This is a genomic window from Bacillus sp. LK2 (assembly GCF_001043575.1).
GTDB classification, from domain to species: Bacteria; Bacillota; Bacilli; order Bacillales; family Bacillaceae_G; genus Bacillus_A; species Bacillus_A paramycoides.
This window is the reverse complement of the sequence record NZ_LDUK01000013.1, coordinates 1-57,671: the sequence shown is the minus strand read 5'-3', so window position 1 is coordinate 57,671 and position 57,671 is coordinate 1. Positions and strand designations below refer to the sequence as shown.

Genomic DNA, 57,671 nt, shown 5'->3' with positions numbered 1-57,671 from the left:
CCCTTGAAAAACAGGTGTAATTTCAAATTCTGGTACGTCGACAATATGCATATATTGTCCTACAACTCCAGCAGCCATTCCTTTTGTCCCCCATGCATATCCAGTGACAATTCCAGTACTAGCTGCGTCGCCTGCTCCAATTTGTGAATGCCATTTCCAACTATTGATTTTCACTCGTTTGAGAAAATCTTTAAGAATAGTATGAACTTCTTGAAGCTTTTTTATCAGTTCTCCAATGCTATCAAGTTGTGCCATAATTTTATTATCTATTCCGCCATCTTTTTCAGCCTTTTCGATTTTCTGCCCTGTCTTTTTCTGCTGTTTTTCAATTCTTTCCAATACATCAAACGTATATCGAATCATCCATATTTTCACTTGAAATAAACACTGTTTTTCCATTTCTGAATATAAAAACGTCACCTTAAGCGTTATTTTCGATAGTAGTATTAGCAAAATAAAAAGGAGAAGAATTATCATTCCAATTACGAGCCATTTCATTCGTACCATCCTTTCACTCCATACCCATTATCGACAAGTTTATTCATCATTAAACAACCTTTTATAAAATTGAATATAAAAATTTTTCTAAAAATAAAAAGGAATTTTGACATTTTATATCGAAATATACTATTTGAGCATATCATTCAGAATACACTCTCATGATATGCAGCACTAAGATTAGAAAATTTGACTGCAGTGGAGGGATACATAATGGCAGATCGTCGCAATTTATTTTTCTTTTATGGTGATGACAAAGTAACGCTCGTTGAAAAAATGAAACCAATATATCGTATTTTAGAGGAGAATGGATTTACCATATTAGATCATCCAAAAAATGCAAACGCTATCGTCAGCGTTGGAGATGATGGAACTTTCTTACAAGCCGTTCGCAAAACCGGTTTTAGAGAAGATTGCTTATACGCAGGTATTTCGACGAAAGATGAAATTTCTTTCTACTGCGATTTCCACATTGACCACGTTGATACAGCCCTTCAAGAAATTACAAAAAACGAAATTGAAGTGCGAAAATATCCAACAATTAAAGTAGATGTAGATCACGGCACATCTTTCCATTGTTTAAATGAATTCTCATTACGCTCTAGCATCATTAAAACATTTGTCGTAGATGTACACGTCGACGATTTACATTTCCAAACATTTAGAGGTGATGGATTAGTTATCTCCACACCAACAGGAAGTACCGCTTATAATAAATCATTACATGGTGCAGTTGTCGATCCACTTATCCCATGTTTCCAAGTAAGCGAACTAGCTTCTTTAAATAACAACACATACCGTACACTCGGATCACCGTTTCTTTTAAATCACGAACGTACGTTAACTTTAAAACTTAGACCAGATGGAAATGATTATCCTGTTATCGGAATGGATAACGAGGCACTTAGCATTAAACAAGTGGAGAAAGCTGTTGTTCGATTAAGCGATAAACAAATTAAAACTGTTAAATTAAAAAATAATTCCTTCTGGCAAAAAGTACAGAGAACGTTTTTATAGTAATAAAATAACCCTCGAATTATGGAAATCCCATAATTCGAGGGTTATTTATTTCCCCCGCTATTGGCGCACATCCTCATATCATTGTCAGTTTTTATCGGTAAATCGATATATTTCGAAAATCGCTAATATACTTTCACACATCTTTTCTATACACAATCTCCCCATCAATGACGGTCATTTCTGCTTGTACTTCTTTTATTTCTTCTGCCTCAATTTCAAATATGTTGCGATCTAATATCGTAAAGTCTGCTTCATATCCTCTTGCGATTTGCCCCCGCTTCGCTTCTTTGCCAATTGCGTATGCACTTCCTGTCGTAAACAAAGAAACTGCCTCATATACCGTTAACTTTTCTTCTGGCATATAGCATACGCCGTCAATAAAGCTTCGACGTGTAACAGCACTATATATGCCTAAAAACGGATTTACTTGTTCAATTGGAGCATCAGATCCTCCGTTACAATGTAATCCCGCATCGAGTAACGTCTTCCAAGCGTATGTATAACGGAGGCGATGTTCTCCTAGTTTTTCAATAACTGATGGAAAATCCGACGATACAAAGACAGGCTGGATATCAATAATTGCTTGCAAACTCTTCATTCTTTCAATTAAGTCTTCACGAGCAAGCTGGCAATGAATAATACGGTCACGTAATCCTTCTGCTGGTGGATATAATTCAAGCGCATCAATGACATATTCAAGCGATAAATCACCGATTGTATGAATCGCAACCGGCATTTGTAAATCACGAGCTTTTTTCACTAACTCTGCAAGCTCTTCACGTGAAAAAATGGCAACTCCATTCGTTTCCTTCGCATCTTCGTACGGTTCGCTTAATAAAGCCGTTCTTCCGCCAAAAGAGCCGTCAGAAAAAATTTTCATCGCTCCAAATTCAATATAATGCTTATTTTCATATTCGTTTCGTTCATTCGCTACTTCATGATGGACGAGTAAATGTGCTTTAAATGGCATTTCGTTTATAACATACGAAAACGCATTGTACGTTTTTTGAAAGCCACCATAATAATTTAAGTCTTCCGTATGTCCGCCAACTAACCCGTATTGCCAGCAGTCTGAAATAGCTGTTTGTAACGCGCTTTGCAAATACACTCCATCTATTTCAGGCTGAACATGTTTAATTAACTCTTGTCCTTGCTCATATAGAAGTCCTGTTAACTTATTAGACGCATCACGACCAATTTTCCCGCCTTTCGGGTCTTGTGTCGCTTCTGTTATGTTCGCTTGTTCCAATATGTATGAATTCACCCATGTAACGTGACGACAAACGCGCTTTAATAAAATCGGATGCTCTTTAGAAATCTCATCTAAATCACGTATATGAACATGCTTTGTATCTGTAAAATTATTTTCATTCCAGCCTTCCCCGATAATCCATGTTCCTTGTGGAGCTTCTTCTACTCGCTTCTGAACAAGAATAAGCACTTCGCTATAAGATGTACAATTTGATAAATCTAAACGGAGCAACCTCTCTCCATGCCCAATAAGATGCATATGGCTATCAACGAGCCCCGGAATCATTGTTTTTCCTTCTAAGTCATACAACTTCTCCGCAGAATATCGATTTTCTAACTCTTCCTTACTCCCGATATCAGCAATCATGCCGTTTTCAACGTAAATAGCTTCCGCTTTTTCATTTTCTTCTCTCATCGTGTAAATGGTGCCGCCATACCAAATTTCTCCCATATACTCATCCCCTTTTTCCTTTAGTCTAAATTAAAGTGTATAAAAAAAGCACCATTCCGATTAAAAATGGTGCTTTTCCAAAAATTAATTTTGTTCAGTAGGATTCGTTGTAATTTGCCATTCAATACTAAATTTATCTTTTACTTGTCCGTATGCTGGGCTCCAGAAAGTTTCTTGAAGTGGCATTAAAACTTCGCCACCTTCTTGTAACTTATCAAATACTTCTTTTGCTTTTTCTGCATTACTAATTCGAATTGCAATCGTTACTTGAGATCCAATCGCATGCCCTTTACCTGGGAATGTATCAGAAATCATAAGTTCCGTATTACCAATTTTTAAATGAGCATGTGCAACGCGCTCTTTTGCTTCAGCTGGAATCGGGTATTCTGGATTTTCAGGCATGTCACCAAAAGTTTGCATTACTTCTACTTTTGCATCTAATGCCTCTTTATAAAACTGTACAGCTTCTTGCCCACTACCATCTAAAACTAAGTACGGATTGATACCTAAAATCATACGGACACCTCTTTTTTAAGTTTTTAAAACAGAACTTGTGTTCGCTTTTATAATATCATACGTTTTACATCTTATTCAACTATTTACCCCTTCATTTTCGAAATTATTTTGAAGGAAGCTCCATCTCTTGTTTTCTAAGTTCAATACGGCGAATTTTTCCAGAAATCGTTTTTGGTAGTTCATCTACAAATTCAATTTTGCGAGGGTATTTATATGGTGCAGTCAGTTCTTTGACGTGTTCTTGAAGCACTGGAATTAATGTTTCTTCGTTCTCTTGTATATTCTCTCTTAATACGATAAATGCCTTCACGACACTTCCGCGAATTTCATCTGGACTTGCGACAACAGCACATTCTCTTACGTATGGATGTTTTACAAGTGCATCTTCTACTTCAAACGGTCCGATTGTATAACCAGAGCTAATAATGATATCATCTCCGCGTCCTTCAAACCAAAAATAGCCGTCTTCATCTTTTTTCGCTTTGTCACCGGTAATATAATAATCGCCGCGGAATTGCATCGCTGTGCGCTCATCGTCTTTATAATATTGTTTAAAGAGTGCTGGTGTTTCAATATGAACCGCAATATCACCAACTTCTCCTACCTGTACTGGAATTCCTTCCTCATTTACGATATCAACATGGTTTCCTGGCGTCGGTTTTCCCATTGACCCTGGTCTAATGTCCATTCCTTTCATTATACCAACAAGTAACGTGTTTTCCGTTTGCCCATAACCGTCTCTTACTGTAATATCGAAATGCCTTTGGAACGTTTCAATAACTTCCCTGTTTAACGGTTCACCTGCTGATACAGCGCTATGTAACGCCTCTAAATTGTACTCACTTAAGTTTTCTACCTTTGCCATTAATCTATACTCAGTCGGCGTACAACAAAGCACATTCACCTTGTTATCACCTAATAAATTCAAATACGTTTTCGGTTCAAATTTACCGTGATATACAAATCCTGTTGCACCTGAACCGAGAGTCGCTAAAAACGGGCTCCAAATCCACTTTTGCCAACCTGGACTAGCCGTTGCCCATACAACATCATTTTCTTCAATTCCAAGCCAGTTTGGAGCGCTTGTACGTAAATGTGCGTATGCCCATGCATGCGTATGAACAACACCTTTTGGATTTCCTGTCGTCCCTGACGTATAAGATAAAAAGACCATATCTTCTTTATCTGTCTTCGCTATTTCTAGCATGTCACTTTCTGTTTCTAACGCTGTTTTTAAGTTTGTCCATCCATCTACTGATCGCTCGCTCAGAACGAATTTTTGAAGAGAGTCCATCGCCTCTACCTCGTCAAATTGTCCAATATACGGTTCGTAGCTGACGATTGCCTTCACTTCCCCGTGCCCAATACGATACTCAATATCTTTTTTACGCAACATTTCTGAGCTTGGAATAACGACAAATCCTGCTTTAATCGCAGCGATATACGTCATGTAAGCTTCAATTAAGCGCGGCATCATAATAAGGAGCTTGTCCCCTTTTTGCAAGCCACTTTTTATAAAAGCGTTTCCAATTTTATTCGCACCTTGCATTAGTTCAAAATATGTAACCTCTCGTCTATTTCCTTTATCATCTTGCCAAATTAAAGCAAGCTTCTCTTTATCGCCTGTATATTTCTCTATTTCCGAAACTAAATTATAAGACGGTGGCGCCAACAATTCCTCTCTCTTCATAAACATCCTCCTTTATTTCTATGCCTCCCTTATATAATAAAGAATTTTCTGTAAATTTTGAACCCTCTTCTTTTGACAAATTTTTCAGTTTTGCTGAATTGGTAAATGAAACTATATCGACAGTTTCTCAAATATATCGACGTAAAACTAAATATATCAACGTTCGACAGGTGATATCGACTTACCGACAAAAAGCGACACAACAAAAAAGAAAGAGCGGGAAAACCCGCTCTTTCTAAGCCATCGTATATGGGATTATTTTTGGAAACCGCCTAATTGTTGCTCAGCTAGTGAAACTAGACGTTTAGTGATTTCGCCACCAACAGAACCGTTAGCGCGAGATGTTGAATCAGCTCCAAGTTGAACACCAAACTCTTGAGCGATTTCGTATTTCATTTGATCTAATGCTGCTTGAGCACCAGACACTGCTAATTTATTTGTGCTTGCCATGTTGTATCACCTCCTTGTGAGTATAGAGTGTGATAAACAACATGACTTCATACATATTTTAGATATGGTAATTTATGGTTTTAGAAAAGTTCTTCGAATTTTTCTTCTTCCGCCGCTACTTCTACCGTTTGTAATACCATTTGTTCTGTGTTTGCTACAGCTTCTTCAATTAACGGCGTGAAATCGTATTTCGCTTCAAAACGATTTGCTTTCTCACGCTTCGGTTTCGTCGCTGGGCTTGCTGGTGTGAATACTGTACAGCAGTCTTCGTATGGACGAATTGAAATATCATATGTGCCAATTTCTTCAGCGATTTTAATAATTTCTAATTTATCCATCGTAATAAGCGGGCGAATAACAGGATAGTTTGTCACTTCGTTAATCGTATGCATACTATCTAACGTTTGGCTCGCTACTTGTCCAAGACTTTCACCAGTCGTAATTGCAAGTGCATTACGCTCCTCTGCGATACGCTCTGTAATACGCATCATCATACGACGCATAACCGTCATAGAATAGCTAGATGGAATTTCTTTATTAATTGTTTTTTGCACTTCAGTAAACGGAACAAGGTGAAGTGTTACACGTTTACAGTATTTCGTTAACTCTTGTGCTAAATCGATTACTTTTTGTTTCGCGCGCTCACTTGTGAAAGGTGGACTATGGAAGTGAACTGCCTCCACAGATACGCCGCGTTTCATCGTTAAGTAAGCTGCTACCGGGCTATCGATACCACCAGAAAGAAGTACCATTACTTTTCCGCCAACGCCAACTGGTAAACCGCCAGCTCCCATGCGCTCATCACACATAATATAGCTGTAACCACTGCGAATTTCTACACGTACATTCACATCTGGATTATGAACGTCTACTGTGATATCCTCTGTATTTTCTAAAATGTGCCCACCGATTTCTGGAAGTAACTCCATCGTCTTCATTGGGAAGCGCTTATCAGAACGGTGCACTGTAATTTTAAATGTTTTCACATCGTCTTTTACTTGTAAGAAAGCTGCTAGTGCACCTTTTTTAATATCTTCTAATTCTGATGGTACTTTCATCGCTAAGTTAAACTTATGAATACCGAATACATCTTTCAATCTTTCAGAAATTGCTTCATGATCTTCACCGTTTAATTGGATGTACATACGGTCATGTGTTGCATCGATTTTAATGTTTGGGAATTTTTTTAATTTGAATTTCACATTATCTCTTAACGTACTTACAAATTTAGAGCGGTTCTTACCTTTAGTCGTCATCTCTCCGTAACGAACTAAAATATATTCATATGTCATCATATTTCTTTACCTCATCACTTCATATAATTTTGGCATTGTCTCTTTAACAATACCTTCAAATTGTTTTACTTCTTCCATCGTGTTTTCCGGTGCTAGACTAATGCGAATCGCACTTGCAGCTGCGGCGTGCGGTACTCCCATTGACACTAGTACTCGGCTCACTTCATTTGCTTTTGAAGAACAAGCAGACTTCGTCGATACATATACACCATGCTCTTCTAAAGCATGAACGACTACTTCTGGTTTTAAACCAACAAATGATACGTTTAAAATGTGCGGTGCCGCATATTCAAGTGACGTATTAATCGTTACATCTTCCATCTCTTTAAAGAAACGGACCAGCTCTGTTTGTAAATTTTGCAAATGAACTACCTTTTCTTTCACTTGTTCCATCGTCATACGAAGTGCTTTCACCATCGCTACAATACCAGGTAAGTTTTCTGTACCTGAGCGATACTTGAGCTCTTGTTGACCACCCGATAAGATTGGATCTAATCTTACACCATCACGTACATAAAGAAGTCCTGTTCCCTTTACACTGTGAAATTTATGCCCAGATATTGAACAAAGATCAATATGAGAAGCGTATAAATCAAGTGGTACTTTTCCTATCCCTTGTACATGGTCCACGTGAAATCTTATTTTCGGATAATTCGATAATAACGTTCCAATTTCAGCAACGGGCTGAATTGCTCCCGTCTCGTTGTTCACGTGAATAATCGACACAAGAATCGTATCTTCACGAAGCGCTCGTTTTACATCTTCTACCGATACAACACCATGCTCGTTAACCGGTAAATATGTTACATCAAAACCGAGATCTTCTAATTGTTTATATGCCTCAAACACAGACGCGTGTTCAATATTTGTTGTAATGATATGTTTGCCGCGCGAACGATTCCTCATCGCTATCCCTTTAATCGCAAGGTTATTCCCTTCCGTTCCACCTGATGTGAAAATAATTTCAGAAGGTTTAACGTGAAGGAGCTGTGCTGCAATCGTTCTCGATTGAGTTAATAGACGCTCTGCCTCTCCTCCAAGCGAATGAATAGAAGAAGGATTACCAAAATATTTCCCTGCAACCGTTACGTACGATTGAAGAGCTTCTGGATATGGCTTCGTCGTCGCACTATTATCAAAATAGATCATCGTTCTTCCCCTTTCAGCCCTATCACATCATATAATCATATCACAAATACGTGTAATTACGCTAAGACTACTCAAAGGTTCCGTTTTTATATAAAAGTGTACAGTTTTCCCCGCTATTTGCAGGCAGCCTGATTCGTGAAGATTAACAATTAGTGGTGGATGAATCCCCATCACTTATGATTTCACTTTATTTTGAAACGAACAACCTTACTATATTCCGCTATTCATTATAGCAACATCATCTTCAAAATTACACAAAAAAACAAACCCTTTATTAAAGGGTTTGTTCATTGTCTACATATTCAGCTATTTTTTGAACAACGCCAGGTTCAAGCTGCTCTAATACAGAAGCTGCTTGCTCTAAAGCTGCATCGTATTGATATTCACGGAACAACTTCTCCGCATAATCTAAACTTTGCGCAAGTTCCACATCATGACTGCGGTAACGATTACCATATTGAATTAATTTTTCAACTAAATACGCTTGTCCAATTAACTCTTCCGTCATTTCAGATACACCATTCACAGTTGTATATGCTTCTTCTAAACTGCTATTTACAGCATTCATATTTAACGGTTTTACTTCTAATTGCTCATATACAGCTTGCATTGCCATTTGCCCTCTTTGTAAATCTTCCATAATGCTCTCTGGAAGACCTGGCAAATTCGACTTTTGCATAAAGCGTTTCGTTTCTAAAATGGTATTTCGCATTTCTTGTAACTTTTCACGTGCTTCAAATTCTTCTTTACGCATCGTTTGTAGCATTTCCTTATATTCTTCATGAAGTACTTTTAAAGTTTCACATTGCTCATAAATCTCTTCTAGTTCCTCACGAATAATAGAGAATGCAATATCTTGCTCAGCAACTCGTAATTGCAATACTTCAAAACGTTTCAATAAAATATGCATTTGTTTTTCAATTACTTTTTGCGACTCAATATCTTTATCTTGTAATTGATAACTTTGTTTCACAAGTTGTGTTTCTGTTTTCGTTTCAATTGTTCCTATGCGAATTTCTTCTAAATCTTCATAAACAGAAAGTGTTTTTTGCTCCACATAATGTTTCGCATGCACTTCTTGTTCAAGTTGGTCATAAAAACCATCTAAACGAGTTTTTAAGTTTTCTACTTTTTCAGCTGCTTCCGTTATATGAAGCTCCTGTATATCCATTAAACATGTTTGTAGTTGTGTCGTCATATCACGGACTTCTTTAGGGATTTCCAAATACTCTAATACATAGCCTTGACTTACCATATCGTTATGGCCGTACAATAAATCTTCCAGCTGAACTGGTAATGTCGCTTGACACTCTACCAATAAATCCGGAATTTGGTGAATAATAATTTCTAAACTTGCTAAACCTTCTTCTAAACTAATAACAATTTCTCTCGCTTTTAAATAATCGCCATTATCTGTTGCTTCTTCAAAGCTTTTAAATTTATTAGATTCAGCATCTAGCATCTCTTCAATTCTTTGCTCAGCTGCTCCATACATATGTCGATGAGCAAGAACACTTTTCTTCATACTACGATATGTATCACGTAACCCTTCAATTTCCGAACTATTTTTCTCATGGCTTTCTAACAGTTGCTGTAATTCATTTAAAATATCAGTAATACGATTATCAGCGTCATCTAAACCACTTATGGATTCTTTCATCGCATGCTTTGCTTTTCGGAAGGAGAATTGCGAGGCGAATTTTCGCGCTTGCCCTAAATCTTTTTCAGCTTTCGGAAGAGTTGTTGATACAATTTCATCCCACTCTTCACGCCATTTACCAAACAGTTCTTCTGTTTGACCTGTCATATTTAAGTCTTTCACCCGTTTTAGTTCATCTGCCACAGGTTTATCTTTTATTTCTTGTTTCCACTGCTCCAGTGCTTCAATATCTTTATATGAACGATTTCTTATCACAAGCTCTATCATGAGCAGCACTAGAATAGAGCTTACTACAATGATAACGATCGTCAGGATAGAATCCATGCAAAAAAGCCTCCTAGTTATATCTCTTTTTTTGTCCGTTCCGTTTATGAAATGGAAGGCATTATGTATAAAAAGGGAATTCCCCTATATTTAACAACTAACAATGTACTAATCATACCATGTAATGGCGTGTTTTTGACCTAGTTTTTTTTAAAATTTCATGTTTCTTTAAATGTAATTGTAATCTTTCTCAACATTCCGTTTACTTCACCCTCTATCCTCAAATGAACGCGATAACAAGCACTCTTCCATATGAGATACGAAATAAATTTTTCGCAATAGTGATGGTTCTACAAAAATTGCATGCACATTACCTTGCATTACTGCTTGCTGTACAGCTATTTCTGGAAGCAACGTTATACCAAGTCCAGCTCCTACCATCGCAAGCATAGGTTCTGCATAAGAGGTTTCAACTGCAATTATCGGTTTCGCGCCCATACCTTGAAACATATTCATAATCATTTTCCTTACATCACATATTTCTGGGTATACAATTAACTTTTCATTTTGCAATTCTTCCATTCGAATTACCGTTTTCTCTTTATACGGATGATCATTTGAAACAGCACAAACAATTTTTTCTTCCCGAATTTCTTTTATAGACGTAGCGCCTTCTACTACTGAATCAATGAACATCGCTTCAATCTTCCGCTCTTTAAATAATTCCATTAATACTTTCGTATGCTCGATTTGCCACTCTACTTCATATACATCGCCTAATATGTCTGTACACTTTGATATGTAATGAGCCGCTAAACTCGGTAATATACCTATTGAGATTTTCCGCTTCTCTTGAAATTCCTTCATTTCCGTTTTCACTTCATTTATTTGTTCCAAAATCGATGACATTCTTTTTATAAATAACTCTCCAGCTTTTGTTAATTCTACCCCTTGAGCGGAACGTTTTAATAAAGTAACCTCTAAGTCAGCTTCTAATCTTTGAATTTGTTTACTAAGCGCTGGTTGTGAAATATGTAAAAGTTTACTCGCTTTCGATAAACTTCGCGTTTTCTTTACTTCAATAAACGATCGTACTGCCTCCAAATCCATCATACACACCTCTAACAAAAAGTTATAACCGCCATAAAAAATCTATATTTCCTCTTAGAAAGATTCAATCTTTATACTTATTTTATCAACTTACTATAACGAAATGTAAAGGAGAATGATACTCTTGGACAAAAAACAAATACTACTCGGATCCCTTCTATGCTTACTCGCTGTAACGGCTTGGGGATTTATGTTCCCTGTAATGGCAAATGCCCTGCAATTTATAGATCCATTCTTCTTCACAACTATCCGCTATGGATCAGCAGCTATTATTTTCCTTATTCTGCTCTTAATCATCGAGGGGAAGAATTCGCTCCGCTTAGAAAAACGAACATTTTCGTTATTCTTTTATGGAACAGTCGGTTTCGCAGGGTATGGATTTCTCGTTTTCTACGGACAACAACTTGCCGGACCTTCCGGAGCAATCCATGCAGCTATGATTCAGTCTCTTATGCCACTAATTGCTCTATCATTGCAATGGATAACTAAAAATAAACGCCCACAACACTACACATTTCTTTGTATGTTCGTTGCATTATTCGGTGTTATGCTTGTCATTTCAAAAGGAAACATTCACTTATTATTCGGAACCGCAAGTCACTTATCAACAAATATATTTATGTTATGCGGCGTTACTTGCTGGGTAATTTACACGAACGGCGGTGCTAATTTCAAGTCTTGGTCACCACTTAGATACACAACATTAACTTGTTTATTCGGCTCTATTTCACTCGTTGTAATCGTTACTGCATTAACAAACGCAAATATAGTCGCTGTACCGTCACTACATACAATTATGAGCGTTCGTTTTGAGCTCTTTTATATGTCAATTATTGCGGGCGTTATCGCTGTATTTTGCTGGAACACGGGAAATCGATACATTTCATCTATTAACGGCATATTATTTATGAATTTAGTTCCTGTGCTTGCACTTATCGGTTCTATATTTCGAGGTTATACAATCGACAACATAGAAATTGTCGGAGCAGCATTAACAATTATTGCGCTATTATGCAACAATTTATGGCAAAGAAAACAAGATATAAAAATCCCCACCTCAGTTCGTTAGGTGGGGGTTTTTCACATATGAACAGCTCTTGGCAATTCATAGTACATATTCGTTGTATACAATGTTCGTTCCATCCATTGCTCAATTTCTTTCGTGTACATTTCTAAGAAAAATGTCTCTGACGGAAAAGAGTGTAGTACTTCTGATATATATTGCGGATATAAAAACGGCATATTCATCATGCCTTTTAATTGCGTCATAAACATTGTAAAAGATACCTTTTTAAATTCTTTCTTCATTTGTCCTTGTTTAATAATTTGCTCTATATAATATCTTTCTCTAGAAAAATAAACGGTCATCACTTCACGAATTAATGTCGTATCAAGCGAAAGCTCTCTATAAAAAAAACGTGTCAGTTCCCTATTATCAAATTGATATCGTAAAATCCCGCGCACCATTTGCACTATCGCATCTTTAGCCGATAAATATTCTCTCTGTTCAAATGATGTTTCAATTACGTGAATATATCCTTCTAAAAAATCAGTAATAAGCTGTTCTAATAGGCCTTGCTTTCCAGCAAAATAATATGAAATATTCGCTACATTCACATCCGCTCGCTTTGCAATGTCTCGCACCGACGTTCCATCATAACCTTTCGTATTAAACAACGATATTGCCGCATCAATTACCTTTTGTTTCGTCTGCTTCATGCGCTCACTTCCTCTCACTGAACAGCTATAGTTTAAATTTCTTGACTTTTAAGACAAATTCCTTTAATTTTCTATCGACAAAGTCATGTGAAATGCATCGTATTTTGCTAGCATTTTACATATCTCGATAAAAAGGGAGTTGTTTCCATGTTTACAAAAGAAAGTTATGCAGGATCTCGTGAGCAGCAATATGAGACAGTAATTAAACAACTGGATGCATTATTAACTGGCGAACCGAACGTAGTCGCAAACTTATCAAATGCGTCCGCACTATTAAATCAATTTTTAGATCGCGTTAATTGGGTTGGCTTTTATGTAACAGAAGGAAATCAGCTTGTTCTTGGACCATTCCAAGGAATGCCCGCTTGCGTACGTATTCCTTTCGGACGCGGTGTTTGCGGCGCGGCAGCTGAAACAAAAACAACGCAACTTGTAGCAGACGTTCACCAATTCCCAGGACATATCGCTTGCGATAGTGCCTCTAATTCGGAAATCGTTGTACCGATTATGAAAGAAGGAACTGTCATTGGTGTACTTGATATTGATAGTCCTGAAAAAAATCGTTTCGATGAAGTAGATCAGCACTATTTAGAAAAGTTTGTGGAAACACTCCTAAAACATATGTAAAAAAGAAAAGAGTGAGTTATCAATTACGTACGTAATGTACGAAACCGATAGCTCACTCTTTTTTATCCCGCAAAAGCCCGATTGGTGAGGGCTGATAATCAGTGGAGGATGGACAAAACCCCCACTGATTAAAGTTTCACTTTATTGATTGCTAACAGTGGATATCTTTTTAAGTGCCTGCTCTAAATCAGAAATGATATCTTCCCATGATTCTAAACCGACAGATAGGCGTATTAAATTATCAAAAATACCCATTTCCTTCCGGAGCTCAGCTGGAATAGCCGCGTGCGTCATCGTCGCCGGATGCTGAATTAACGTTTCTGTATCACCTAAACTTACCGCAATCGTAATAAAATGGAGGTCATTAATAAACGACTGCGCTTCCTCTTTTCCGCCTTTTACAGAAAAAGAAATAACGCCCCCGCCTCGTTTCATTTGCCGAGATGCTAACTCTCCCTCCGGATACCAAACACCTTCAACCGCTTCATGATTTTTCAAAAACGCTACAATTTTTTCCGCATTATCACAATGACGATCCATTCTTACCGCTAATGTCTTTAACCCGCGTAATAATAACCACGCATCAAACGGCGCCATAATACCGCCAATATCTTTTCGCATCGGACGGATTTTTTCCGCTAACGCTTTCGTTTTACAAATTGTTACACCCGCTACAACATCCCCGTGACCCCCAATATATTTTGTCGCACTATGAACGACAGCGTCACATCCGAGCTCAAGAGGCCTTTGTAAATAAGGTGAACAAAATGTATTATCGACAATAACAAGTAAACCATTTCGCTTTGCTACTTGTATCACCTTCTCTAAATCGATTAATTTCATCGTTGGATTAATCGGTGTTTCAACAAAAATGAGCTTTGTATTTGGACGAACCTTCCCTTCCAAATCCTCCTCTATTTCCATATCACAAAACGAATGAGTAATCATAAATTTTTCTTCTAACACTTCTAAAAAACCGTAAGTACATCCATATAATCCATTTGAACAAATAATATGATCTCCAGCCTTTAGAAAGCCAATTAACGTTGCTGAAATTGCTGCCATACCTGAACCGAACGCCAGCGCTTCCTCTCCACCTTCTAAAACAGCCATACGTTCTTCAAATAAATTCACAGTTGGATTTCCAAGCCTTGAATAAATATAAGATGGATCTTCTCCAGCAAAACTCGCTTCTCCTTGCTGTGCTGTCTCAAACGTAAATGTAGAAGTTTGAAATAAAGGTGGTGTTAAACTCCCTTTATGTTCGTTTGATTCATAACCGTGATGAATTAATGCTGTCTCCATATGTTTCTTTTTCATAAAAACATCCCCCTTATGTTTTTATTGCCACTTATCCACAAGTAAAAAACTGATGAACGTTTTTACTACATTTTATGTAAGCGTTTCACTTGTGTTTCTATCTCTTCTTTTATATTGTTTTAAATTCCTTCTTGTTAATTTCCAAAATTTATCTGCATAAAACAAAAAGATACTCGCTTGACGAAATTGTAGGTAAAAGATATAATAGCGTTTGTGTAAAATAAAAAGGCAGCCTTGTAATGTGAGTTTATCGTTTGTATTTTGTTCCTCTGCGGAGGTGTATCTCGTAACTCCCTGCTGCTGGAGCGAAGGTACATGAAAACAAAATACCCGTAAATATCGATTACGTCTGTTTTTATTTTACGAAAATAAAAACATTTTTGAAGGAGGAGTCAACTATGGCTCGTTATACAGGTCCAGCTTGGAAACTGTCTCGTCGTCTTGGAATCTCTCTAAGCGGCACAGGAAAAGAATTAGAAAAACGCCCTTACGCACCAGGTCCTCACGGTCCTAACCAACGTAAGAAACTTTCAGAATACGGTTTACAATTACAAGAGAAACAAAAACTTCGTCACATGTACGGCATGACTGAGCGTCAATTCCGTCGCACATTTGACCAAGCAGGTAAAATGCCTGGTAAGCACGGCGAAAACTTCATGATCCTTCTTGAAGCTCGTCTTGACAACCTAGTTTACCGCATGGGCTTAGCTCGCACTCGTCGCGCAGCTCGCCAATTAGTAAACCACGGCCACATCATGGTAGATGGCGCTCGCGTAGATATCCCATCTTACCGCGTTAAACCTGGTCAAACTATCAGCGTTCGCGAAAAATCTAACAGCCTTGTTGTTGTTAAAGAAGCGATCGAAGTTAACAACTTCGTACCAGAATACTTAACTTTCGATGCTGATAAGTTAGAAGCTACTTACACTCGTCACGCTGAGCGTTCTGAGTTAGCAGCTGAAATCAACGAAGCATTAATCGTAGAGTTCTACTCTCGTTAATCTCGGTACTCTGAAAAGAGTCGTATTAAAAGCCTTAGGAACCTTGTTTATCAAGGGGCCTGGGCTTTTTTTATTTTATTTAATAATGCAAGATAAGGCATAAAAAAGAATGTAATTGGGGCCAGTTTGGGGCCACAATAAAAAAGGCTGGCGTGTGTATAGAAATGGATAAGTACACAAAATAGATGGTAAAAGGAGTTACTTGTTTTGAAAGAAAAATTCACCAAGATTCCTCTTCATGTACAAGACTTTCAAAAATTAAAATTGTTATTAAAAGAATTAGTGCAAGATGAAATAGAATTCATTGAAAATTTTTCTAAATATGCTTTAATTATTTCTTCTAAAGAATCTTTGGTCACAATTAATCTTAGAAGTGAATTTTACCCTGATCCACACTTAGCAATTACTACTATAAGTATTTCTCCCAGTAATCAAGGTAAGGGCAGTATTGTTATTGACTGGTTTAAAACGTTCGCTAAAGAAAAAGGATTCGAACGATTAGTATTACAAGAAGTTATAACCGAAGAAGGTTACCACTTTGCATTAAAAAATGGTTTTTCAAAAAATGTCGGTCCATTCGAGGAAATATTTAGAAAGCCTGATAGTACTGATGGAAATTATGAACTATATTTATAAAGAGTAAAATAAAAGTGAACGAATATTTTTCATAATCGTTCACTTTTTTATTTGGTGAATTATCTAATATCGCCGGCTCCTTCTACATCCAATACATATTTCTTAAATCCTTAGTAAATGACCCTGTTAAGCTTGCTGAACTTAAGAAAGCGGGAATAACAGATGGTAATATAGAATTAATGAAACAAGGAAGACCTCCAGTAGGGTGGCAAGTACATCATAATCTTCCTTTAGACGACGGAGGAACAAACGCATTTGAAAATTTAACTTTAATACAAAATCATCCATATCATAAAGCTATAACTAATACACAACGTACATTAACTAGACACTTACAAGATGGAGATAGTGCAGACATAAGCTGGCCTATACCCAAATATAATATCTACCCTAAAGGAGAATAAATACACTTAGAAAGAGGTTTTTATATGTGGAAAAATCTAGTTTTAGAAATTGGAGATATACTAAAAAGTGTTAACTTTAATTTGAACACACCAGCAAAGGATACTGAAGTTCATAGATTAAGAGAACACGTGAAAGAGAAATTTAATGTTGATTTACCGATTGAATTTGAGGAGTTTCTTAAAAATGTAAACGGTTTAGATTTTGGTGGACTAGTTATTTATGGAGTTGACCCTTCTTTACTAGAAACAGAAAGAAACGAACCGATTTGTGGATTTATAGACACGAATGAGATTTGGTATGAAAATGAATTTCAAAAAGAGTATCTTTTCTTTGGAGATTCAAATATTGCGTGGTTTTGTAAAAACTTATCTGACAGTACTTATTTAGAACTTGATAAACCATCTGGAACAGTGATGAACACATATAATGATTTCAATACAATGCTTGAAGAAGCATTGAAAACAGCCCTCCTTTAATATGGAGTATTAAAATGAAGAATATTACATGGTCCTTTATGAGTAAAACACCAATTACAGATGAAGAAATCCAAAAAGTAGAAAAACAACATTTCCGCTTTGACTGGTCGACGATATCCCTAGCCTTTTTATTCCTTCTAAATAAAAAAGGACATCTAAAGCAACTAAACAGTTACTTCAAACAGCCTTCATTTTTTATATATAAAATAAAATTATTTATTTTCCTCTTTTTGAACATATACATAAGCATCTTTCTGCTCTTTATGTATATCAACCTTTGTGTTCTCTGCAAGCTGACCCGCATTTAGCAAAGAAAAAATAATAAGCGCTTCTAGTGACATTTCGTTTTACCACTCCTTTCTAGTTGTTATACGATTATCATACCGCTTACATGTGATTTCCGTATGAACTCGAAAAGGAGATTAAAACAAAAAAATTTAAAGGACTGCCAACTGCACTCTATCTCCTGAGTAGTTTATTAAAGCAAATTATTACGTTATAATAACCAGAAAATGGGAGGGGATTTCGTTTTGACAATAAACCAAATGGTTCAATTCGGCAGTTCGTTTATGCTGTTTATTACTTCAGCACTTATGAGTTGGTATCAGGGAAGTAATTTAATAGATAATCCTGATGAATGGAAATATAGTGCGAAGTTTACGAATTATTTTAAAGGGTACGTTTCACATTATGACGATATTTATCAAATCGATTTCTTTATATATGCGGCAAAATTTTATCCAACAGCATTTGTCGTTATGCTAATTAGTTTACTTTATATGCTGGTATTAATTCTTCATATTATATTTAAAAGAAATCATGAGGCGATCTAAATTCATACATAAAAACCCCGAATCATAGACTTTTCAGCCTACAATTCGGGGTACTATTTGTTTTAGATTCTTTTCTGATTAGTAACGAATTAAGAAATATTTCTTCTTACCGCGGCGAATGATTGTAAATTTACCTTCGATGCGGTCGTTTTCTGTTACAACGTAGTCTAATGCTTGTGTACGCTCACCGTTTACGTAGATTGCACCGTTTGTTACATCTTCACGTGCTTGACGTTTAGATGGTGAAATTTTGCTTTCTACAAGTAAGTCGATTAATACTGTATCTTCTGCAGTACGTTCTACAGATGGTACATCTTTGAATCCTTGCTCAATTTCATTTGCAGTAAGTTCTGCTACAGAACCGCTGAATAATGCAGCTGAAATTTTAATTGCTTGCTCTAACGCTTCTTCGCCGTGAACAAGTTTTGTCATTTCAGATCCTAATGCTTTTTGTGCTGCACGTTTTTCTGGCGCTTCAGCTACTTGCTTCTCAAGCTCAGTAATTTCTTCATGAGATAAGAATGTGAAGTATTTTAAGTATTTAACTACATCGCGGTCATCTGTGTTAATCCAGAATTGGTAGAACTCGTAAGGAGTTGTTTTCTCTGGGTCTAACCAAATTGCGCCGCCTTCTGTTTTACCAAACTTCGTACCGTCAGATTTTGTAACAAGTGGAATTGTTAACCCGAATGCTTTTGCATCTTCTTCTGATTTACGGATTAATTCAAGACCAGCTGTAATGTTACCCCATTGGTCACTACCACCAATTTGCAGACGGCAGTTATGTTGTTGGTATAAGTTTAAGAAGTCGTATGATTGTAAAATCATGTAACTAAACTCAGTGAATGAAATACCAGTCTCTAATCGAGATGCTACTGTATCTTTTGCTAACATATAGTTTAAACCGAAGTTTTTACCGATATCGCGTAAGAATGTAATTACATCTAAGTTACCAAGCCAGTCATAGTTGTTAGCCATCGTTGCTGGGTTGTCCACATTTTCAAACTCTAAGAAGTTTGAAAGTTGGTTTTTAATACTTTCAGTGTAGTAAGCAACTGTATCTTTTGTATTTAATGTACGCTCTGCTTTTTTACCACTTGGGTCACCGATCATACCAGTACCACCGCCAACAAGTGCGATTGGTTGGTGACCAGCTAATTGGAAACGACGTAACATTAATACTGGTAACATATGACCGATGTGTAAGCTATCCGCTGTTGGGTCGAAACCACAGTATAATTTAACGCTTTCTTTTTCTAATAATTGCTCAAGGCCTTCAGCATCTGTTTGCTGATTAATTAGACCGCGAAATTCAAGATCTTGTAAAATACCCATATCCTACATACTCTCCTTTAAGTTCATTCTAGCGTGAATGTTGAAAACATAAAAAAATCGCCCCTTCAAATAAGGGACGATTTTGATTATCGCGTTACCACCCTAGTTGCAGACCAAAAAGGCCTACCACCTTATTTACATAACGGCTTAGCACCGTCTTTTCCCTTTTGAATACAATTCAATCGAAAAAAGATGCTCTAGGGGCGTAATTCGCGATCATCTATGTGCTGATTTCCACCGACCATCAGCTCTCTAAAACAGGGAAATGATCACTACTTCTCCCTTTCCACGCTCAATTATTCATATACTTTTCTTTATACCATCATTTATATAAGCATGTCAAATAGAGGTGTGAGTTCTTTTCCTACCAATCCTTTACAAAGTCGCAAGGAATATCGTAATCAAAGAAAGAATTGGAACACCGACTAATAGTGAGATATGAAACACAACCGATAAATCATTTCCAATCGTAGCTTCCACAGGATCTTTCGCCGGAGAAGCAAGAAATCCAAGTAATCGATCGAATCGACTTACCGTTTTTGGAAAATCCGGTATTTCTACATGGTCACTATCTAAATGCTGCTTTAATTTATATTCACTCTTAAAGGGATTTTCGCTCAATTTCATCCACCTCCAGCAATTGTTTCAATTTCTTTATCCCGTTATGGAGCCTCGACTTCACTGTTCCAATAGGAATGTTTAATATCTCTGCAATCTCTTTTTGCTGCATATCATGATAATAAGAAAGAATAAGGACAGCTCGCTGTTCTTCGGGAACTTTCAAAATCGCTTCTCTTACTGTAAGACGGTCTTCTTGTGAAAACTCTATCTCCTGAACTGGTACTAAAAACGGTAAGAGCGTACGCCACTTTTTTCTTCTATTTAATTTATTAATCATAAGACGATAACCGATTTGAAATAAATACGTTTTAATTTTCCCTTTTTTGATTTCATACATATGTTTCTTGCGTTCTAACGTCAAAAATGTATCTTGTACAAGGTCGATACTTAATTGTTCATCCCGATTAAAACGATACAAAAATGTATATAGTGCTGGTTTAATTAAAACGTATAGTTTCTCCCCAGCCTGCTTATCTCCACTTTGGTACGCAAGCATGAGTTCCTCCTCAATCCCAATCTGCGCCATGATTTTTGATCTCCTTTATTCCTTTTAACGTTAATGAAATTCGGGAAATTAAATAGCAAATTGCGACAATAATCCATACTTGTGATTGATTCGTAAAAAATTGAACATACGGGTTTTGAATTGTATGGCCGCTTGAAACTAAAATATTTAACGCTTGCACACATACACATGCATACACTGCAAGACAGACCGAAATCGTATCGAATACATTCCAGCGAAAATACACTTTTGTTTTGGTAAAATCGATTTTATATCCTTTTTTCCGTACTATATATTTTCTATCAAACGGAATAATGATTGAAAACATAACACTCATCATGACTCCAGCTGTAAACATTGAAACTTTAAATCCAATTGGCATTGGCAAGAACATTCCACAAGAAAATACAACTATAATTCCAACTAAAGCAAAAGTAAGAAGTAATTTATTAGACATATAAAAAGCCTCCCTCATCTATTCTTTCATAAATGTATACAGACGAGGAAGACGCTTCGTTCAAATATTATTTTATTTTTTTAATAATCTTTGCAGGATTCCCGCCAACTACTACATGATCCGGCACATCTTTCGTTACAACAGCGCCAGATGCGATAACGGCATTGTCTCCAATTGTTACACCTGGATTAATAATCGCTCTTCCGCCAATCCATACGTTATCACCAATTGTAACTGGCTTTCCGTATTCTGATCCGCTTATGCGTTCTACTGGATCAAGCGGGTGCGTCGCTGTATAAATATGAACACCTGGAGCTAACATACAGTTCACTCCGATTGTAACTGGGCATACGTCTAAAATCGTACAGTCAAAGTTTGCGTAAAAATTTTCGCCAACATGGATGTTATAACCGTAATCACATTTAAAAGAAGACTCGATGTGAATATTATCTCCTGTCGTTCCGAATAATTCTTTTACGATTGCACTACGTTCTTCTAATTTTACTTCTGGTGTATCATTTAACTTTCTCGTTAATATACGAGCTTGCTCCCTGTCTTGTACTAAAACTGGATCAGCTGGTATGTACATTTCCCCTTGTATCATCTTTTCTTTTTCTGTTTTCATTTCCGTCTCCCCTTCCAACACGTATATATAAGTTTATGATAACATAAAAAAGAAAGGTCTGAACGTATCATCGTTCAGACCTTTCTCTCTTAATCTTCCATCGTCGATAAATCGCCTGTTGGTAAGTTTAATTCCCACGCTTTTAATACGCGGCGCATAATTTTACCACTTCTCGTTTTCGGTAATTTATCTCTAAATTCAATTTGTCGTGGCGCTGCATGAGCTGCTAAACCTTTTTTCACAAATTGACGAATTTCTTCTTTTAATTCTTCAGATGGTTCGTACCCTGCACGAAGCGCGATAAATGCTTTAATGATTTCTCCGCGAACTGGATCCGGAATACCGATTACACCAGCTTCTGCAACAGCAGCATGCTCGATTAATTTACTTTCTACTTCAAACGGACCAACGCGCTCTCCTGACGTCATAATGACATCATCAATACGTCCTTGGAACCAGAAGTATCCATCTTCATCCATATAGGCAGAGTCACCTGATACGTACCAATCTCCCGGCATGAAGTAAGATTCATATTTTTGCGGGTTATTCCAAACCGCACGCATCATAGATGGCCAACCTTTTGCAATTGCTAAGTTACCCATTGTGTATGGAGGCACTTCATTTCCTTCATTATCAACAATCGCTGCTTTCACGCCTGGAATTGGTTTACCCATTGAACCTGGACGGATTTCCATACAAGGGTAGTTACAAATAACTTGTCCACCTGTTTCTGTCATCCACCACGTATCATGAATACGAAGTCCAAATGCATTCATCCCCCAGCGAATTACTTCTGGATTTAGCGGCTCACCAACGCTTAATACGTGACGAACTTGTGATAAATCATATTTTTTAATTGCATCTTGTCCAGCTCCCATTAACATACGGAACGCTGTTGGTGCGCTATACCAAACTGTTACACCGTAATCTTGTAACGCTTCGTACCACGCTTCTGGACTAAAGCGTCCACCTAAAATAACATTTGATGCCCCCACTAACCACGGTGCAAAAATACCGTAAGCTGTTCCAGTTACCCAGCCCGGGTCAGCTGTACACCAATATACGTCATCTTCTTTTAAATCTAATACCCACTTCGCCGTTTGATAGTGCTGAACCATTGCGTTTTGCGCATGAAGCACACCTTTTGGCTTACCAGTAGAACCAGATGTGTAATGAAGAATTAAACCGTCTTCACGGCCTAACCATTCGATATGTAATTCTTTTGAAGCTTGTTCAAATAAAGGATTGAACGCTACAGTTTTACCGCCTTCTTCTACATTGTCTCCAACAAGGAAGACTGTTTTTAAAGCAGGTAAATCATTTAATGGTACGCGCTCTAACAATTCAGGAGTTGTAATTAACACCTTTGCTTCGCTATCTTCTAAGCGGTCGCGAACTGCACCTTCCATAAACGCTTCAAATAGCGGTCCAACAATAGCCCCTAATTTCACTGCACCAAGAAGTGCAAAATATAATTCTGGGGAACGCGGCATAAAAATAAAAACGCGATCGCCTTTCTCAACATCGCCATAGTTTTTCAGGACATTTCCTGCTTTATTAGAAAAATCCTTCATTTCCTTAAATGTATATTTCTCTTTTCGCGATCCATCTTGATAATAAAGCGCTACTTTATTCTTTCGATCGGATTTCGCATGCTTATCAATTGCCTCATACGCCATATTCACTCGGCCTGTTTCATTCCAAGTAAAATTTTTATTAACCTCTTCCCAGTTAAAATTTGCGTATGCCTCTTCATAATTCGGCAAATTATTTTCCCCTTTAATGACAGGAAGCGTTTCTACTTTCATACTTTACATCCCCCTCCTATGTATTCTATTATCTATTATAATGATATTATTTAAAATTTTCAGTATATTTGTTGATTTTTAGACAAATTTTTAATGACAAAATTCGATTCACATCGCATATATTATAAAGTACGATATTAATAGATTCACAAACCCTCAAGGTGGTGAGCAATACATTGATTCATAAAAAAATATATAATGCCAGAAACTTAAAAACAGCGAAAGGAACTTTAATTATTGAAGGTCCTGTCTCTACACATAATCTTGAAATGTATGAATTTCATCCAGACTTAGTTGCGTTTCGTCCTGCCGAGCAGCAATATAAAGCAATTGTCGAAATCTCTAAATTGCCAGAAGCTCGTCTCATTATTGCTAGACATGACCAAACGATCGTTGGATATGTTACATACTTATATCCTGATCCGCTCGAACGATGGTCAGAAGGAAAAATTGAAAACTTAATTGAACTTGGGGCAATTGAAGTTGTCCCAGCCTTTCGCGGGTGCTCTGTCGGAAAAAACTTATTAGAAGTTTCAATGATGGATGATCATATGGAAGATTACATTATATTAACGACTGAATATTATTGGCACTGGGATTTAAAACAAACAGGCTTAAATGTTTGGGAATACCGAAAAGTAATGGAAAAAATGATGAATGCCGGTGGTTTACAATGGATGGCTACAGACGATCCTGAAATTTGTTCACACCCCGCTAACTGTTTAATGGTTCGCATCGGTAAGCGCGTCGATACGGATTCCATTCAAGCATTCGATCGTCTACGTTTTCACAATCGTTTTATGTATTAATAAAGGGGGCAACTGGAATGATTGTAGAAGAAATTATGAATCAAAATGTAGTAACATTACATCCAGATGACACAATCGAAACAGCAATCCGAACGATACGTACGAAAGGTATTCGGCACATTCCAATTGTCGATCAAAATAATCACGTAGTAGGCATTATTTCTGATCGAGATGTAAGAGATGCGAGTCCATCAATTCTTGATGAACAAGTTCCACTGGGTATGCTGAAACAACCGCTCGAACTTATTATGAAACAGCCTGTTATGACTTGCCATCCTCTTGATTTCGTTGAGGAAATTGCTACTTTATTTTTTGAAAATAAAATTGGCTGTCTCCCTGTTACAAAGGCTGGAAAGCTAGTAGGAATTATTTCCGAATCTACAGTACTACACACATTAGTGAAATTAACAGGGGCACATCAGCCTAGTTCGCAAATTGAAATTCAAGTGAAGAATGAACCTGGTATTCTCGGAAAGGTAGTTGCTATTTTTAGCGATTTACAAATCAATATTGTGAGCGTTCTCGTCTATCCAGCAAAAGATGAGAATGATAAAGTACTTGTTTTCCGCATTCAAACGATGAATCCTTTAAGGGTGATTGAAGCACTTGAAACAGAAGGCTATCGCGTTTTATGGCCGAACATAATGGGGATGCAAGCATGAATAGCGCCTTCATTTATTCGGATGACTTTCGGGGCTATTCTTTTAGCCCTGAACATCCTTTTAACCAACTGCGCGTCACACTTACGTACGATTTATTACAAAAAAGTGGTTTTATCTCCCCTTCTCAAGTCATTCCACCAAGAATGGCTACAGATGAAGAAATTGCATTCATTCATACAGAGGAGTACATAAATGCGGTAAAACGTGCTGGAGAAGGAAAGTTAGAAAAATCAATTGCTATGACATATGGGCTCGGAACAGAAGATACACCGATGTTCCCAAATATGCATGAAGCAAGCGCATTACTCGTTGGCGGTACGTTAACAGCTGTAGATGCTGTTCTTTCCGGAAAAGTGAAACATGCACTTAATTTAGGCGGCGGCTTACACCATGGCTTTCGCGGCAAAGCGTCTGGTTTTTGCATTTATAACGATAGCTCTATCGCAATGAAATATATTCAGAAGAAATACGGTTTACGCGTTTTATATATTGATACAGATGCTCATCACGGTGATGGTGTACAATGGTCATTTTACGACGACCCTAACGTATGCACCATTTCATTACATGAAACTGGGCGTTATTTATTTCCTGGAACAGGTGCTGTAAATGAACGCGGACAAGGAAATGGCTATAGTTATTCTTTTAACGTTCCGCTCGATGCTTTTACAGAAGATGAATCGTTTTTAGACTCGTATCGAACTGTTGTAAAAGAAGTTGCAGCATACTTTAAACCGGATATTATTTTAACGCAAAATGGTGCCGATGCACATTATTACGACCCACTTACACACCTTTGCGCAACGATGAACATTTACCGTGAAATACCGAAGCTCGCTCGCGAAATCGCTAATGAATATTGCGACGGTCGCTGGATTGCTGTCGGCGGCGGTGGCTACGACTTATGGCGCGTCGTACCAAGAGCTTGGGCACTCATTTGGCTCGAAATGAACAACATCCAAAACATCTCAGGTTATCTCCCTCCAGAATGGATTGATGCTTGGAAAGGACAAGCAGAAACAGAACTTCCCCTCACATGGGAAGATCCAGACAACATGTATAAACCTATCCCTCGGAAACTTGAAATTGAAGAAAAAAACGCATTAACTGTAGCGAAATCCCTTGAAATTATTCGGAATAATATGAAAAAATCTTTGTATTGAACAGAAAGGAGGCTCGTTTTTGAACGGTCTCCTTTTATTTTATTGTCGGTTTCTTTCGGTAAATCGATATATTTTAAAATCGTTGATATATTTCGAGTTGCTAACGAACTATCCATGGCTCTAATAAGAAAAGGAGTGATATCATGTGGAAACAACAAATAATCAATACAAAACGCGGTACATTCGAACTCTTTATAAAAGGAAATGGTGAACCACTTTGCATTACACATCACTATTCACAATTTAATGAAACTGGCGATTACTTTGCAGATGTTTTCACTTCTACACATCGTGTATTCCTCATTAATTTACGAGACGCTGGTCACTCTGTAAAAGCACAGTCAGAAAACGAATTAAGTATGATCGAAACAATTCATGACTTAGAAGCGATAAAAGAAGCTTTACAACTTCCTATATGGCATTTCGCTGGTCATTCAACAGGCGGTATGCTTGGACTTCTATACGCGATTACATACCCAAATTCCTTACAATCATTAGTTATCGTTGGAGCTTCAGCCAGTAACTATACCGAAACATCATTTTGTATTTATCACCCAGCACACCCACAGTTTCATTATATGCAAGAGCTTATCGAGAACTTAAAAAGCCCCCATCTTACAAATGAAGAAAGAAAAGAACTATCTACTAAACGAACAAAATTATCTTTATGTACCCCTGAAAACTATAACTCTTATTTTTGTAAACCAATCCAAAAAACAATGTCCGCCAGCCGGATGAATGCTTTCTCTCAAGAATATCCTTCATTTGATTTGAGAGAGTATCTACCTTCTATCCAAACAAAGACGCTTATTGCTTGCGGAAGGCACGATGCACAGTGCCCTATTCAATACTCTATCGAGATGCATGAGGGCATGCCTAATTCTATCTTCGTTCCATTTGAGCATAGTAATCATTATCCTTTTGTAGAAGAAGTCACTAAGTTCACTTCTTCTATTCAAGAATTTTATAAATCGTTACACCAAAAAAGTAGCAGGTACTAAACCTGCTACTTTTTTCATATTTTATTTCCCTACAAATGTAACTTGTTCGCCAGTCGCCCAGCCTCCCATTGGTACAACTGTATACTTCATCCCTTGTTGCAGAGTTGCGCCGTTTTGTAAATCAAAGATTCCTACTGCACCTTTTCGAGAGCTGAAACGATATTGTGCTTCTACTTTATTTCCGTCTTCACTTTGTAATTCTACTTTTCTACCAGCAAAAAGTTCCATGTTCGGATCTTTGTCTAATGTAACTTGAATAGATTTATTATCTATTGCTTCTGCACTTTGAATTACTAACGGAGCGATAGACGAAGCAGTAAACTTCGGATTTTTAACTGTTGCCCAATCAGATGTAATTGTGTACTCTGTTCCTGGTTTCAATATTTGGCCAGCAGGTAATCGGAATTTAGGTGCTTGTCTACCATCTGCCGCTTGTGTAAACGGAACATATCCAACTTCAATTTTTTCACCTGAACTTGCTGTAATCGTTAGTTTTCTATCACGAAGTGAAGAAATTATTTGATATTTTTTACCGTCTTTATCTTTATTTTCATCATCTAATTGGAAGGCTTGATTACCTCTTCCTGCTTTATACGCTTCAATAACATTTGCATAATCCGTCACACCATCTTCTAAAAATGATTCAATTTCAAACGTATCATTTGTCACTTGCTTCGCTTGGCGGACATTAATCTTTTCCGAACTTCCTTCAAATTTTTCCTTTTTTCCACCCTTATAACTTAACGTATATTTTTCACCTGGTTTTTGCACCATTACAGGTACGATATATGTACTCGTTGCCCCTGTTTTTAGTCTCGGTACATTCACAATTTCCAGGCCATTACTAAACACGAAGTTTTTCTTAATTGCATCTAAGTTTTCTAATTTCACTTCCTCTTCTGATAAAGGTTTAGAAACCGTTAATTGTAATGTCATTGCGTTTAATGGCTCTAGTTTCGTAATTTGGGCTTGTTGTTTTTTCTTCTCTTTCTTTGCCTCTTGCTTCGTTGCTTGTTTTGATTCCGCCTTCGTTTCACCTTGCGCGCATCCCGTTACAAGCACTGTAAATCCAATTACTGCTGGTACTAAAAATTTCATTTTTTTCATCTCTATACCCTCCAAATTTATGATCAATATTTTCATTGCTTCCTGTGATATTAATAATAAATAGCGGGTATAAATTGCCTATAAATAAATTATTAAAAAAAGATAAAATAAAGATAATATATTTTTAATCTCATTTTTTCTAATAAAAAAACCTGTCAATCTCTCGACAGGTTCACTACACGTTGAAACGATAACCAGCTCCCCACACTGTTTCAATATATTGCGGATGAGCAGGATCTCTTTCAATTTTTTCACGTAACTTTCTAATATGAACAACAACTGTTGCTAAATCACCAGCTGAATCTAATCCCCAAATACGTTCAAATAACTGTTCTTTATTTAACACTTGATTTGGATGCATTACAAAAAATGTTAATAAATCAAATTCCTTCGTTGTAAACGCAACTTCTTTATTATTTATAAAAACTTTCCTCGCTCGCTGATCAATAGAAATCCCGTGAATGTATAACGTATCACGCTGCTTAACCATATTTCCTGATAATCTTTCATAACGAGAAATATGTGCTTTAACTCTTGCAACTAACTCACTTGGACTAAATGGTTTCGTTATATAATCATCCGCACCTAATCCGAGTCCGCGAATTTTATCTATATCTTCTTTCTTTGCTGAAACAAGTAAAATAGGAATGTCTTTTATAGCACGTATTTGTTTGCAAATTTCGAAGCCATTCATCTTCGGAAGCATAATATCTAAAATAATTAAATCATAGTCTTCCTGTAAAGCCCTTTGTAAGCCTGTTTCTCCAGAATGCTCTACATCAACTTGAAAATCATGAATTTCTAAATAATCTCGCTGTAATTCTGCAATACTTACTTCATCTTCAATTAGTAAAACTCTCTTCAATTCATTCACCACATTCCTGTACTTTTTGCAGCGAGAAGAAAATACTTGTGCTTTCTCCAAGCTTACTTTCTGCCCAAATTTCCCCACCATGTTCTTCAACAATTTGCTTCGCTATCGCTAAACCAAGTCCACTTCCACCAGTGCTAGAATTTCGTGATTGCTCCGCTCGATAAAATCTCTCAAAAATATACGGAAGTGTATCAGATTCTATTCCTGATCCATTATCCTTCACTTTCACGATAACTTTGTTTTCATTACTTGATGCTGTAACGGTAATTTTTTTCTCAACTTTATCCATGTACTTCACACTATTATGAATTAAATTCGATATAACTCTCTTTATTTTTTCACGATCCGCTATTACATATAGCGGTGATACATGCTGTAATTGTAAGTATACAGATATACCTTCTTCACTTAAATCCATCTGCATCTCTTCTATTAAATCTTGCATAAACATATTTAACTCTATCGTTTCAAACTGAAATGGAACTCGGTTCAAATCTAGCTTTGAAAATAAAAATAGTTCGTCAATGAGCGTGTCCATATGTTTTGCTTTCGTATGGATAGTCGTTAAGTACTTATCCATTTTTTCCGGCGTATTTGCTACCCCATCTTTTATTCCTTCAACATACCCTATTATAGATGTAATCGGTGTTTTTAAATCGTGAGAGATGTTTGAAATAAGTTCTTTTCGATTTTCTTCATATTGCGTTTGCATCTCAATCGACCCTTTTAACTTCCTCCTCATTTCCTCAAATCCTTGGTTTAATTGACCCATCTCATCATGTGACGTAACTGGAATTTGAAAATCTAAATTCCCTTCTTTAATTCTCTCTGTCGCATCTTTCAATATAAAGATTGGTTTTATTACACTTCTTGAGACGAAATAACTTAATAGTCCAATGAGTAAAATAGCTAAAAGTAATAACGCTACAAATAAAATCGGAAATAATTTTTGTGTCAGATCTACAAAAGAACTTTGCTTTTTTAGTACAAATATACTCCCTTCTTCATTCGGCGAAAAATAAAAATCGAATTTTACATATCGGTAAAATGTATCACCTAGTTCCGTTGTACCACGACTATTAATATTTGCTGATTCAAATTTTGGAAGAGCTTCTTTTAAAGCTACGCTTTCAAATACTTTTGAAGCATATGAAATGTTTTCTCCCTTTCTTACAACTATTTTCACATCTTCTTTTTCAATAGATGACACGAACGATTCATCTAATAGTTGAGATTGATGCTGCTTTGCCGCTAATTTCAATTCAAGAAAAGTATTTTCCTCCTCTGCCGTCAGCGGCTTTTGAATATAAGAGCTTTTGTAGAAATTTTTCACCGATTCCAAGTCACCTGTTATCGAAAATACAATTAAAAATCCCGCGACTAATATGAGCGTAATAGAAACGAGAATAACGGCAATATAAGAAAATAAAAACCTCGTTTTAATAGACATCATTTACATCCTCACTTTATCCATCCTTATTATTCATAAGCATAAAAATATATGTTCAAATACTCAAGCGATTTTATAGTAATTTTAGCGTCAGTTTATAAAAATTTAATGTTCTTATTTTACAGTTGAAATTAGGAGGTTGAAATTCCGTGTTCAAAAAAACATTAAGCATGATATGTTGCGTAATTTTTTTACAAGGCTGCTCGCAAGAACAAGAAGTGAAAAAGGAGATGACAAACATGGAGACAGCACTACTATCAGCTACTGAGAAAAAAGAAACTAACACTGTTATAGCATTACTAAAAAAAGGGGCAAATATAAATATAACTGACGGTAAAGGACGTACTCCTCTTATGATTGCTACATACAAAAATGATATAAAAACCGCAAAAGCCCTTATCGATGCTGGCGCTGACGTAAATATACAAGATGATATGAAAAACAACCCATTTCTATACGCCGGTGCGGAAGGTTACTTAGACATTTTAAAACTAACGATTGATGCTGGTGCGGATCCAGCTCTTACGAATCGTTATGGCGGAACAGCTCTTATTCCAGCCTCAGAGCACGGTTATCTCGATGTTATACAAGAACTCCTCGCTCGAACAAATATCGATGTAAACCATGTAAATAACCTTGGATGGACAGCTTTAATGGAAGCTATCGTATTAAGTAACGGAGATGAAACACAGCAACAAGTCATTCGCCTTCTTATTGAACACGGTGCAGATGTAAATATTCCCGACAATGATGGTGTTACCCCGCTGCAACATGCTCGTGCTCATAACTTTGAAGAGATAGAGAAGATTTTGTTAGAGGGGGATAAGTAAAAAATGCGCTAAAAAATCCGAAGCGCTCATCACTTCGGATTTTTTAACAACCTTATTTATCCATAACAACAGGAAGCTGGAATGAAACAATCGTTCCTTTTCCAAGTTCACTATTTATTTCTAATCCAGTTCCGTATAACTGTTTTAATCGTGCATCCGTATTCAATAAACCTATTCCCTGTTTTTGATTCGGTTTTTTCACTAATATTTCTTTTATTTTTTCATCTGACATGCCTATCCCATCATCCGTAATCGAAATGTTTATAAATCCACTCACACTCTCTATTTTTATATGAACGCTTCCACCCTTTGCTTTTTTTAATATACCATGACGCACAGCATTCTCTACTAATGTTTGAATAGAAAACGGTGGTACTACACATTCTATTCCATCTTCAATTTCCATTACACTTTGTATTCTTTTCCCAAATCGCTCTTTTTCAATATAAAGATATGATTGAATTAACTCTAACTCATGTTGTATAGGGACTGTTTCCGCTAACACTTCTTCACCAAAACTGGCTCTTAAATATGTCCCAAACTCAACAATTAATTTTTCCATCCTAACAATATCAATTTCACCTAATGCAGCAATCGTATTTAGTGTATTAAACAGAAAATGCGGCTGAATTTGCGCCTGAAGCCAAGCACCTTCCATTCTTATTCGCTCATGAATTGATTGCTTTAACTCTGTTAATGCATTAATTCTCACTTTTAATTCCAGTGCATCTATAGGCTTTACAATGTAATCATTCGCCCCAGCAAGAAATCCTGTGTAGATATCTTCTGGCTGCGATCTAGCGGTTAACAGTATAATAGGCAACTCTGCAATAGAGTATTGAGCACGAATCATCCTTGTTAACTCATAACCTGACATTTTCGGCATCATTACATCAACCAATATCAAATCCCACTCCATCTCTAAACGTTCTAGCACTTCTCTTCCTGTCGTTACAGTTTCAAGTTCATATTCATCTTGTGGTAATATACTCTTTAATACTTTTAAATTTATAGGATCATCATCAACAGCAAGAATTCTCCTTCTATTCCCTACTCTATTATCCTTCATTTCAACTTGTTTTAATTCCACTACTTTTTCAATTGTTTCTTTTGACACAATTAGCATCTCTTCTTTTTCAGCAAGTGGTAATGTGAATGTAAAAGTAGAGCCTTTATGTAAAACGGATGTAACAGTAAGTGTTCCCCCGTGCATTTCCACTAATTGTTTACAAATACTTAGCCCAAGTCCAAATCCTCCACTTTCACCATATGAATCACTACCTTGTTCATATGGCAGGAAGATTCGCTTTTGCGCTTCTTTATCAATTCCAATACCAGTATCTGTAACCTGAATAGCCGCGTAATTTTTTCGTTTTTCAACATCAATTGTAATAACCCCTTCATCCGTAAATTTAACTGCATTATGAAGTAGGTTAAATAAAATTTGAATAAGACGATTTTGGTCAGCTAATACAAATGGGAACCGTTCAGGGATATTCGCGATAATTTGTAATTTCTTTTCTTCGCCAATAAACTTTTGCATATCAATCACCATTGTAATAATTGGTTGCAAATCAACCGGTCTCTTATGAATTGGTATCCCTTTCTGCTCCATTCTTGTAACATCTATTAAATCATTCAACAAATACGACATACGCCTTCCTATTGTCATTAATAGTTTTAGATGTTGTTTACTTTCACCATTTATCGCTTTCTCTTCATCTATTACACTTTGTGCAATATTCATCATCCCATGTAACGGATTTCTAAGTTCGTGCGCTGTATTTGCTAAAAATTGATCTTTCTTATGATGCTCTTCTTTTAATTTTCCAACCAGTTCACTATTCTCATCACTCGTACGAAAGAATCGGATAAACCAAAAAGTCGAAAATGATACCATCGCTATAACAATATCAAATGGATAAAAATCCGCATCAAATATCCTCGCAAACTCTATGCTATAAATGAAAGCAAACTCTTTAAAACTCGCACACAATACTCCACAAGTAGTACTAATCAGTGTAAAAAGTAAAAAGATTAAATCATGCTTTCCACTTTCCACCACCCGTAAAACAATAATTGCTGCTAAAATGAATGGAATAATAGTTGTAAAAAATAATATAAATCCAAAATCTTGCACTAGTCTAGGTGAAGAAAACAATACTACGAAAACATAAATTCCGCATAATACGATGGTAAATAAAATAAATTTATTATCCCCATAACCTCGTAAAAACCTTTTCATATACAGTAAAATGAATAAAGCGAACCCTACAAACGATATATATATAATTTTCATATATGTTGAAAATTCAAATTCATACAAAGAGAACAAAAAACGTTCATCCGTAATTAAAAATGTAAGACCTGCAAATATACTACCAAGTGAAAAATATAGAATCTCAACATTTTTCGGCTTCATCACAAAAATGATAAATGCATATATACCATGTAAAAACACTATTGTCGTTGCAATAATTTGCATCATAAGATTTTTAAAGCTATCCTGTACAATAGCATTTTCACTGCCAAAACGCACTCCACCTGTAATCCCGCCATGTTTCGATTCTTGTGTCGTTTTCGTAACAGGAATAAGAAGATTAATTACACCTTGTGCATTCGCTTTAACTTTTATGATAGTCGGTGTAAGTGAAGTTTTATGTACATCATTCGGTTTAAAAATACTTCCTCTTTCCTTCACAAGTTCTCCATTTACATACAAATCGAACTGATTATGAACACGCTGTATTTTTAAGCCGTAATTTTCATTCGAATTCTTCACTTTGATAGATAGCGCATACGTGCCATATTCTTTTTCATGAGTACGATCAACTTTTTCTTTCCAGTTCCCCGGAACATCAATATATTCATAATCTTTATTATTTCCCTTCATTTGCTCCGGGGTAAGTAAAACATTCAGATAAAATTTCCATTCACCATTTAACGTAACTAAATTTTTTTCGCCAAATGTTATATCTGATAAATTTACTATCCCCTCTTCAGCATGCGGTTGATTTATATAAAGAGACTGTTTAAACCAAATGGAACGAAAACCGACAATACAAAGAATAAATAAGAATACTACTATCAATATTTTTCTTTTAGACATACTTATTCCCTCTTTATAAAATTACGAACTTTTTTCAAATATTTACCATAACATATCACACTTTCTTTATTGTGTTAATAATAACTATATTCAAAAAAAGGGCTTTCTCACTCGTACTTTAACGTTTTTTCACTTTAAAATAAAGAAACATTCCAATGAAAAATAATAGAACGATTACTATTCCAATCATCCACTTTTCTACTACAAATGGATTCACTTGAGCCACAACTGCTTCCTTTTCTTTCACTTCAAAAGGAACCCGTTCCCCTCGAACTATCAATCTATGTGTATTTACTCCATAAGGTGTGCATGTAACTAACGTAACGTAATCTTTATCTTTCACAACTAATAAATCATTCGTTTCATTTGGTAATACAACTTTTATTTGATCCACCTTATAAGCAAGCACTTTATTTAATGAATGTATGTAAAAAGTATCCCCCTTCTTCAACTTATCCAAGTCCGTAAATAATAAAGCAGAAGGCAAACCACGATGCCCCGTTAAAACAGCATGCGTACTTTCTCCCCCTACTGGCAAAGAAGAAGTATTAATATGTCCTACTCCACGGCTCAAAACATTTTCAGATGTGCCAGCATAAATTGGAAGCTTTACATCAATTGTAGGAATTTCAATATACCCCATACTCTCACCTACATTTAATACATCTGCATACGAACGTCCACTCTCGTCGCCCCCTTTTTCATTAAATGGATCCGAAAATGACTGTGACGTCGTCTGGACATTTTTATTATATTCATTCGCTTCTTTCTCCCTACGTTCAATTTCTTTTTGCTGTAACTCTTTTACTTTTTTATCATACGAACTAACCGCTGAATAATGAGCTCGTGTTGCTAACCAATTACTAACTGTTGGATATAAGAAAATACAAAGTCCCAATAAAAAAATAGCACCAAATATAATGTTACGTTTCATCATATCCTCCTATAAAGTGAAACTTTAATCAGTGTAGGTTTTGTTCACCCCACTGATTGTTAGCCCTCAAATAACGGGCTAAAATGCCGAAAAAGAGGAAAGGCCTCCCTCTCCTCTTTTCATTACCATTTAAATCGCTTATTAATTATTTGTTGCTTTTTTTCTAAAGAAAACAAATGCTGCTATCATCATTAATACAAGACCTACTACAGTAAATAAGATTGTACCGATACCACCTGTTGAAGGTAAAATCCATCCACTCTTATTATTTTCTACAGTAAGTGTAACTGTTTTATGATCAGCATCAATCTTTACATGAATTGGCTCTCTTAATTGTTGATAACTACCTGTTGTACCATCTTCTTTTTCATAAGTTGGAGCTTTCGTTTCCACAACTTGATACTCACCGTAAGGTAGCTTATTCCATGTAATTACACCATTTTTATCAGATGTACCTACTACTTTCTTTCCATCGATTTCTACTGGATTTCCTTTTGTATCTTGCAGCGCAAATTCTGCACCTTCTAATTTCTTACCATCTTTTCCATCAACTTTCGTTAATGTAATACCACCAGTCGTTGGAGTAACGATAACTGGTTTTGTTGCCTTCTCACCTGTTATATCATCTTTGTTTTTAAAAGTAATTGTTGCCGTATTCGGGATCTCTACTCCTGTTTCTACGCCATCTCTAATTTGTGCTTTAATTTGCAAATGAAACTCTTTTTTGTTATCTAATTTAGAGAAATCTTTTACAGTAGCCGTTACTTTTTGACCGTCTACAACTACTTCTACAACACTTGCATCTACTACTTTACCATCAATTTTTACAACTGGTTGATCTTGAATTTCTAATCGACTATCTAATACATCTGTTACGACATAATGTTTATAATCCTTAATATCTTCTGGAATTAGTGTTTTAATATCATAGTTATAATCCGTCTTCGTATTAATTGGTAAATTGTTTAAATCTCCATTAATCTTCTTATCAATTGTTGGTTCTTCATAGTTTTTCACATCAACTTTAACTACTTCACCAGAAGTAACTGTACCATCTTTATTAATTACACCTGATTCTTTAATGAAGAATTCATATTTTTTCGTATCCAACACATAACCATCTAGCGCTTTCGTTTCTAAAAAGTAATACTTCCCGTACGATAAGTTACCGACACGAATTTTACCATTTCCATCTGTCTCCAAACCTTTTTCTAACTCTGTTCCATCTTCTTTATATAAAGAGAATTGAACACCCTTTAACGCTTTATCTTTCATACCAATTTTTGTTAATTCTACTGCACCACGTTTCGTTTCATTTTTCGGATAAATTTGAACATCATATGTTAATACTTTCCCATTTTCACTTGTCATCGGGATATCAACTTTGTATGTTTTTGTGTCTATATTTACATGTGGTGGTCCAGAAATTTCTTTCACTTCGTAACGACCTAGTGGTAAATTGTCAAAAAATGCAATTCCATCCTCATTAGTTTCAATTTCAATTGGAACTCCATTTACTAGTTTGATGTCTTCTTTAACGATTTTTCCATCGTTTGAAATTGTTCCAAATGATTCAACTTGTTTAATTTGATACACAACTCCTGCTAAAGGCTTCGCACCTTTAGGAATTTCTACTCCTTTAGAGTTACTTTCTTTTAAAGCTGGACTATCAGCCGGCTCTTGTTCAAATTTATGAATTGTTAACGTACCTTTACTTGGGCTTTTCGATTCTGCTTTTATTAATATACTTGGCAATGAAGCAAATGTTAGCAAACAGATTAAAAACATACTTAAAAACTTTTTCATTTCTCGTTCTCCTCTTCTACCAATTTAATATTCTAGTAATTACTATTTCTCTTATGGAAAAACAAAAATACAACTACAATCATTAAAAAAGTACCAATTAAATAAAATACATTTGTTCCAACACCGCCTGTGTTTGGAATTTCCCACTCGCTTTTTTTGTTTTCTACTTTTAACGTTTGTGTAGGTGTCGCTGCCGTTACCTCGACCTCAATTGGATCACGGAGCAACATATATCCATTCGGCGCTTTCACTTCTTTAATCGTATATTTTCCAAACGGTAATTTCTCTAAGCTAGCCTTGCCATTTTCATCTGTAATTAACTTTCCAACTTCTTTCCCTTCTTGGTTAAAAACTTGAAATTCCGCATGTTGCAACTTAATATTTTCATCAGCTGCATCTACCTTTTCAATTTCGATCTTACCTATAGATGGCGGAATAACAACTACTTTATTCGAACTAATTGGCGTATTATCAAATACGAGCTCTGCTATGTTTGGCACGCCGCCATTTGCAATATATTTCGCTAACACCTCTACTGGTGTACCTTCTGCTATTTTGCTTTTAATATGCATCGTGTACTTTAAACCAGCTAGATACGCATATGAACCATCTTTCTTCTCTAACTCAATTGTCACTTTCTTTGTTTGCTTATCAATGTTCGGTGTTACTTTTACAACTTCACCTTTTTCATTCATAAGCTTCACATCTAAAATATCTAGAATATCCTCTAAGTCATCTTGTAAAGTAACCTTCTCTAAATTTGCGGTATCATTGCCAAATTGGTATGCTACATTCCAAGTAAACTCTTCATTTCTCTCTTGTAATGTACCTTTTTCCACTTCTTTCTCATTTTGAGTAGAAACGGTTTTTGTTACTTTCGGTTTTTCCTTCGGAGGAACCACATACACTTCGTTAGATTTCACTGATTTATTATTTAGTACTAACTCTGCTGTATTTGGAATTCCACCTTTTACTATATAACGTGCTAATTCTGATTGATTTACACCATCAGCAATTTTAGATGTAATTTGCATCGTATATACTTCACCTGTTAAATACGCATAACTTCCTTCTTGTTTCGGTACTTCAATCATTACATGTTTCTTAGCAGCATCAATTTTGGGTTTTATATTTACGACTTCACCTTTTTTATTGATGACCTTCACATCTAAAATGTCTAAAATATCTTCTAAATCATCTTGTATAACGATAGAATCGTATCCACTTGGTGAACTTCCAAATTCATACTGCACATTCCAAACAAATTTCTCTTTTACATTGGATAATGTAGCCTTTTCCACGTTCTTTTCATCGTCATCCGATACAGTCTTGCGTAATTTCGGCTCTTCAATTGGTGGCTTCACAATGACTTTATTAGAAACAACTGGATTGTTATCTATAATGAGCTTTGCCGTATTCGGAACGCCACCTTTATCTAGGTACCCTTTGATCACATCGATATTTGTACCAATCTTTATCTTCGCTTTAATCGTTAATCGATATTGTCCACCAGCTAAATGCGCGTACGAATCACTTTGCTTCAGCAACTTATACGTAACAATTGCCTTCTCTTTATCTATAACTGGTGTTACTTTCACAGCTTCGCCTTTTTCGTTTAACAATTTCGCATCTAAAACTTCTAAAATATCTTCCAAATCATCTTGTATAACGATTTCTTGTTTTGACTCCACGTCAAATCCAAAGTTGTAATTGACATCATATACAAATTCTTCATGCAATGAATTTAACAATGCCTCATCGACCAATTTTTGATCTGAATCAGAAACTTTTTTCGTTACCGCCGTAGTACACTTAGTAGCATTTTCATTTGGAAGTGCCTTGACGGTTTGAATATCAAACTTTTGATCAAAGAACATAAAATATCCATCTGCAACGTTAAATTCTTTCGATTGCGGTGTTTTTTCCTTCACCTTATAAGTGACTTTATACGTTCCTTCCGGCTGTCCGTCTAAATCCCAAATGATCTGGTTCCCTTGTAGAACAGGTTTCGTATTAACACCATTTAGACCAGACCCTTGCACACCTGTTACAAGTAAATCATTATTAATATTTAAAACCATCTTATCTTTTTCTTTTTTCGTCACTTTTGTGACGGTTTCAATTAAATTCTTCGTGAACTCTTCAATATCATTCGCTAAAACAAACCACTCTGATTTTGTTGCCATCTTTTTTAACTCTTGCCTTGCATACGGTCCTACTTGTGTATCGTATTTATCATAATATTGGTCAGATGCTGCTAGCATATTTTTATCTTCCCAAAAAGCTGTAACAAGTTTATATCCCGCGTTTTTTATATTTTGAGCCTCTGTAGTTACTTCCTTCAAAGCACCTACATAATCTTGCCCATATTCACTCGACTTATAACCTTTAGCTTTATCCTCATCCGTTACTTGATTTGTTAATTTATAAATATAGCCATCCTTTCGAATGTTAGCAACACCATCTGTAACAAGCAGAAAAACTGTTTCTCGGTCTGGGTCGTTTTGCCCCTTCGCTTTCTCATACTCCGCTAACGCAAACTGAAGACCACTAGCAGTTGGTGTACCGCTATTCGGAGTAATTGTATTGATGCCATTCTTTGCAAGGGTGAAGTTACTAGTTAATTGTGCTTGCAAGGTTGTTTTGATCCCAAGACCACTATTCGAAAGCACCTTACCATAACTATCTTTATATCCCTTATAATCTTGATAACTAGTTACCATCACCCGATCTGTCTCAGGGTTTAGTTGATCCACGATATTGCCCAATGCTTTTTTCACATCCGGCATTGTTTTTTTTAAACTTCCACTTGCATCTTGCACAATAACAAAATCAACTTTCTTTTGTTTTGGTGCCGGCCACTTAAAACTTAGCTCCCCTTCATGCTCCCTTAAACACATATTCCCTGTCGATTTAGTTGTTACCTTATGCTGTATCGCTTCCACCGTATTAGCAGCAACCGCTATTATCCCTGGGCTAATCACTTGAAACACGAGTAGAAGCAACAAAAATAATGTGACGTTCTTTTTCATCGTTCCATCCTCTCACTTAACATAAATTTATCTCGCCCCATTTCCCCCTTTTTCGCCAAATTACTTTTACGCTCAAAGTATAAATTGGGACACTGAACAAAAACTGAACAAAAATCGAAAAATAAAAATATTTAAACAACTTATTATATATAACAATTAATAAGAATCATTTATACTAGTAATTACAAATAATTACCATGGAATATTTATGGTTATATTTAGAGGAATGAAAAACCCCCTATTTTGTCTAAATATTTATTGGTGATATGACTTGAGTTAAATCATTAAACAAGATTGTAAGAAAGAGGTAATGAACTATGAGGGCAATTATTGTTGATGATGAACCATTAATACTCCAAAGACTTGAAAAGATGTTAAAAGAACTTCAAATTTTTAAAGATATCGTTTGCTTTGATGATTGTGAATCTCTTAGTTTTTATAGTAAACGTCATACAATTGATGTCGCCTTTCTTGATATTGAGATGCCTGAAAAAAATGGCGTTATGTTAGCCCGCGAACTACAATCAAAACATAAAAATATAAAAATAGTTTTCATTACAGGACATGACCGTTATGCGGTTGAAGCATTTGAAATTTATGCATTGGATTACATTATGAAACCTATTACGAGGGAAAGATTGCATAATACTATTCAACGTCTTATGCAAAACATGACGATTGAAACAACTAATTCCGCTACAATAGAAACTTCGATACTCAATTGCCTTGGTGAGTTACATTATGTAGATCATGAAAAAAACAAAAAAATCCCCCTAGAAAAATGGCGCACAAAAAAAGCGAAAGAACTATTTTTATTTTTAGTTCATAATCGAAATAAAGTTATTAATAGAGATACTTTAATTGAATTACTATGGTCAAATACTGATTTAGAACAAGCAAGAGTAAATCTACATTCAGCCATATATCAAATTCGAAGAACCATCCATGCTTACGAAATGAATGTAAACATTACTCGAGTGAATGACGGATATAAACTCGATTTACAAAACATTTTGATTGATGTTGATCTATTCGAACAAGCAGCAGCCGCGCTTCCAAAAGAAATATGTAGCGATACATTTGATAAATACATTGCATTCCTCTCTTTATATACTGGAGATTACCTTATTGATATGGACTATTGGTGGAGCGAAGGAGAAAGAACAAGATTACAAAACTTATATTTTCAACACGCCTTTTCCCTTATTCGTTTTTATATAGAAGGTGCGAATTACACTGAAGCAATTGATATTTGCATGCGTATGCAATCTATGAATCCATTTGAAGAAAATACGTATCACCATTTAATTTCCTTATACGCTAAAACAGGGAATAAAACAGCTAAACAAAATCAAGAAAAAATGCTACACAAATTATTAAGCGATAGCGAACTTACTATGATATAAAGAATCTCTCAATATAGATTCTTCATTTTTGCCATTCTCAGCTATCCTATGCTACATTTATTCCGGCATATAAATATTGAATAATAAGGCGGGAATAAAATGAATACACCTAAAATCGGAATGATTGGTCTTGGAAATATTGCACAGAAAGCCTATCTCCCAACACTTACAAAAGAAACAAATTGGAATTTTGTAGGGGCGTTTACACCTAACGCAGAGAAAAGAAAACAAATTTGCCAGCAATATCGTATTCAAGATTTCCATTCTATTGAAACGTTAGCTTCGGAATGTGATGCAATCTTCGTTCATAGTTCAACTGCTACACATTATGAAATTGTTTCTACACTTTTGGAAAAGGGAATCGATGTTTATGTAGATAAACCGTTAGCGGCTACTACTGAACAAGCTGAAAAGCTAGTCGAAATGAGTGAAAAGTACAATCGGAAATTAATGGTTGGATTTAACCGCCGCTTCGTCCCTATGTATGTCGCTGCAAAAGAGCAGGCTAATGATATTTCATGGATTCGGATTGAAAAGCACCGCACAAATAAAGTCGGGCCATATACGTATGACTTTACTATGTTAGATGATTACTTACATATTGTAGATACTGCTCGCTGGCTAGCTGATGATGACCTTAACGTCGTTCACAATATGATGCAAATAAATGAAAAGAATGAACTTCTTTACGGACATCATACATATACAACTGCAAACGGACTTTTACTTTCTACAGCGATGCACCGCCATGCCGGTACAAATTTAGAACAAATTGAACTTGTGACGACAGGTAAAATCATTCGCGTAAAAAATATGAACACATTTGAAATTGAGCAGGAAAACTCCGTTTCACAAAGTGGTTCACCCTCATGGGAAACGACGTTAAAACAACGCGGCTTCGAAGATGCTGTTCATCATTTCATCGAATGTGTACATGGGGATACAAAGCCTATAGTAGATGGGTTAGAAGGATTAAAATCTCAGCAAATGCTACAATCTCTACTGCACGCTGCAAGGAAAAATTAAAACGGATACATTTTTCAGAATTTACTTTCATTCCCATTTCCCCTTTATTTCTATCAAAAGTTTCTATAGAATATGTTGATAGGAATTATAAATTTCATATTGAATCGTGGAAAGGATGGGAATAACACATGTGGAATGAGTTTAAAAAGTTCGCCTTAAAAGGAAACGTAATGGATTTAGCTGTCGGGGTCGTAATCGGTGGTGCATTCGGTAAAATTGTTTCTTCATTAGTAGGCGATGTTATCATGCCATTAATTGGTCTACTACTTGGTGGAATAAACTTCAAAGGACTTTCCTTTACATTTGGTGGCGCAGTTGTAAAATATGGTGCATTTATTCAAACAGTTGTCGACTTCTTAATTATCGCATTCTCTATCTTCTTATTCATTAAACTGTTTAATAAACTAACGTTGAAAAAAGAAGAAGAAAAAGAGGAAGAAATTCCAGAACCAACAAAAGAAGAAGTTCTTCTTGGCGAAATTCGCGACTTATTAAAACAACAAAATCCCTCTAAAGATAGAGCATAATTGAACGGATAAAAGGCATGCCCCTTTCGGGGCATGCCTTTTTTTATATGTTATAACGTTTCCGAATTCATATGAATAAATATAATAATACCTGCAACCATAAGTACCATAATGCTACCTGCAAATAGTGTAATACCGATAAACATTAAACTCGTACTTAAATCTATCGAAATACTTTCAGTAAAAATAGAAATTACATACGTGATAAGGGCGATTCCTGCAAGAATACTTCCTGGAACAAATCGCTTTAAGCCATTTTGTTTTAACGTCATATATGCAAAAATAGCAGTCATGCAAAGCGTAATTATCCAAAGAACGATCATCTCTTCTCCCCCCTCACAAGCCTTTTCTTTCTATTATACATGACATTGCCCTATAATAGTTAAATTTGCACTTATGTGACATATAACAAGGAATAACCCCATCTATAGCAAATGTCTTCCAACATAAACTAAGGAGGTTTCAAAAAGTGTTACATGTGTTCGAATTAAATGAAACACCATTTGAGACAGGAAAAGAATTATATGCAGGGTTTTTACACGTTAAGAAACATGAACATGTAGATACAGTAGTTAAACAATATTATCCTGAATATGAATAAAAGCTCACAGCAATCGCTGTGAGCTCTTTTATGCTTACTTCGTTGAATCTCTAAATTGGATACGGTGAGGTAAGATAACCGTGTGATCTTCTACTTTTTCTTTGTTCATATATTTTGTTAGTAGACGCATTGCTACTGCACCGATATCATACATTGGTTGTACAACTGTTGAAAGCTGTGGACGTACCATTAAGGCAAGGCGAGTATTGTCAAAACCAAGCACTTCGATATCAGTTGGTACGTTTAATCCAGCGTCTTGTGCTGCGTGGATTACACCTAGTGCCATTTCATCAGAAGATACGAAAATTGCTGTTGGTTTTTCATCAATGCTCCAAAGCTTTTCAAACGCTTCTAGACCTGAATCATATGTGTAATCTCCATCGATTACAAGATTTTCATCATATGAAATACCTGCTTCTTCTAAAGCTTTTTTATAACCTTGTAACTTCTTCGCGCTTCCCGCTTTATCAATGAAAGGACCAGAGACGAAACCGATACGTTTATGTCCTTGTTCAATAAAATGCTTCATTGCATCGTAAGCTGCTTGTGTATAATCGATATTTACTGATGACGTTTCATTTTGCTCATCAAATGACGCTGCTAATACAATTGGTACTGGAGATTTTTTGAACTCTTCAACGTGAGTATCTGTAATATCTTCACCCATGAAAACAATCCCGTCCACTTGTTTCCCAAGCATCGTATTTAATAAGTGGAACTCTTTCTCTTTGTTTTGGTCAGAGTTACTTAAAATGATGTTATATTTGTACATTGTTGCGATATCTTCAATTCCACGAGCAAGTTCTGCATAAAACGTATTTGAGATATCAGGGATAATAACACCCACTGTAGTTGTCTTCTTACTTGCTAGTCCACGTGCAACCGCATTTGGGCGGTATCCTAAACGATCAATTGCTTCTAATACTTTCTTTCTTGTTGTAGGCTTTACATTTGGGTTACCGTTCACAACACGTGATACAGTAGCCATTGAAACATTCGCTTCACGCGCTACATCATAGATTGTTACGTTCATCTCTTCGCACACTCCTTCTATTTATGTTATCTATTTTTATGTATCGGTTCACTTGAATGAAAAAAAGACATCAACTCTATTTGCAGATGCCAACAATCGTCCCGAGTTCTTCCTTTTACTAATGATACGATAAAAACGCAGGCTCATACAATATTTTCCCGCAAAAGTTTCGAAAAAATTCGCTTCTTTTCTCGTATTTTCGTATTTTTTATGCAAAAAGGGCAATTTTTGTAAAAAGGAGATGTCCCATAAGTAAAAACTTATAAAATAAGAGGAGGCTGTTCCAAAATGTCTTTTTGGACCGCCTCTTTAAAAGTTTTTACAATTTACTTCCAAATACTTTTAATTCTTTCATAAACTCATTGAATTCCGGAATATCCATTTGCTGTGCTGCATCTGATAAAGCAACCGCAGGATCCGGGTGTACTTCTGCCATAATCGCATCCGCACCAATTGCCATCGCCGCTTTTGCAGCTGGTAATAGAAGGTCACGACGCCCTGTAGAATGCGTAACATCGACAACGACAGGTAAATGCGTTTCTTTCTTTAAAATCGGCACAGCGGAAATATCAAGCGTATTACGCGTTGCTCTTTCATATGTGCGAATACCACGTTCACATAAAATGATATTACCATTACCCTCTGCCATGATATATTCTGCCGCATTAATAAATTCTTCGATTGTTGCTGATAAACCACGCTTTAATAATACCGGTTTATTTACAGCACCAGCCGCTTTTAGCAGTTCGAAGTTTTGCATATTGCGAGCACCAATTTGAATAACATCAACGTAATCTAATGCCATTTCAATATCATTTGGATTTAAAATTTCACTAATAACAGCTAAATCATATTCATCTGCAACTTGGCGTAAAATTTGCAAGCCTTCTAATCCAAGACCTTGAAAATCATATGGAGATGTACGAGGCTTGAAAGCACCACCGCGCATTAATTTCAACCCTTGCTCTTTCATCGCTTCTGCAACTTGGCGTACTTGTTCATAACTTTCCACAGCACATGGCCCCATAATAAAATGCTGATTACCATCGCCAATTTTTTCACCATTAATTTCGACAATTGTATCTTCTGTTTTTTTCTTACGAGAAACAAGTAGCGCCTTACGATGATCGTCTTCTTGTAACTCTAAACCAGCTTGGAAAATTTGTTTGAAAATATGTTGTAAAGTTGATGTTTCAAATGGACCATCATTCTTTTCTGCAATTAAATTAAGCATATTTCTTTCACGTACAGGATCAAAACGTTTCACACCTTGTACTTCTTTTAAATTCCCAACCTCTTGCACGAGACGGCCTCTTTCACTTAGTAATTCTAATATTTGTAGATTGAGTTGATCGATTCCAGAACGTAAACGATCCAATTCTTGTGATGCCATAAGAAAGCCACCTTTTTCAAATTTCTATATGTTACAGTCATTAACTTTTTTAAGATAACTTATTATATCTGATACATATGCAGTTGTCACACGATATACAACAAAGAGTGACGTAGTGAACAGATAGAAAGAATACATGAGAATTTCATGCAAATATAGTAGTTTGCAATGAAAAAAAAGACAGTATTTAAACTGTCTTTTTTTATTATAGGAAAGAAACAAACGGCTTATCGCTGTCCTTCTCTTTTATAATAACAGCCTCGATTTTACTCTCGGACTTGATTTGTAATTGTACTTTAGCATCTTTAGGCAATTGTTCTAACATACTTTGAACAGCAATTTGAGAGAGCCCCATTAATTCTGATTTACCATTGTATTTAACGACAATATCCAGATTTAATTTATCCATACGATTTTGCTTATATGAAATCTTAGCATTAACTGGAATATAATCTCCTTTAGAAAATTCCTTTATCGCTTTAGAAAAATCATTTAGCTTTTTATTATCTTCTCCATGTGCTCCCTCAAATTCTTGAGAAGGATACGAATACGACTTTTCATCAATAGCTTCCCAATTCCCAAGATTTGTATCGTTCTTTTGAACAGAAGCGCTAGAAATATAAGTACCATTCTTTAAAGAACTTGTACTTTCTTGCTTAAATATAGCAAACGTAATTGGAGATTTGTTATATTTATCATTTTTATTAATAGCTTCTATAAGCTTCTTAGCGACTTCAGTACCTTTAGAAATAGCTTCCTCATTAGATACATTTGAAGACATAGCTAAACCAATAACTACACCAGACAAGCTTAGTTCGTTTGAATTTTGTTTGCCGAAATAGTCCTGTTCTATAATATTAGTCACAACCGGTACTTCTTGTTTCGTAACTAATTCATCAATAGTTTTCTCTGGAATATACTGATTTAATTGTAATACGTAATTTTCTGTATCAAATTGTTTTGAAGCAATATTCATTAAACCACTTTCATATTCTGCTAAATCTAGTTTAGAATTCGTTGTAACATTAACTGTATTAATTACTTTTTGTTCCTTTAAAGGAATAACAGTTCTATAGTACTCCTTAGAAACCGCAGTTCTTGGAATCATACTTTTTTCTTTCGTATCTTTCTGTACAACTTCATCCTTCTTACCAATAGTATCATTACTGCAAGCCCCCAGTAATAAACTTACGGTTGTGAAGAATAACGCCATTTTCTTCATTGCTTAAAACCCACTTTCAAAATTCAATTTACTTAGTTCTAATGTATTTATAGTGTACCACTAAATATATTGCAACAAAATAAAAAAGAAGCAAGCCTCTCGCTTGCCTCTCTACTTTACATTCTCTTCTAAAGCTTCTTTTTTAATATTCCAATGAGATGTATGCCATACTACCATTCCATCTTTTATGTATAACACTTGCGGAGATTCATGCTTAATACTGTATTGCTCTGCAACATGGTTCGAAACGTCTCTCGCATCTTGTACGTATAAGTAATATGCTGGTACTTCTCTTTCTTCACCACAATACGCTTGAAACTCTGTATATGCACCGTGGCTAATTGGACATGTTGTACTATGTTTAAAAAGAACATATGGCTCGTTCTTTTCTACTAACGCTTCAAGTTCTTCAATCGTTTCAATTTTTATCATACTCATCATTACTCACCTCTCATACGAAGTCTAGAACGTTTCTCTCTCTTTTCAGCCTTCTGCTCAGCTCTCTCTAGTTTACGCTCTTCTTTTTCAATCTTTTTCTCTTGTCTCGTAGCACGGTAATGGTTGTATACTTCAATTGCTGCGCTACTCCACTGTACAACTTGTGCTACTTTATCTGCATTATTTTCAATTTCGTCCGTAACAGACTCTGACACATTGCGAAGCTTCGTATTTAAAGAGTGAATCGTCGTTCCGATTCCATCCACACCTTCTACTACTTTATTTAGCGACTGTGACTTCTGTTGAATATCATCAGCTAACGCATTTGTCTTATGTAATAATTGCTCCGTCTCTACACTTATTCCTTGCATTTGCTTTTCTAAACCTTCTAACGTGCTTGCAACGTTTTCTAACGTCTTCTGAACCGATAACAACGTTCTGCATGCATATACTACTAATACAGCGAAAGCAACTGCAATAATAGCCGCACTTACATATAAAAGAACTTGCATTTCATCACTTCCTTTATCTTTTTCATACTTTCTCCTATTATACAATCATTTTCCGTTTCATTCTAATCCCTATCTTTTCATTAGAATTTTCATACTTATTCGTTAACTTTAACATAAATCATTCAACAAATTCCACTAAGTAGGTTACAATAGGAGAGGATACATAATTAGTAAGGAGGCTTTACATATGAAAGATCCACGCATTGAAAAGTTAGCATACAATTTAATTAACTACTCTATTCGCTTACAAAAAGGCGAAAAAGTATTAATTGAAAACTTTGGCTTACAAAAAGAACTTGTAACTGCACTTGTAAAAGAAGCATATGCAGCTGGCGGTTTCCCATTCGTTTCTTTAAAAGACCACTCAGTAGATCGCTCTTTATTAATGGGTGCTACGGAAGAACATTTCGAACAAATCGCTACATATGAAGCGAGCGTAATGAAAGATATGGATGCTTACATCGGCCTTCGCTCTGGTGATAATATTAACGAACAAGCCGACGTTCCAAGTGAACGTATGAAAATTCATGGCCAAACAGTTGGTAAAAAAGTTCATAGAGACATTCGCGTTCCGAAAACACGCTGGGTTGTTCTTCGCTATCCAAATGCTTCTATGGCACAGCTTGCTAAAATGAGCACAGAAGCTTTCGAAGACTTCTACTTCGAAGTATGTAACTTAGATTACGGAAAAATGGATAAGGCGATGGATAGCCTTGTTGCATTAATGAATAAAACAGATAAAGTTCGCTTAACTGGACCTGGAACTGACTTAACATTCTCTATTAAAGACATTCCAGCTATTAAATGCTCAGGTCATTTAAACATCCCAGATGGTGAAGTATACTCTGCGCCAGTTCGCGATTCTGTTAACGGTACAGTTTCTTACAATACACCATCGCCTTACAACGGCTATACATTTGAAAATGTACAACTTAAATTTGAGAATGGACAAATCGTTGAAGCAACTGCAAACGATTCAGAACGCATTAACAAAATCTTCGATACAGACGAAGGCGCACGCTACGTTGGTGAGTTCGCAATCGGTGTAAACCCATACATCTTACATCCAATGGGAGACATTCTATTTGATGAAAAAATCGATGGCAGCTTCCACTTCACTCCTGGACAAGCTTACGACGATGCATGGAACGGCAACAACTCTAACATCCACTGGGATTTAGTATGCATCCAACGCCCTGAATACGGCGGCGGCGAAATTTACTTCGACGACGTACTAATCCGTAAAGACGGACGCTTCGTTGTACCTGAACTAGAAGCTTTAAACCCAGAGAACTTAAAATAATATAAAAAAACGCTCGGAATTGTATCCGAGCGTTTTTTTATCAGTACTGTAATAAAGTGAAACTTTAATCAGTGGGGGTTTTGTTCATCCCCCACTGATTATCAGCCCGCACCAATCGGGCGTTTACGGGCAGTTGATCTCCCACCTAACTTCTTTGCTCCAGCCGAATTTTGAGGTGGGAGTCTTACTGCCCGTTAATGCGGGATAAATCTTTAGCCACATCCTCTGGCACTTTAAAACTCATTTTCTTATTTGTTATTTCTTCCCAAACATATCTATTTTCACATTTGGATTCTCTTTTTCAACAAGCAATAAAAACTGTGTCATATCTTGTGGCATCGCAATCATATGTACTTTATATGTATTCGTCGTAATTTCAAGAGACTTTCCGACCTGACGGATAATTCTCATATCTTTTAATACAATGTCATCATTTAAAATACCGTACTTTAATACACCATTTTCTACTTTATGTTTTTTAATAAACACCTCCCAAACGAGTGGTACATTTACAATAAAGCATACACCCATCCCAATCAACGCTGACATCCACTGCTCTTTATTTATGAAAAACATGACAATTGGATACACAAACATAGAAGCTAACGTGAGACTAACGAAAATCAACGATGACTTACTTCTTTGAATCGGAAAGTTCATACCTACATCACCTAACCTAAATTATACTATATTTCCCATTTTTATTTATAAAAAAAGGCCATTTCTGAATGACCTTTTTAAACGATGTACCTATAAAACTTCTTATCTACTTCTAGCACAGGAAAACTTTTTGGCAACTCTTCTATATTCACACTTTGGAAACCATTCTTTTCGTAAAAACGGTGTGCCGCTAGAAATTTAATTGTTGTTCCTAAATAAATGTCTTCCAAGTTCTGTTCCTTCGCCCAAGAGATTGCTGTTTGAAGTAGCATTCTTGATGCACCCCATTCTTTTCCGCGGAACTCTTTCTTCACAAACATTTTCCTTAGCGCTACTTGACGATTCCCAATATCTAATAAAGCTATCGTTCCAACTACTTTCCCATCATAAGTTGCCACCCAAAAGTTTCCTTGATCCCTTTGATAGAACGTTTCTATTTCTAGTAAGTCAGGCTGCTCTTCTTTCGTAATTGGGACATTGTATTCTTTTTGCTGAATATGAACAATGAGATCTACTACTTCATCTTGAAACTTACTTTCATATGGCACAATGAAAATTTTCTCGTTCATCGAATCTCCTTCCATTCCGAAGCTAGTAAACTATACACAGCAATATCCTGGAAATGATCATATAGCCATTCTTCATCTCTTAAAGTACCATCTAACTTAAAACCTAAACGTTCTGGAATTGCGCGGCTTTTCGCATTTTCAACACCGCACCGGATTTCAATTTTATTCAGTTTCAAGTTTTCAAATGCATAATGAAGCACAGCCTTCATACTACGCGTCATAATGCCTTTCCCACCAGCATCTTCTGCAAGGTAATATCCAAGACTCGTCGCTTTCTTCCCCCAGCTTACCGGATGAATACCTACCATCCCAACGAGCTTTCCTTTATAACGTATTCCACTTTCAAAACCGTCTCCCTCTGCAAATTTCTTTAACCACATCGGAAAAATCTCATCATAAGCATCAGCAGATTTCGTCCCATCTACCCACGGAAGCCACCTTCTTAAATGATTACGATTTTGATCTATTAATTCATATAGTTCCTCTTTATGATGTTTTTCTAATAGTTGAAGTTCGATTTCATTATCTACTCGGAGTGTGAACATATTTTTTAGCCCCTTTTTATTTTTCTTATTATTCTAACATTTCTAGATAGAAAATGTTAAATATTCACACTTTCTTTCGATCTTATCTTAATAAAGCCAGAAGAATATAGTACTCCCGTAATAACTAATATTATCCCTATACATTGTACGGCTGTTATATTTATTCCTTCTACAAAAGAAATAATCATAGTAACAACAGGCACTAAATTAAAAAATAAAGATGTTCTCGCTGCACCAATTTGAGCGATTCCATTATTCCACCATAAGTAACCAAGCACACTCATTCCAATTGCCATAAAGATGATAGATATCCAAGCTAATAGAGGAATTTCTAACACTGGTACTACACTCTTTTGCGTGAAAGATATCATAATAAAAGCAAGTGCCCCAATAGTCATCGTATATGTCGTCGTTTGTATTGGACTACCCGTCTTAATAAATCTTCTACTTAATACGCCGTATAGTGCCCAGCAAATATTCCCTAATAAAATATATAAATCACCTTTTGAAAACGATAAATTTTGTAGTATTGCAAACGAACCTTGTGTAAGGACAAAAACAACACCAAGTAGTGCAAGTAACATTCCAATCGCTTGGTGCTTCACTATTTTCTCTCGTAAAATGACACTTGCTAATAACGTCGTAACAAGTGGATTTGTCGCCATAATAAGCGCTCCATTAATAGCTTCTGTATGTTTCATTCCTAAAAAGAAAAAGAAGTTAAAACCGAATACACCAACTATACCAAGCAAAAGGTAATAAACCCTATTCTGCCTCCATACTTCCAACTCAAAATCTTTTCGTATTTTTAAGAGACATAACATCACAAGTGCAGCAATTCCAAAACGCCATGCCGCTATATGAATCGCTTCGAAATATTGCACCGCATATTTCGAAGCATTAAAGGTCCCACCAGTAAATATGGAAAATCCTAATAACTGAGCATATACTTTATTCTTCATTGTCGGCCTCCGAGTCTTTTCCCTCTAGAAAACCGTAATAAATTTCTAATTTCTCCTCTGTTAACTGAACTACTTTTTGCAATTGCTCCTGTTGTTCTTTTAACCGCTCTAAGTGAGTTGTTAAAATTGAAATTCTCTTTTTTACTTTCGTAGGTACTTCCTCTTTCCGCTGTTTGATTTCCTCTATAATGCATCCATCACTTGCAAACTCAGCCATCTCTTCTAATGACATTCCAGTTTGCTTTAATGAATATAAAAATTTTAATAGCCGCACATCACCTTCTGTATACTGCCGAATACCACTATTTCGCGTTGGTGGTGGTAATAAACCTAATTTCTCATAATAGCGTAAAGTGTGAATACCCATCCCCGTTAACTCTGCTACTTCACTGATTTTATACATATTCTCTCCCCCTTGTTTTTACATTTTCATCTTACAACCTAGAGTTGACTCTAGGTCAATACATAAAGTGAAACTTTAATCAGTGGGGGTTTTGTTCATCCCCCACTGATTATCAGCCCTCACCAATCGGGCTTTTACGGGCAGTTGATCTCCCACCTAACTCCTTTGCTTTACAGCCGAATTTTGAGGTGGGAGTCTTACTGCTCGCAAATAGCGGGATAAAAATCGAACACAACAAAAAAAGACGCACAGCTCAGCTATGCGTCTTTTTTCTTACTTCTCTGCAACTTGAACTTCTTTTACGTAAGCTGCTTCGAATTTTTGGATGTCACCTGCGCCCATGAAAATAAGAACGCCGTTTTTATGTTTCTTTAATACCTCTGTTGTTGTATCTGTAATTAGCTCTGCACCATCGATACGTTTTTGCAGATCTTCAATTGTTAATTCACCTTTGTTTTCACGTGCTGAGCCGAAAATATCACATAAGTATACTTGGTCAGCCTTGCTTAGGCTTTCTGCGAACTCATCTAAGAATTTCTCTGTACGTGAGAATGTATGTGGCTGGAATACAGCGACAACTTCACGCTCTGGATGTTTTTGACGAGCTGCTTCAATCGTTGCATTAATTTCTGTCGGATGGTGTGCATAGTCATCAATGATAACTTGCTCTCCCATCGGCTTTTCATTAAAGCGACGTTTTACACCTTCAAAAGTTGTTAATTGATGTTTTACTGCTTCTACATCAACGTTTTCATAATGGCAAAGCGCGATAACTGCTAATGCATTTAATACGCTGTGATCGCCGTATCCTGTAATTTTGAACGTGTCATAATACGTATTACGAACGAATACATCGAATATAGTACCATCAGTTCTCTTTTGGATGTTACGTGCTTGGAAATCATTATCTTCTCCAAATCCATAGAAAATAACAGGTACTTTTGCTTGAATTTTTTGAAGTTCTTCATCATCACCACATGCAATAATACCTTTTTTCACTTGCAATGCCATCTCTTTGAATGCACTAAATACATCATTGATGTCTGCAAAATAATCTGGATGATCGAAATCGATATTTGTCATAATTGCATAGTCTGGATAGTAAGACAAGAAATGACGACGATACTCACAAGCTTCAAATACAAAATACTTACTATTTTCTACCCCATGCCCAGTTCCATCTCCAATAAGGTATGATGTTGGGTGTGCACCTTGCATTACATGGGCTAACAAACCAGTTGTTGATGTTTTTCCATGTGCACCAGTTACAGCAACACTTGTATATTTGTTCATAAGATCACCTAAAAAATGGTGGTAACGGTGTACTGGGATATTTAATTCTTTCGCTGCTACGATTTCTTCATGCGTATCTGGAAATGCATTTCCTGCGATAATCACTTGTCCTTCTTTAATATTATTTTTATCAAAAGGAAGGATGGAAATACCACGCTTTTCCAATGCTGTTTGTGTAAAGAAACGCTTTTCATAATCAGACCCTTGAACAGTATGCTTCATGTCATGAAGAATTTGCGCTAATGAACTCATTCCTGTTCCTTTAATTCCTACAAAATGGTAAACTGTCATCTTAAAGAACCTCCAACATTTCGAACTAATACAACGGCCTATCTATAAGACAGTATATGAATCTTTTCTTATTTTGGTAATCATCATACATTTCTGATGCAGTGAATTTCTTTTTACCTTCACCTATCAGGATAAACTCGTACGTACTTTTTTTATGTCCATAACACATTTATTATAGCAAAAAACAAGCCGCTATACTATGATAACAGAAAAACTGATAGGGTCAATCACCTATCAGTTTTTCTCGCTTTTACATATCTTTTTTTGTTTCTAATTGAACACGCTCTAGACGTGGGTTTGGACGGTATTTACGACCAGCTTTTGCTTCTGGTTTTCCATTTAATTCTACGTTATCACCAGTAAAACCAATATTCATTTTTAATAAGCTGCTTCCTACTCCGTATATATCGACAGGAACATTTTGAGCTTCAAATTCACGAATACGCTTCTCATCAAATCCACCAGTTACAACGATATCTACATGTTGGAACCCTTCCTCATCAAGAGCCTTACGAAGTGCAAATACAAGCGATGGATTTACACCACGAGGATCAAATGTTCCAAGTACTTCTGGGTGACGAATGAAGTATTGATCAATCATTGTACGAGACGTATCGACACGTACACCTTTTAATATTGATCCAAATTCACGCGCTACGCGAAGTGCATCTGTAATGACATCATTGTTGTAATCAATTAGTACGACTAATTCATCCTCTGGGAATTTTTTATGATATGCTTTTGCAGCTTCAACAACATCACCATTAAACATTTGAATTAATGCGTGAGGCATCGTCCCCATACCACTTCTGCCCCACCATTCATTCATTGCATGCGTCGCTTGTGCGCTCATACCTCCGATGTATGCCGCATAACCGTCACCAGCTTGTTGCGTATAATGATCATCACGATCTCCCATGAAAATAACCGGTTTTTCTTTGTCTACGCTACGTGCAGCTTGGACAACGTTATATACGTTTGTCGCAACTGATGTACGACGAGCTAAAATCCCATCAATTACACCTTCTAAAAAGCCGAAGTATTCATAAGGACCATGAATTGTTAAAACCGTTTCAAATGGACTAATATTATCGCCATCCTTTAAAGAATGAATTTCTAATTCCTCAGGATTTTTGGCGAATGTTTGTAGCAATGCAATTACCTCATCTGTTCCGCAAAGAACTGCATGTTCTTTTTGGAAAAACTGCATTGTTACAACACTTTTTGGGCGAAATTCTTCAATGATTTCTCTAGTTTTTAAAAAGTAAACGGCAGAGAACCAACCGTCTCCAACACGTTCATCAAATTTAAATGTTTTATTTGTTAGTCGATTTATTTCACCTTTTAATTTTAATTCAATTTCTTTCATGTCGCTTTACTCCCTACTTTACTATCCAACATTTTCTCTTAGTATACAGCAAAACCGCGCACTATACATTCGTTTCCTGCATAGCAGCAAATTCATCCTCGGAAATAAGGACATCTCTCGGTTTCGTTCCTCTTGCTTCAGAAATAATCCCTTGCGATTCCATCTCTTCAATTAGACGTGCCGCGCGATTATAACCGATACGGAATTTTCTCTGTACAGAAGATGTGGACGCTCCCCCTTGCTCTACAACAAATTGACATGCATCAAAAAATAGTTCATCTTCAGACTCACTCTGCTCTGATTTTGCTAATAAATCCTCTTGCTTAAATAAGTAATTCGGCTTCATTTGCTTTTTCACATGGTCAACTGTTTTTTCGATCTCATCATCCGATACGTATACGCCTTGTACACGAACTGGTTTAGACGTGCCGTTTCCTAAAAATAGCATATCACCACGGCCAAGTAATTTCTCCGCGCCCCCAATATCGATAATCGTACGCGAATCAACTTGAGACGATACTGTAAATGCAATACGCGTTGGAATGTTTGATTTAATTAAACCTGTAATAACGTCTACAGATGGACGCTGCGTCGCAACTAATAGATGAATTCCACAAGCACGAGCTTTTTGTGCGATACGACAAATTGCTTCCTCAACATCACCAGGGGCAACCATCATTAAGTCCGCTAACTCGTCAATGACGATAACAATATACGGTAATGTCTCACCCGGAATTTCTCTCTCACTTACAATCGTATTGTAACGAGTTAAATCACGAGCACCAGCATGCGCAAACAATTCATAACGGCGTTCCATCTCTTCAACCGCCCACTTTAACGCAGCTGTAGCTGCTTTTACGTCAGTAATAACAGGTGCTACAAGATGTGGAACAGAATTATATGGTGCAAGCTCAACCATCTTCGGATCAATTAGTATCAACTTCACTTCATGCGGCTTCGCTTTATATAAAATACTCGTTAAAATTGCGTTAATGCACACACTTTTCCCTGAACCAGTTGCGCCCGCAATAAGTCCATGTGGCATTTTTCGAATATCCGTTACAATTGGATCACCTGAAATATCAAGTCCAAGCGCAACTGTAAGCGGTGATTCACTCTTTGTAAATACAGGACTCCTTAAAATTTCACGAAGGAATACTGGCTTACTTTCCTTGTTCGGAACTTCAATTCCAATTGCACTCTTCCCTGGAATTGGCGCTTCAATTCGAATATCTTTCGCAGCTAAACTTAATTTAATATCATCACTTAAATTTGTAATTTTATTTACTTTCACACCTGGGTCTGGTTGTACTTCAAAACGAGTTACTGCCGGCCCTTGTGACACATTAATAACATGTGCTCCAACATGGAAATTATTAAATGTCGTATTTAATAATTCTTCCTGTTCTTCTAGCCACTCTGTATTATCTAACGCTGCCTGCTGTGGAATCGACAACAACGTTAATGACGGAAGTTCATATTCCGGTGGCGTTTGTAGTACGTTGCGCATATCGTTCTCTCTTTGATTTACAACATATGCTTTCTCTTGTACTTCCGTACTTGAAATTGGCTCTTGTACTTGTTCAGCTACCACTACTTGCTGCACTGGCTTTTCTTCC

Annotated in this window: 56 protein-coding genes, 1 pseudogene and 1 other annotated feature (1 of these 58 running past the window's edge); of the genes and pseudogenes, 18 read left to right on the top strand and 39 right to left on the bottom strand. The window is 36.2% G+C overall.

The genetic code is table 11. The features are described from left to right. On the bottom strand, positions 1-507 hold the 5' portion of the coding sequence (locus VK90_RS08970) for a DUF2953 domain-containing protein (RefSeq protein ID WP_025147596.1). The gene continues 132 nt to the left of window position 1, outside the view; the window shows 507 of its 639 coding nt (coding positions 1-507); the start codon lies at positions 505-507; its stop codon lies beyond the left edge, outside the window. 204 nt (positions 508-711) lie between these two features. Here VK90_RS08970 and VK90_RS08965 point away from each other — a divergent pair, with 204 nt between their 5' ends. Next, complete coding sequence (locus VK90_RS08965) at positions 712-1,515, top strand: NAD kinase (protein WP_048372164.1); 804 nt, start codon at positions 712-714, stop codon at positions 1,513-1,515. Between the two features lie 136 nt (positions 1,516-1,651). Here VK90_RS08965 and VK90_RS08960 read toward each other — a convergent pair whose 3' ends face one another. The 8 genes from VK90_RS08960 to VK90_RS08925 all read right to left on the bottom strand — a co-directional run bounded on the left by VK90_RS08960 (position 1,652) and on the right by VK90_RS08925 (position 11,357). Beyond that, entirely contained in the window at positions 1,652-3,220 is a 1,569-nt protein-coding gene (locus VK90_RS08960; RefSeq protein ID WP_048372162.1) for an amidohydrolase, read from the bottom strand. 84 nt (positions 3,221-3,304) lie between these two features. Next, positions 3,305-3,736 (bottom strand): VOC family protein, encoded by a 432-nt coding sequence (locus VK90_RS08955; protein ID WP_048372159.1) that lies wholly within the window; start codon positions 3,734-3,736, stop codon positions 3,305-3,307. A gap of 103 nt (positions 3,737-3,839) precedes the next feature. Further along, a complete protein-coding gene (mbcS, locus tag VK90_RS08950; RefSeq protein WP_048372157.1) occupies positions 3,840-5,426 on the bottom strand; it encodes an acyl-CoA synthetase MbcS in 1,587 nt (528 codons plus the stop codon). Positions 5,427-5,681: 255 nt separating this feature from the next. Next, positions 5,682-5,876, bottom strand: a complete 195-nt coding sequence (locus VK90_RS08945; RefSeq protein WP_002173769.1) for an alpha/beta-type small acid-soluble spore protein — start codon at positions 5,874-5,876, stop codon at positions 5,682-5,684. A gap of 80 nt (positions 5,877-5,956) precedes the next feature. Next, on the bottom strand, positions 5,957-7,171 hold the full coding sequence (thiI, locus tag VK90_RS08940; RefSeq protein WP_048372155.1) for a tRNA uracil 4-sulfurtransferase ThiI: 1,215 nt from the start codon (positions 7,169-7,171) through the stop codon (positions 5,957-5,959). Between the two features lie 6 nt (positions 7,172-7,177). Then, positions 7,178-8,320 carry a cysteine desulfurase family protein gene (locus VK90_RS08935; protein ID WP_048372153.1) on the bottom strand — a complete coding sequence of 381 codons (1,143 nt, stop codon included), beginning with the start codon at positions 8,318-8,320 and terminating at the stop codon, positions 7,178-7,180. A gap of 274 nt (positions 8,321-8,594) precedes the next feature. Further along, complete coding sequence (gene ezrA, locus VK90_RS08930) at positions 8,595-10,304, bottom strand: septation ring formation regulator EzrA (protein WP_048372151.1); 1,710 nt, start codon at positions 10,302-10,304, stop codon at positions 8,595-8,597. Positions 10,305-10,511: 207 nt separating this feature from the next. Beyond that, a complete protein-coding gene (locus VK90_RS08925) occupies positions 10,512-11,357 on the bottom strand; it encodes a LysR family transcriptional regulator (protein ID WP_048372149.1) in 846 nt (281 codons plus the stop codon). Between the two features lie 121 nt (positions 11,358-11,478). Between VK90_RS08925 and VK90_RS08920 the strand changes: the two genes are divergently transcribed. Further along, positions 11,479-12,423, top strand: coding sequence for a DMT family transporter (locus VK90_RS08920; protein ID WP_048372146.1), 945 nt, complete (start codon positions 11,479-11,481; stop codon positions 12,421-12,423). 11 nt (positions 12,424-12,434) lie between these two features. Here the strand turns inward: VK90_RS08920 and refZ are convergent, their stop codons facing one another. Beyond that, positions 12,435-13,073 (bottom strand): forespore capture DNA-binding protein RefZ, encoded by a 639-nt coding sequence (gene refZ, locus VK90_RS08915; RefSeq protein WP_025147606.1) that lies wholly within the window; start codon positions 13,071-13,073, stop codon positions 12,435-12,437. 147 nt (positions 13,074-13,220) lie between these two features. Here refZ and VK90_RS08910 point away from each other — a divergent pair, with 147 nt between their 5' ends. Continuing rightward, positions 13,221-13,700, top strand: coding sequence for a GAF domain-containing protein (locus tag VK90_RS08910; RefSeq protein ID WP_002173777.1), 480 nt, complete (start codon positions 13,221-13,223; stop codon positions 13,698-13,700). A 141-nt stretch (positions 13,701-13,841) separates the two neighbouring features. Here VK90_RS08910 and megL read toward each other — a convergent pair whose 3' ends face one another. Continuing rightward, the gene (gene megL / locus VK90_RS08905) at positions 13,842-15,020 is read right to left on the bottom strand and encodes a methionine gamma-lyase (RefSeq protein WP_002173778.1); all 1,179 of its coding nucleotides are present in this window, start codon (positions 15,018-15,020) and stop codon (positions 13,842-13,844) included. 398 nt (positions 15,021-15,418) lie between these two features. Here megL and rpsD point away from each other — a divergent pair, with 398 nt between their 5' ends. From rpsD to VK90_RS31390, 4 genes and pseudogenes are all read left to right on the top strand, one after another. Beyond that, positions 15,419-16,021 carry a 30S ribosomal protein S4 gene (gene rpsD, locus VK90_RS08900; RefSeq protein ID WP_000135316.1) on the top strand — a complete coding sequence of 201 codons (603 nt, stop codon included), beginning with the start codon at positions 15,419-15,421 and terminating at the stop codon, positions 16,019-16,021. Positions 16,022-16,228: 207 nt separating this feature from the next. Then, positions 16,229-16,657, top strand: a complete 429-nt coding sequence (locus VK90_RS08895; protein ID WP_048372142.1) for a GNAT family N-acetyltransferase — start codon at positions 16,229-16,231, stop codon at positions 16,655-16,657. Between the two features lie 428 nt (positions 16,658-17,085). Next, positions 17,086-17,538, top strand: coding sequence for a YrhA family protein (locus VK90_RS08885; protein WP_048372138.1), 453 nt, complete (start codon positions 17,086-17,088; stop codon positions 17,536-17,538). Between the two features lie 14 nt (positions 17,539-17,552). Next, positions 17,553-17,624, top strand: a pseudogene (locus tag VK90_RS31390) (SMI1/KNR4 family protein); the annotation flags it as partial. Positions 17,625-17,750: 126 nt separating this feature from the next. Here VK90_RS31390 and VK90_RS08880 read toward each other — a convergent pair. After that, a complete protein-coding gene (locus VK90_RS08880) occupies positions 17,751-17,879 on the bottom strand; it encodes a hypothetical protein (protein ID WP_002112286.1) in 129 nt (42 codons plus the stop codon). A 189-nt stretch (positions 17,880-18,068) separates the two neighbouring features. Here VK90_RS08880 and VK90_RS08875 point away from each other — a divergent pair, with 189 nt between their 5' ends. Further along, positions 18,069-18,371, top strand: coding sequence for a YjdJ family protein (locus VK90_RS08875; RefSeq protein WP_002173780.1), 303 nt, complete (start codon positions 18,069-18,071; stop codon positions 18,369-18,371). 78 nt (positions 18,372-18,449) lie between these two features. Here VK90_RS08875 and tyrS read toward each other — a convergent pair whose 3' ends face one another. The 6 genes from tyrS to acsA all read right to left on the bottom strand — a co-directional run bounded on the left by tyrS (position 18,450) and on the right by acsA (position 23,722). Next, the gene (gene tyrS, locus VK90_RS08870) at positions 18,450-19,706 is read right to left on the bottom strand and encodes a tyrosine--tRNA ligase (RefSeq protein WP_048372135.1); all 1,257 of its coding nucleotides are present in this window, start codon (positions 19,704-19,706) and stop codon (positions 18,450-18,452) included. A 69-nt stretch (positions 19,707-19,775) separates the two neighbouring features. Continuing rightward, positions 19,776-20,004, bottom strand: a binding site (T-box leader). 77 nt (positions 20,005-20,081) lie between these two features. Further along, positions 20,082-20,327: a hypothetical protein gene (locus tag VK90_RS08865; RefSeq protein ID WP_048372133.1), complete on the bottom strand. Its 246-nt coding sequence runs from the start codon at positions 20,325-20,327 to the stop codon at positions 20,082-20,084. After that, complete coding sequence (locus VK90_RS08860) at positions 20,308-20,853, bottom strand: RNA polymerase sigma factor (RefSeq protein WP_048372131.1); 546 nt, start codon at positions 20,851-20,853, stop codon at positions 20,308-20,310. Before VK90_RS08860 ends, VK90_RS08865 begins: the two co-directional genes overlap by 20 nt. Further along, positions 20,834-21,289, bottom strand: a complete 456-nt coding sequence (locus VK90_RS08855; protein ID WP_048372129.1) for a hypothetical protein — start codon at positions 21,287-21,289, stop codon at positions 20,834-20,836. The genes VK90_RS08860 and VK90_RS08855 overlap by 20 nt, the downstream gene beginning before the upstream one ends. A gap of 67 nt (positions 21,290-21,356) precedes the next feature. After that, entirely contained in the window at positions 21,357-21,914 is a 558-nt protein-coding gene (locus VK90_RS08850; protein ID WP_048372127.1) for a maltose acetyltransferase domain-containing protein, read from the bottom strand. An 89-nt stretch (positions 21,915-22,003) separates the two neighbouring features. Continuing rightward, positions 22,004-23,722 carry an acetate--CoA ligase gene (gene acsA / locus VK90_RS08845; protein ID WP_048372126.1) on the bottom strand — a complete coding sequence of 573 codons (1,719 nt, stop codon included), beginning with the start codon at positions 23,720-23,722 and terminating at the stop codon, positions 22,004-22,006. A gap of 176 nt (positions 23,723-23,898) precedes the next feature. Here acsA and acuA point away from each other — a divergent pair, with 176 nt between their 5' ends. The 4 genes from acuA to VK90_RS08825 all read left to right on the top strand — a co-directional run bounded on the left by acuA (position 23,899) and on the right by VK90_RS08825 (position 27,357). After that, a complete protein-coding gene (gene acuA, locus VK90_RS08840) occupies positions 23,899-24,531 on the top strand; it encodes an acetoin utilization protein acetyltransferase AcuA (RefSeq protein ID WP_000581395.1) in 633 nt (210 codons plus the stop codon). Between the two features lie 17 nt (positions 24,532-24,548). Then, on the top strand, positions 24,549-25,193 hold the full coding sequence (locus tag VK90_RS08835) for an acetoin utilization AcuB family protein (RefSeq protein WP_048372123.1): 645 nt from the start codon (positions 24,549-24,551) through the stop codon (positions 25,191-25,193). Continuing rightward, the gene (gene acuC / locus VK90_RS08830) at positions 25,190-26,356 is read left to right on the top strand and encodes an acetoin utilization protein AcuC (RefSeq protein ID WP_082147851.1); all 1,167 of its coding nucleotides are present in this window, start codon (positions 25,190-25,192) and stop codon (positions 26,354-26,356) included. Before VK90_RS08835 ends, acuC begins: the two co-directional genes overlap by 4 nt. Before the next feature lie 143 nt (positions 26,357-26,499). Continuing rightward, entirely contained in the window at positions 26,500-27,357 is an 858-nt protein-coding gene (locus tag VK90_RS08825) for an alpha/beta fold hydrolase (RefSeq protein WP_048372119.1), read from the top strand. 21 nt (positions 27,358-27,378) lie between these two features. Here the strand turns inward: VK90_RS08825 and VK90_RS08820 are convergent, their stop codons facing one another. The 3 genes from VK90_RS08820 to VK90_RS08810 all read right to left on the bottom strand — a co-directional run bounded on the left by VK90_RS08820 (position 27,379) and on the right by VK90_RS08810 (position 30,788). Further along, positions 27,379-28,464, bottom strand: coding sequence for a hypothetical protein (locus VK90_RS08820; protein WP_048372116.1), 1,086 nt, complete (start codon positions 28,462-28,464; stop codon positions 27,379-27,381). 175 nt (positions 28,465-28,639) lie between these two features. Next, positions 28,640-29,329, bottom strand: a complete 690-nt coding sequence (locus VK90_RS08815) for a response regulator transcription factor (RefSeq protein ID WP_048372114.1) — start codon at positions 29,327-29,329, stop codon at positions 28,640-28,642. Position 29,330: 1 nt separating this feature from the next. Next, positions 29,331-30,788 carry a sensor histidine kinase gene (locus tag VK90_RS08810; protein ID WP_048372111.1) on the bottom strand — a complete coding sequence of 486 codons (1,458 nt, stop codon included), beginning with the start codon at positions 30,786-30,788 and terminating at the stop codon, positions 29,331-29,333. A gap of 149 nt (positions 30,789-30,937) precedes the next feature. Between VK90_RS08810 and VK90_RS08805 the strand changes: the two genes are divergently transcribed. Then, positions 30,938-31,618, top strand: coding sequence for an ankyrin repeat domain-containing protein (locus VK90_RS08805; RefSeq protein ID WP_048372110.1), 681 nt, complete (start codon positions 30,938-30,940; stop codon positions 31,616-31,618). Positions 31,619-31,670: 52 nt separating this feature from the next. Here VK90_RS08805 and VK90_RS08800 read toward each other — a convergent pair whose 3' ends face one another. The 4 genes from VK90_RS08800 to VK90_RS08785 form a co-directional block, all read right to left on the bottom strand. Next, positions 31,671-34,727 carry a hybrid sensor histidine kinase/response regulator gene (locus VK90_RS08800; protein ID WP_048372108.1) on the bottom strand — a complete coding sequence of 1,019 codons (3,057 nt, stop codon included), beginning with the start codon at positions 34,725-34,727 and terminating at the stop codon, positions 31,671-31,673. A gap of 118 nt (positions 34,728-34,845) precedes the next feature. Then, positions 34,846-35,661 (bottom strand): class C sortase, encoded by an 816-nt coding sequence (locus tag VK90_RS08795; protein ID WP_048372106.1) that lies wholly within the window; start codon positions 35,659-35,661, stop codon positions 34,846-34,848. 141 nt (positions 35,662-35,802) lie between these two features. Then, entirely contained in the window at positions 35,803-37,467 is a 1,665-nt protein-coding gene (locus tag VK90_RS08790) for a SpaH/EbpB family LPXTG-anchored major pilin (protein ID WP_048372104.1), read from the bottom strand. Positions 37,468-37,499: 32 nt separating this feature from the next. Then, positions 37,500-40,499 carry an isopeptide-forming domain-containing fimbrial protein gene (locus tag VK90_RS08785; protein ID WP_048372101.1) on the bottom strand — a complete coding sequence of 1,000 codons (3,000 nt, stop codon included), beginning with the start codon at positions 40,497-40,499 and terminating at the stop codon, positions 37,500-37,502. A 317-nt stretch (positions 40,500-40,816) separates the two neighbouring features. Here VK90_RS08785 and VK90_RS08780 point away from each other — a divergent pair, with 317 nt between their 5' ends. From VK90_RS08780 to mscL, 3 genes are all read left to right on the top strand, one after another. Further along, complete coding sequence (locus VK90_RS08780; protein ID WP_048372099.1) at positions 40,817-41,905, top strand: response regulator; 1,089 nt, start codon at positions 40,817-40,819, stop codon at positions 41,903-41,905. Positions 41,906-42,004: 99 nt separating this feature from the next. Further along, positions 42,005-42,931 carry a Gfo/Idh/MocA family protein gene (locus tag VK90_RS08775; RefSeq protein ID WP_048372097.1) on the top strand — a complete coding sequence of 309 codons (927 nt, stop codon included), beginning with the start codon at positions 42,005-42,007 and terminating at the stop codon, positions 42,929-42,931. Between the two features lie 128 nt (positions 42,932-43,059). Beyond that, positions 43,060-43,458, top strand: a complete 399-nt coding sequence (gene mscL / locus VK90_RS08770) for a large conductance mechanosensitive channel protein MscL (protein ID WP_048372095.1) — start codon at positions 43,060-43,062, stop codon at positions 43,456-43,458. 50 nt (positions 43,459-43,508) lie between these two features. Here mscL and VK90_RS08765 read toward each other — a convergent pair whose 3' ends face one another. After that, complete coding sequence (locus VK90_RS08765; protein WP_000636596.1) at positions 43,509-43,781, bottom strand: DUF3917 domain-containing protein; 273 nt, start codon at positions 43,779-43,781, stop codon at positions 43,509-43,511. A 146-nt stretch (positions 43,782-43,927) separates the two neighbouring features. Here VK90_RS08765 and VK90_RS30655 point away from each other — a divergent pair, with 146 nt between their 5' ends. Then, a complete protein-coding gene (locus VK90_RS30655) occupies positions 43,928-44,059 on the top strand; it encodes a hypothetical protein (protein WP_376769444.1) in 132 nt (43 codons plus the stop codon). 34 nt (positions 44,060-44,093) lie between these two features. Here the strand turns inward: VK90_RS30655 and ccpA are convergent, their stop codons facing one another. From ccpA to VK90_RS08735, 5 genes are all read right to left on the bottom strand, one after another. Then, positions 44,094-45,092: a catabolite control protein A gene (ccpA, locus tag VK90_RS08755; protein ID WP_048372092.1), complete on the bottom strand. Its 999-nt coding sequence runs from the start codon at positions 45,090-45,092 to the stop codon at positions 44,094-44,096. Positions 45,093-45,411: 319 nt separating this feature from the next. Next, a complete protein-coding gene (locus VK90_RS08750; RefSeq protein ID WP_048372091.1) occupies positions 45,412-46,485 on the bottom strand; it encodes a bifunctional 3-deoxy-7-phosphoheptulonate synthase/chorismate mutase in 1,074 nt (357 codons plus the stop codon). Between the two features lie 205 nt (positions 46,486-46,690). Next, the gene (locus VK90_RS08745; RefSeq protein ID WP_048372089.1) at positions 46,691-47,707 is read right to left on the bottom strand and encodes a CamS family sex pheromone protein; all 1,017 of its coding nucleotides are present in this window, start codon (positions 47,705-47,707) and stop codon (positions 46,691-46,693) included. Positions 47,708-47,818: 111 nt separating this feature from the next. After that, positions 47,819-48,145, bottom strand: coding sequence for a bacillithiol system redox-active protein YtxJ (ytxJ, locus tag VK90_RS08740; protein WP_025147632.1), 327 nt, complete (start codon positions 48,143-48,145; stop codon positions 47,819-47,821). A 2-nt stretch (positions 48,146-48,147) separates the two neighbouring features. Further along, positions 48,148-48,657, bottom strand: a complete 510-nt coding sequence (locus VK90_RS08735; protein WP_002173808.1) for a DUF948 domain-containing protein — start codon at positions 48,655-48,657, stop codon at positions 48,148-48,150. 187 nt (positions 48,658-48,844) lie between these two features. Here VK90_RS08735 and VK90_RS08730 point away from each other — a divergent pair, with 187 nt between their 5' ends. After that, on the top strand, positions 48,845-49,960 hold the full coding sequence (locus tag VK90_RS08730; RefSeq protein ID WP_025147634.1) for an aminopeptidase: 1,116 nt from the start codon (positions 48,845-48,847) through the stop codon (positions 49,958-49,960). Between the two features lie 255 nt (positions 49,961-50,215). On the opposite strand, the gene VK90_RS08725 is transcribed toward VK90_RS08730, so the two are convergent. The 8 genes from VK90_RS08725 to VK90_RS08690 form a co-directional block, all read right to left on the bottom strand. Then, entirely contained in the window at positions 50,216-50,620 is a 405-nt protein-coding gene (locus tag VK90_RS08725; RefSeq protein ID WP_048372086.1) for a PH domain-containing protein, read from the bottom strand. 77 nt (positions 50,621-50,697) lie between these two features. Continuing rightward, entirely contained in the window at positions 50,698-51,189 is a 492-nt protein-coding gene (locus VK90_RS08720; RefSeq protein WP_048372084.1) for a GNAT family N-acetyltransferase, read from the bottom strand. Then, the gene (locus VK90_RS08715) at positions 51,186-51,734 is read right to left on the bottom strand and encodes a GNAT family N-acetyltransferase (protein ID WP_048372083.1); all 549 of its coding nucleotides are present in this window, start codon (positions 51,732-51,734) and stop codon (positions 51,186-51,188) included. Before VK90_RS08715 ends, VK90_RS08720 begins: the two co-directional genes overlap by 4 nt. Positions 51,735-51,790: 56 nt before the next feature. Next, positions 51,791-52,696 carry a DMT family transporter gene (locus VK90_RS08710; RefSeq protein ID WP_048372081.1) on the bottom strand — a complete coding sequence of 302 codons (906 nt, stop codon included), beginning with the start codon at positions 52,694-52,696 and terminating at the stop codon, positions 51,791-51,793. Beyond that, positions 52,686-53,099 (bottom strand): MerR family transcriptional regulator, encoded by a 414-nt coding sequence (locus tag VK90_RS08705; protein WP_002173814.1) that lies wholly within the window; start codon positions 53,097-53,099, stop codon positions 52,686-52,688. Before VK90_RS08705 ends, VK90_RS08710 begins: the two co-directional genes overlap by 11 nt. A 273-nt stretch (positions 53,100-53,372) precedes the next feature. Continuing rightward, positions 53,373-54,683: a UDP-N-acetylmuramate--L-alanine ligase gene (gene murC, locus VK90_RS08700; protein WP_048372078.1), complete on the bottom strand. Its 1,311-nt coding sequence runs from the start codon at positions 54,681-54,683 to the stop codon at positions 53,373-53,375. Positions 54,684-54,933: 250 nt separating this feature from the next. Continuing rightward, positions 54,934-56,052 carry a nicotinate phosphoribosyltransferase gene (locus VK90_RS08695; protein ID WP_002173816.1) on the bottom strand — a complete coding sequence of 373 codons (1,119 nt, stop codon included), beginning with the start codon at positions 56,050-56,052 and terminating at the stop codon, positions 54,934-54,936. Positions 56,053-56,113: 61 nt separating this feature from the next. Then, a partial coding sequence (locus VK90_RS08690) for a DNA translocase FtsK (protein WP_048372075.1) occupies positions 56,114-57,671 on the bottom strand: 1,558 nt, incomplete at its 5' end.

Bases quoted from the DNA above. Each gene is read 5' to 3' on its own strand.
- mscL (WP_048372095.1), top strand. From the start codon at position 43,060: ATGTGGAATGAGTTTAAAAAGTTCGCCTTAAAAGGAAACGTAATGGAT.
- acsA (WP_048372126.1), bottom strand. From the start codon at position 23,722: ATGAAAGTAGAAACGCTTCCTGTCATTAAAGGGGAAAATAATTTGCCG.
- VK90_RS08855 (WP_048372129.1), bottom strand. From the start codon at position 21,289: ATGTCTAATAAATTACTTCTTACTTTTGCTTTAGTTGGAATTATAGTT.
- VK90_RS08780 (WP_048372099.1), top strand. From the start codon at position 40,817: ATGAGGGCAATTATTGTTGATGATGAACCATTAATACTCCAAAGACTT.
- VK90_RS08925 (WP_048372149.1), bottom strand. From the start codon at position 11,357: ATGATGGATTTGGAGGCAGTACGATCGTTTATTGAAGTAAAGAAAACG.
- VK90_RS08960 (WP_048372162.1), bottom strand. From the start codon at position 3,220: ATGGGAGAAATTTGGTATGGCGGCACCATTTACACGATGAGAGAAGAA.
- VK90_RS08775 (WP_048372097.1), top strand. From the start codon at position 42,005: ATGAATACACCTAAAATCGGAATGATTGGTCTTGGAAATATTGCACAG.
- murC (WP_048372078.1), bottom strand. From the start codon at position 54,683: ATGACAGTTTACCATTTTGTAGGAATTAAAGGAACAGGAATGAGTTCA.
- VK90_RS08745 (WP_048372089.1), bottom strand. From the start codon at position 47,707: ATGAAGAAAATGGCGTTATTCTTCACAACCGTAAGTTTATTACTGGGG.
- VK90_RS08710 (WP_048372081.1), bottom strand. From the start codon at position 52,696: ATGAAGAATAAAGTATATGCTCAGTTATTAGGATTTTCCATATTTACT.
- VK90_RS08935 (WP_048372153.1), bottom strand. From the start codon at position 8,320: ATGATCTATTTTGATAATAGTGCGACGACGAAGCCATATCCAGAAGCT.
- VK90_RS08825 (WP_048372119.1), top strand. From the start codon at position 26,500: ATGTGGAAACAACAAATAATCAATACAAAACGCGGTACATTCGAACTC.
- ccpA (WP_048372092.1), bottom strand. From the start codon at position 45,092: ATGAACGTAACAATCTATGATGTAGCGCGTGAAGCGAATGTTTCAATG.
- mbcS (WP_048372157.1), bottom strand. From the start codon at position 5,426: ATGAAGAGAGAGGAATTGTTGGCGCCACCGTCTTATAATTTAGTTTCG.
- VK90_RS08730 (WP_025147634.1), top strand. From the start codon at position 48,845: ATGAAAGATCCACGCATTGAAAAGTTAGCATACAATTTAATTAACTAC.
- thiI (WP_048372155.1), bottom strand. From the start codon at position 7,171: ATGATGACATATGAATATATTTTAGTTCGTTACGGAGAGATGACGACT.
- VK90_RS08790 (WP_048372104.1), bottom strand. From the start codon at position 37,467: ATGAAAAAGTTTTTAAGTATGTTTTTAATCTGTTTGCTAACATTTGCT.
- VK90_RS08715 (WP_048372083.1), bottom strand. From the start codon at position 51,734: ATGTTCACACTCCGAGTAGATAATGAAATCGAACTTCAACTATTAGAA.
- VK90_RS08725 (WP_048372086.1), bottom strand. From the start codon at position 50,620: ATGAACTTTCCGATTCAAAGAAGTAAGTCATCGTTGATTTTCGTTAGT.
- ytxJ (WP_025147632.1), bottom strand. From the start codon at position 48,145: ATGAGTATGATAAAAATTGAAACGATTGAAGAACTTGAAGCGTTAGTA.
- VK90_RS08800 (WP_048372108.1), bottom strand. From the start codon at position 34,727: ATGTCTAAAAGAAAAATATTGATAGTAGTATTCTTATTTATTCTTTGT.
- VK90_RS08955 (WP_048372159.1), bottom strand. From the start codon at position 3,736: ATGATTTTAGGTATCAATCCGTACTTAGTTTTAGATGGTAGTGGGCAA.
- VK90_RS08795 (WP_048372106.1), bottom strand. From the start codon at position 35,661: ATGAAACGTAACATTATATTTGGTGCTATTTTTTTATTGGGACTTTGT.
- acuC (WP_082147851.1), top strand. From the start codon at position 25,190: ATGAATAGCGCCTTCATTTATTCGGATGACTTTCGGGGCTATTCTTTT.
- ezrA (WP_048372151.1), bottom strand. From the start codon at position 10,304: ATGGATTCTATCCTGACGATCGTTATCATTGTAGTAAGCTCTATTCTA.
- VK90_RS08910 (WP_002173777.1), top strand. From the start codon at position 13,221: ATGTTTACAAAAGAAAGTTATGCAGGATCTCGTGAGCAGCAATATGAG.
- VK90_RS08835 (WP_048372123.1), top strand. From the start codon at position 24,549: ATGATTGTAGAAGAAATTATGAATCAAAATGTAGTAACATTACATCCA.
- VK90_RS08810 (WP_048372111.1), bottom strand. From the start codon at position 30,788: ATGTCTATTAAAACGAGGTTTTTATTTTCTTATATTGCCGTTATTCTC.
- VK90_RS08735 (WP_002173808.1), bottom strand. From the start codon at position 48,657: ATGCAAGTTCTTTTATATGTAAGTGCGGCTATTATTGCAGTTGCTTTC.
- VK90_RS08750 (WP_048372091.1), bottom strand. From the start codon at position 46,485: ATGGCATCACAAGAATTGGATCGTTTACGTTCTGGAATCGATCAACTC.
- refZ (WP_025147606.1), bottom strand. From the start codon at position 13,073: ATGAAGCAGACGAAACAAAAGGTAATTGATGCGGCAATATCGTTGTTT.
- VK90_RS08720 (WP_048372084.1), bottom strand. From the start codon at position 51,189: ATGAACGAGAAAATTTTCATTGTGCCATATGAAAGTAAGTTTCAAGAT.
- VK90_RS08785 (WP_048372101.1), bottom strand. From the start codon at position 40,499: ATGAAAAAGAACGTCACATTATTTTTGTTGCTTCTACTCGTGTTTCAA.
- rpsD (WP_000135316.1), top strand. From the start codon at position 15,419: ATGGCTCGTTATACAGGTCCAGCTTGGAAACTGTCTCGTCGTCTTGGA.
- VK90_RS08880 (WP_002112286.1), bottom strand. From the start codon at position 17,879: ATGTCACTAGAAGCGCTTATTATTTTTTCTTTGCTAAATGCGGGTCAG.
- VK90_RS08705 (WP_002173814.1), bottom strand. From the start codon at position 53,099: ATGTATAAAATCAGTGAAGTAGCAGAGTTAACGGGGATGGGTATTCAC.
- VK90_RS08885 (WP_048372138.1), top strand. From the start codon at position 17,086: ATGTGGAAAAATCTAGTTTTAGAAATTGGAGATATACTAAAAAGTGTT.
- megL (WP_002173778.1), bottom strand. From the start codon at position 15,020: ATGAAAAAGAAACATATGGAGACAGCATTAATTCATCACGGTTATGAA.
- VK90_RS08860 (WP_048372131.1), bottom strand. From the start codon at position 20,853: ATGGCGCAGATTGGGATTGAGGAGGAACTCATGCTTGCGTACCAAAGT.
- VK90_RS08945 (WP_002173769.1), bottom strand. From the start codon at position 5,876: ATGGCAAGCACAAATAAATTAGCAGTGTCTGGTGCTCAAGCAGCATTA.
- VK90_RS08765 (WP_000636596.1), bottom strand. From the start codon at position 43,781: ATGATCGTTCTTTGGATAATTACGCTTTGCATGACTGCTATTTTTGCA.
- VK90_RS08820 (WP_048372116.1), bottom strand. From the start codon at position 28,464: ATGAAAAAAATGAAATTTTTAGTACCAGCAGTAATTGGATTTACAGTG.
- VK90_RS08695 (WP_002173816.1), bottom strand. From the start codon at position 56,052: ATGAAAGAAATTGAATTAAAATTAAAAGGTGAAATAAATCGACTAACA.
- VK90_RS08965 (WP_048372164.1), top strand. From the start codon at position 712: ATGGCAGATCGTCGCAATTTATTTTTCTTTTATGGTGATGACAAAGTA.
- VK90_RS08850 (WP_048372127.1), bottom strand. From the start codon at position 21,914: ATGAAAACAGAAAAAGAAAAGATGATACAAGGGGAAATGTACATACCA.
- tyrS (WP_048372135.1), bottom strand. From the start codon at position 19,706: ATGGGTATTTTACAAGATCTTGAATTTCGCGGTCTAATTAATCAGCAA.